Source organism: Bradyrhizobium sp. LTSP857, assembly GCF_000938285.1.
Lineage (GTDB): Bacteria > Pseudomonadota > Alphaproteobacteria > Rhizobiales > Xanthobacteraceae > Bradyrhizobium.
Genome location: NZ_JYMS01000049.1, coordinates 218,887 through 272,027 on the forward strand (window position 1 = coordinate 218,887; position 53,141 = coordinate 272,027).

The 53,141-nt window shown below is 63.9% G+C and carries 61 protein-coding genes, 1 tRNA gene and 2 pseudogenes (2 of these 64 only partly in view); 28 read left to right on the top strand and 36 right to left on the bottom strand.

Annotated elements, in window-relative coordinates; translation table 11 throughout:
* Positions 1-572, bottom strand: the 5' portion of a protein-coding gene (locus UP06_RS34365) for an SDR family oxidoreductase (protein WP_045008129.1). Its footprint begins 133 nt before the window's first position; the window shows 572 of its 705 coding nt (coding positions 1-572); the start codon lies at positions 570-572; its stop codon lies off the left edge, out of view.
* A 123-nt stretch (positions 573-695) separates the two neighbouring features.
* Between UP06_RS34365 and UP06_RS34370 the strand changes: the two genes are divergently transcribed.
* Both UP06_RS34370 and UP06_RS34375 read left to right on the top strand, forming a co-directional pair.
* Entirely contained in the window at positions 696-1,538 is an 843-nt protein-coding gene (locus tag UP06_RS34370; RefSeq protein WP_045008130.1) for a GNAT family N-acetyltransferase, read from the top strand.
* A 153-nt stretch (positions 1,539-1,691) separates the two neighbouring features.
* Entirely contained in the window at positions 1,692-2,009 is a 318-nt protein-coding gene (locus tag UP06_RS34375; RefSeq protein WP_045008131.1) for a hypothetical protein, read from the top strand.
* Between the two features lie 16 nt (positions 2,010-2,025).
* Here UP06_RS34375 and UP06_RS34380 read toward each other — a convergent pair whose 3' ends face one another.
* Complete coding sequence (locus UP06_RS34380; protein WP_045008132.1) at positions 2,026-2,481, bottom strand: hypothetical protein; 456 nt, start codon at positions 2,479-2,481, stop codon at positions 2,026-2,028.
* A gap of 191 nt (positions 2,482-2,672) precedes the next feature.
* Positions 2,673-2,762: pseudogene (locus UP06_RS40410) on the bottom strand ((R)-mandelonitrile lyase); the annotation flags it as partial.
* 193 nt (positions 2,763-2,955) lie between these two features.
* Here UP06_RS40410 and UP06_RS34385 point away from each other — a divergent pair.
* Complete coding sequence (locus UP06_RS34385; protein WP_045008133.1) at positions 2,956-3,243, top strand: hypothetical protein; 288 nt, start codon at positions 2,956-2,958, stop codon at positions 3,241-3,243.
* 52 nt (positions 3,244-3,295) lie between these two features.
* Here UP06_RS34385 and UP06_RS34390 read toward each other — a convergent pair whose 3' ends face one another.
* From UP06_RS34390 to UP06_RS34415, 6 genes are all read right to left on the bottom strand, one after another.
* Entirely contained in the window at positions 3,296-3,586 is a 291-nt protein-coding gene (locus UP06_RS34390; RefSeq protein WP_045008134.1) for a hypothetical protein, read from the bottom strand.
* A gap of 20 nt (positions 3,587-3,606) precedes the next feature.
* Positions 3,607-4,053, bottom strand: coding sequence for a curlin repeat-containing protein (locus UP06_RS34395; protein WP_283806049.1), 447 nt, complete (start codon positions 4,051-4,053; stop codon positions 3,607-3,609).
* Between the two features lie 80 nt (positions 4,054-4,133).
* Positions 4,134-4,541 (bottom strand): curlin, encoded by a 408-nt coding sequence (locus UP06_RS34400; RefSeq protein ID WP_045008135.1) that lies wholly within the window; start codon positions 4,539-4,541, stop codon positions 4,134-4,136.
* A gap of 17 nt (positions 4,542-4,558) precedes the next feature.
* Positions 4,559-4,951, bottom strand: a complete 393-nt coding sequence (locus UP06_RS34405) for a curlin (protein ID WP_045008136.1) — start codon at positions 4,949-4,951, stop codon at positions 4,559-4,561.
* 122 nt (positions 4,952-5,073) lie between these two features.
* A complete protein-coding gene (locus UP06_RS34410) occupies positions 5,074-5,475 on the bottom strand; it encodes a hypothetical protein (protein ID WP_045008137.1) in 402 nt (133 codons plus the stop codon).
* Between the two features lie 165 nt (positions 5,476-5,640).
* A complete protein-coding gene (locus UP06_RS34415; RefSeq protein WP_045008775.1) occupies positions 5,641-6,294 on the bottom strand; it encodes a response regulator transcription factor in 654 nt (217 codons plus the stop codon).
* A gap of 591 nt (positions 6,295-6,885) precedes the next feature.
* On the opposite strand from UP06_RS34415, the gene UP06_RS34420 reads away from it, so the two are divergent.
* The 5 genes from UP06_RS34420 to UP06_RS34440 all read left to right on the top strand — a co-directional run bounded on the left by UP06_RS34420 (position 6,886) and on the right by UP06_RS34440 (position 12,802).
* Positions 6,886-8,316 carry an efflux RND transporter periplasmic adaptor subunit gene (locus tag UP06_RS34420; protein WP_045008138.1) on the top strand — a complete coding sequence of 477 codons (1,431 nt, stop codon included), beginning with the start codon at positions 6,886-6,888 and terminating at the stop codon, positions 8,314-8,316.
* Entirely contained in the window at positions 8,313-9,038 is a 726-nt protein-coding gene (locus UP06_RS34425; RefSeq protein ID WP_045008139.1) for an ABC transporter ATP-binding protein, read from the top strand. The genes UP06_RS34420 and UP06_RS34425 overlap by 4 nt, the downstream gene beginning before the upstream one ends.
* Complete coding sequence (locus UP06_RS34430; protein WP_045008140.1) at positions 9,035-10,258, top strand: ABC transporter permease; 1,224 nt, start codon at positions 9,035-9,037, stop codon at positions 10,256-10,258. Before UP06_RS34425 ends, UP06_RS34430 begins: the two co-directional genes overlap by 4 nt.
* 53 nt (positions 10,259-10,311) lie before the next feature.
* Positions 10,312-10,629: a response regulator transcription factor gene (locus tag UP06_RS34435; RefSeq protein WP_045008141.1), complete on the top strand. Its 318-nt coding sequence runs from the start codon at positions 10,312-10,314 to the stop codon at positions 10,627-10,629.
* Positions 10,630-10,936: 307 nt separating this feature from the next.
* Positions 10,937-12,802 carry an alkaline phosphatase family protein gene (locus tag UP06_RS34440; protein ID WP_045008142.1) on the top strand — a complete coding sequence of 622 codons (1,866 nt, stop codon included), beginning with the start codon at positions 10,937-10,939 and terminating at the stop codon, positions 12,800-12,802.
* A 66-nt stretch (positions 12,803-12,868) separates the two neighbouring features.
* Here UP06_RS34440 and UP06_RS34445 read toward each other — a convergent pair whose 3' ends face one another.
* Entirely contained in the window at positions 12,869-13,441 is a 573-nt protein-coding gene (locus UP06_RS34445; protein ID WP_045008143.1) for a hypothetical protein, read from the bottom strand.
* 392 nt (positions 13,442-13,833) lie between these two features.
* Between UP06_RS34445 and UP06_RS34450 the strand changes: the two genes are divergently transcribed.
* Positions 13,834-14,493, top strand: a complete 660-nt coding sequence (locus UP06_RS34450; RefSeq protein WP_045008144.1) for a peroxiredoxin — start codon at positions 13,834-13,836, stop codon at positions 14,491-14,493.
* A gap of 17 nt (positions 14,494-14,510) precedes the next feature.
* Here UP06_RS34450 and UP06_RS34455 read toward each other — a convergent pair whose 3' ends face one another.
* The gene (locus UP06_RS34455) at positions 14,511-14,906 is read right to left on the bottom strand and encodes a DUF2177 family protein (protein ID WP_045008145.1); all 396 of its coding nucleotides are present in this window, start codon (positions 14,904-14,906) and stop codon (positions 14,511-14,513) included.
* A gap of 171 nt (positions 14,907-15,077) precedes the next feature.
* Here UP06_RS34455 and UP06_RS34460 point away from each other — a divergent pair, with 171 nt between their 5' ends.
* Together UP06_RS34460 and UP06_RS34465 are read left to right on the top strand one after the other, a co-directional pair.
* Complete coding sequence (locus UP06_RS34460) at positions 15,078-16,517, top strand: cryptochrome/photolyase family protein (protein ID WP_082081824.1); 1,440 nt, start codon at positions 15,078-15,080, stop codon at positions 16,515-16,517.
* A 66-nt stretch (positions 16,518-16,583) separates the two neighbouring features.
* Entirely contained in the window at positions 16,584-16,883 is a 300-nt protein-coding gene (locus tag UP06_RS34465; RefSeq protein ID WP_045008146.1) for a hypothetical protein, read from the top strand.
* Positions 16,884-16,944: 61 nt separating this feature from the next.
* On the opposite strand, the gene UP06_RS34470 is transcribed toward UP06_RS34465, so the two are convergent.
* The 3 genes from UP06_RS34470 to UP06_RS34480 all read right to left on the bottom strand — a co-directional run bounded on the left by UP06_RS34470 (position 16,945) and on the right by UP06_RS34480 (position 19,216).
* Positions 16,945-17,700, bottom strand: a complete 756-nt coding sequence (locus tag UP06_RS34470; protein WP_045008777.1) for a hypothetical protein — start codon at positions 17,698-17,700, stop codon at positions 16,945-16,947.
* 98 nt (positions 17,701-17,798) lie between these two features.
* On the bottom strand, positions 17,799-18,671 hold the full coding sequence (locus UP06_RS34475) for a DMT family transporter (protein WP_045008147.1): 873 nt from the start codon (positions 18,669-18,671) through the stop codon (positions 17,799-17,801).
* Between the two features lie 98 nt (positions 18,672-18,769).
* Complete coding sequence (locus tag UP06_RS34480) at positions 18,770-19,216, bottom strand: hypothetical protein (protein WP_045008148.1); 447 nt, start codon at positions 19,214-19,216, stop codon at positions 18,770-18,772.
* Between the two features lie 291 nt (positions 19,217-19,507).
* Between UP06_RS34480 and UP06_RS34485 the strand changes: the two genes are divergently transcribed.
* A complete protein-coding gene (locus tag UP06_RS34485) occupies positions 19,508-19,771 on the top strand; it encodes a hypothetical protein (RefSeq protein WP_045008149.1) in 264 nt (87 codons plus the stop codon).
* A gap of 45 nt (positions 19,772-19,816) precedes the next feature.
* On the opposite strand, the pseudogene UP06_RS42325 reads toward UP06_RS34485, so the two are convergent.
* Positions 19,817-19,900: pseudogene (locus tag UP06_RS42325) on the bottom strand (host attachment protein); the annotation flags it as partial.
* 289 nt (positions 19,901-20,189) lie between these two features.
* Here UP06_RS42325 and UP06_RS34495 point away from each other — a divergent pair.
* The 3 genes from UP06_RS34495 (at position 20,190) to UP06_RS41765 (ending at position 22,177) form a co-directional block, all read left to right on the top strand.
* Complete coding sequence (locus UP06_RS34495; RefSeq protein WP_045008151.1) at positions 20,190-20,453, top strand: hypothetical protein; 264 nt, start codon at positions 20,190-20,192, stop codon at positions 20,451-20,453.
* 454 nt (positions 20,454-20,907) lie between these two features.
* Positions 20,908-21,870: an AraC family transcriptional regulator gene (locus UP06_RS34500; RefSeq protein ID WP_045008152.1), complete on the top strand. Its 963-nt coding sequence runs from the start codon at positions 20,908-20,910 to the stop codon at positions 21,868-21,870.
* 154 nt (positions 21,871-22,024) lie between these two features.
* Complete coding sequence (locus UP06_RS41765; protein WP_197087452.1) at positions 22,025-22,177, top strand: hypothetical protein; 153 nt, start codon at positions 22,025-22,027, stop codon at positions 22,175-22,177.
* Positions 22,178-22,239: 62 nt separating this feature from the next.
* Here UP06_RS41765 and UP06_RS34505 read toward each other — a convergent pair.
* From UP06_RS34505 to UP06_RS34515, 3 genes are all read right to left on the bottom strand, one after another.
* Positions 22,240-22,316: transfer RNA gene (locus UP06_RS34505), tRNA-Arg, on the bottom strand.
* 156 nt (positions 22,317-22,472) lie between these two features.
* Positions 22,473-23,003, bottom strand: a complete 531-nt coding sequence (locus UP06_RS34510) for a hypothetical protein (RefSeq protein WP_045008153.1) — start codon at positions 23,001-23,003, stop codon at positions 22,473-22,475.
* 160 nt (positions 23,004-23,163) lie between these two features.
* Positions 23,164-23,709, bottom strand: a complete 546-nt coding sequence (locus tag UP06_RS34515) for a hypothetical protein (RefSeq protein ID WP_045008154.1) — start codon at positions 23,707-23,709, stop codon at positions 23,164-23,166.
* A 219-nt stretch (positions 23,710-23,928) separates the two neighbouring features.
* Here UP06_RS34515 and UP06_RS34520 point away from each other — a divergent pair, with 219 nt between their 5' ends.
* Positions 23,929-24,315, top strand: a complete 387-nt coding sequence (locus tag UP06_RS34520; RefSeq protein WP_045008155.1) for a VOC family protein — start codon at positions 23,929-23,931, stop codon at positions 24,313-24,315.
* Between the two features lie 51 nt (positions 24,316-24,366).
* On the opposite strand, the gene UP06_RS34525 is transcribed toward UP06_RS34520, so the two are convergent.
* Positions 24,367-24,864, bottom strand: a complete 498-nt coding sequence (locus UP06_RS34525) for a hypothetical protein (RefSeq protein WP_045008156.1) — start codon at positions 24,862-24,864, stop codon at positions 24,367-24,369.
* Positions 24,865-25,124: 260 nt separating this feature from the next.
* Between UP06_RS34525 and UP06_RS34530 the strand changes: the two genes are divergently transcribed.
* Entirely contained in the window at positions 25,125-25,475 is a 351-nt protein-coding gene (locus UP06_RS34530; RefSeq protein ID WP_045008157.1) for a GrlR family regulatory protein, read from the top strand.
* 9 nt (positions 25,476-25,484) lie between these two features.
* Here UP06_RS34530 and UP06_RS34535 read toward each other — a convergent pair whose 3' ends face one another.
* The 9 genes from UP06_RS34535 to UP06_RS34575 form a co-directional block, all read right to left on the bottom strand.
* Positions 25,485-28,172, bottom strand: coding sequence for a PAS domain S-box protein (locus tag UP06_RS34535; protein WP_045008158.1), 2,688 nt, complete (start codon positions 28,170-28,172; stop codon positions 25,485-25,487).
* Positions 28,173-28,296: 124 nt separating this feature from the next.
* Entirely contained in the window at positions 28,297-29,211 is a 915-nt protein-coding gene (locus UP06_RS34540; RefSeq protein ID WP_045008159.1) for a DMT family transporter, read from the bottom strand.
* Between the two features lie 78 nt (positions 29,212-29,289).
* On the bottom strand, positions 29,290-30,090 hold the full coding sequence (locus UP06_RS34545; protein WP_045008160.1) for an NUDIX hydrolase: 801 nt from the start codon (positions 30,088-30,090) through the stop codon (positions 29,290-29,292).
* 4 nt (positions 30,091-30,094) lie between these two features.
* On the bottom strand, positions 30,095-31,048 hold the full coding sequence (locus UP06_RS34550; RefSeq protein ID WP_045008161.1) for a dihydrodipicolinate synthase family protein: 954 nt from the start codon (positions 31,046-31,048) through the stop codon (positions 30,095-30,097).
* 31 nt (positions 31,049-31,079) lie between these two features.
* A complete protein-coding gene (locus tag UP06_RS34555; protein WP_045008162.1) occupies positions 31,080-31,958 on the bottom strand; it encodes an SDR family oxidoreductase in 879 nt (292 codons plus the stop codon).
* 79 nt (positions 31,959-32,037) lie between these two features.
* Positions 32,038-32,898 (bottom strand): MaoC family dehydratase, encoded by an 861-nt coding sequence (locus tag UP06_RS34560; protein ID WP_045008163.1) that lies wholly within the window; start codon positions 32,896-32,898, stop codon positions 32,038-32,040.
* A 205-nt stretch (positions 32,899-33,103) separates the two neighbouring features.
* Complete coding sequence (locus UP06_RS34565) at positions 33,104-33,493, bottom strand: Zn-ribbon domain-containing OB-fold protein (RefSeq protein ID WP_045008164.1); 390 nt, start codon at positions 33,491-33,493, stop codon at positions 33,104-33,106.
* Entirely contained in the window at positions 33,493-34,650 is a 1,158-nt protein-coding gene (locus UP06_RS34570; RefSeq protein WP_045008165.1) for a thiolase family protein, read from the bottom strand. The genes UP06_RS34565 and UP06_RS34570 overlap by 1 nt, the downstream gene beginning before the upstream one ends.
* 471 nt (positions 34,651-35,121) lie before the next feature.
* A complete protein-coding gene (locus tag UP06_RS34575) occupies positions 35,122-38,613 on the bottom strand; it encodes an indolepyruvate ferredoxin oxidoreductase family protein (RefSeq protein ID WP_045008166.1) in 3,492 nt (1,163 codons plus the stop codon).
* A gap of 281 nt (positions 38,614-38,894) precedes the next feature.
* On the opposite strand from UP06_RS34575, the gene UP06_RS34580 reads away from it, so the two are divergent.
* Positions 38,895-40,106, top strand: a complete 1,212-nt coding sequence (locus tag UP06_RS34580; protein ID WP_045008167.1) for a cytochrome c — start codon at positions 38,895-38,897, stop codon at positions 40,104-40,106.
* Here UP06_RS34580 and UP06_RS34585 read toward each other — a convergent pair whose 3' ends face one another.
* Complete coding sequence (locus tag UP06_RS34585) at positions 40,107-40,757, bottom strand: trimeric intracellular cation channel family protein (RefSeq protein WP_045008168.1); 651 nt, start codon at positions 40,755-40,757, stop codon at positions 40,107-40,109.
* A gap of 163 nt (positions 40,758-40,920) precedes the next feature.
* Between UP06_RS34585 and UP06_RS34590 the strand changes: the two genes are divergently transcribed.
* The gene (locus UP06_RS34590; RefSeq protein WP_045008778.1) at positions 40,921-41,316 is read left to right on the top strand and encodes a hypothetical protein; all 396 of its coding nucleotides are present in this window, start codon (positions 40,921-40,923) and stop codon (positions 41,314-41,316) included.
* A gap of 61 nt (positions 41,317-41,377) precedes the next feature.
* Here UP06_RS34590 and UP06_RS34595 read toward each other — a convergent pair whose 3' ends face one another.
* From UP06_RS34595 to UP06_RS34605, 3 genes are read right to left on the bottom strand one after another with little or no spacing between them, the layout of a single operon-like run.
* A complete protein-coding gene (locus UP06_RS34595) occupies positions 41,378-42,187 on the bottom strand; it encodes an isocitrate lyase/PEP mutase family protein (RefSeq protein WP_045008169.1) in 810 nt (269 codons plus the stop codon).
* Between the two features lie 51 nt (positions 42,188-42,238).
* Positions 42,239-42,589 carry an antibiotic biosynthesis monooxygenase family protein gene (locus UP06_RS34600; protein ID WP_045008170.1) on the bottom strand — a complete coding sequence of 117 codons (351 nt, stop codon included), beginning with the start codon at positions 42,587-42,589 and terminating at the stop codon, positions 42,239-42,241.
* Between the two features lie 22 nt (positions 42,590-42,611).
* The gene (locus tag UP06_RS34605) at positions 42,612-42,920 is read right to left on the bottom strand and encodes an NIPSNAP family protein (RefSeq protein ID WP_045008171.1); all 309 of its coding nucleotides are present in this window, start codon (positions 42,918-42,920) and stop codon (positions 42,612-42,614) included.
* 149 nt (positions 42,921-43,069) lie between these two features.
* Between UP06_RS34605 and UP06_RS34610 the strand changes: the two genes are divergently transcribed.
* The 3 genes from UP06_RS34610 (at position 43,070) to UP06_RS34620 (ending at position 45,317) form a co-directional block, all read left to right on the top strand.
* Positions 43,070-43,768 (top strand): ArsR family transcriptional regulator, encoded by a 699-nt coding sequence (locus tag UP06_RS34610; protein WP_045008779.1) that lies wholly within the window; start codon positions 43,070-43,072, stop codon positions 43,766-43,768.
* A gap of 108 nt (positions 43,769-43,876) precedes the next feature.
* Positions 43,877-44,884: an alpha/beta fold hydrolase gene (locus UP06_RS34615; protein WP_045008172.1), complete on the top strand. Its 1,008-nt coding sequence runs from the start codon at positions 43,877-43,879 to the stop codon at positions 44,882-44,884.
* 193 nt (positions 44,885-45,077) lie between these two features.
* Positions 45,078-45,317 carry a GCG_CRPN prefix-to-repeats domain-containing protein gene (locus UP06_RS34620; protein WP_045008173.1) on the top strand — a complete coding sequence of 80 codons (240 nt, stop codon included), beginning with the start codon at positions 45,078-45,080 and terminating at the stop codon, positions 45,315-45,317.
* 154 nt (positions 45,318-45,471) lie between these two features.
* On the opposite strand, the gene UP06_RS34625 is transcribed toward UP06_RS34620, so the two are convergent.
* Positions 45,472-45,738, bottom strand: a complete 267-nt coding sequence (locus tag UP06_RS34625) for a twin-arginine translocation signal domain-containing protein (RefSeq protein ID WP_045008174.1) — start codon at positions 45,736-45,738, stop codon at positions 45,472-45,474.
* A gap of 210 nt (positions 45,739-45,948) precedes the next feature.
* Complete coding sequence (locus UP06_RS34630; protein ID WP_045008175.1) at positions 45,949-46,263, bottom strand: DUF4286 family protein; 315 nt, start codon at positions 46,261-46,263, stop codon at positions 45,949-45,951.
* A 107-nt stretch (positions 46,264-46,370) separates the two neighbouring features.
* Here UP06_RS34630 and UP06_RS34635 point away from each other — a divergent pair, with 107 nt between their 5' ends.
* From UP06_RS34635 to UP06_RS41770, 3 genes are all read left to right on the top strand, one after another.
* The gene (locus UP06_RS34635) at positions 46,371-48,329 is read left to right on the top strand and encodes an alpha/beta hydrolase domain-containing protein (protein ID WP_045008176.1); all 1,959 of its coding nucleotides are present in this window, start codon (positions 46,371-46,373) and stop codon (positions 48,327-48,329) included.
* Between the two features lie 198 nt (positions 48,330-48,527).
* A complete protein-coding gene (locus UP06_RS34640; protein WP_045008177.1) occupies positions 48,528-49,172 on the top strand; it encodes a glutathione S-transferase family protein in 645 nt (214 codons plus the stop codon).
* A 93-nt stretch (positions 49,173-49,265) separates the two neighbouring features.
* Positions 49,266-49,418, top strand: a complete 153-nt coding sequence (locus UP06_RS41770; RefSeq protein WP_197087453.1) for a hypothetical protein — start codon at positions 49,266-49,268, stop codon at positions 49,416-49,418.
* A 28-nt stretch (positions 49,419-49,446) separates the two neighbouring features.
* Here UP06_RS41770 and UP06_RS34645 read toward each other — a convergent pair whose 3' ends face one another.
* A complete protein-coding gene (locus UP06_RS34645; RefSeq protein ID WP_045008178.1) occupies positions 49,447-49,794 on the bottom strand; it encodes a hypothetical protein in 348 nt (115 codons plus the stop codon).
* Between the two features lie 116 nt (positions 49,795-49,910).
* A complete protein-coding gene (locus UP06_RS34650; protein ID WP_045008179.1) occupies positions 49,911-51,443 on the bottom strand; it encodes an acyl-CoA carboxylase subunit beta in 1,533 nt (510 codons plus the stop codon).
* A gap of 146 nt (positions 51,444-51,589) precedes the next feature.
* Between UP06_RS34650 and UP06_RS34655 the strand changes: the two genes are divergently transcribed.
* From UP06_RS34655 to UP06_RS34665, 3 genes are all read left to right on the top strand, one after another.
* Positions 51,590-52,006: a DUF4260 domain-containing protein gene (locus UP06_RS34655; RefSeq protein ID WP_045008180.1), complete on the top strand. Its 417-nt coding sequence runs from the start codon at positions 51,590-51,592 to the stop codon at positions 52,004-52,006.
* Between the two features lie 163 nt (positions 52,007-52,169).
* On the top strand, positions 52,170-52,766 hold the full coding sequence (locus UP06_RS34660) for a hypothetical protein (protein WP_045008181.1): 597 nt from the start codon (positions 52,170-52,172) through the stop codon (positions 52,764-52,766).
* Positions 52,767-52,838: 72 nt separating this feature from the next.
* A protein-coding gene (locus tag UP06_RS34665) for a dienelactone hydrolase family protein (protein WP_045008182.1) crosses the window boundary here: on the top strand, positions 52,839-53,141 show its start. Its footprint extends 690 nt past the window's final position; 303 of the gene's 993 nt are visible here — the first part of the coding sequence; its start codon is at positions 52,839-52,841; its stop codon lies beyond the right edge, outside the window.

The window sequence follows — 53,141 nt, forward strand, 5'->3', positions numbered from 1 at the left end:
TCGCGACGCGCGTCCGTCTGCGGCAGGCTGTCGATCCAGCCCGGCAGCACATTGTTCATGCGGACGTTGTCCGCGGCATAGGTGTCGGTGAATATCTTCGTAAACGCCGCCAGGCCTGCGCGGAACACCGCCGAGGTCGGAAACATCGCGCTCGGCTCGAACGCCCAGGCGGTCGAGATGTTGATGATGGCACCGTATCTCTGCGCCTGCATCACCGGCGTCACCAGCCGGGTCGGACGGATCACGTTGAGCAGATATGTATCGAGGCCGGTGTGCCATTGCTCGTCGGTGATCTCCGTGATTCCCGCGCGGGGCCCGTGGCCGGCGCTGTTGACGAGCACGTCGATGCGCCCCCATTTGGCCATCGCACCATCGACGAGGCGCTTCAGATCGTCGTTCGACTTGTTCGAGCCGGTGATGCCGAGCCCACCGAGCTCGGCCGCCAGCGCTTCACCCTTGCCGGAGGACGACAGGATCGCCACGCGAAAGCCATCGGCCGCGAGCCGCCGCGCGGCCCCTGCCCCCATGCCACTGCCGCCTGCGGTGACGAGTGCGACCTTCTCTGCTGCCATGACCGATCATCCCTTGTGATACCGTTGAGGCGAGCCGGCGGCCCGACCTATCATCAGGGCTTTCTACAGCCAGACTTGCCGGCAGGTCCACCGTCGAGGGCATCCATCATGGCGACTTCTGAGATGAGCGATTTGCATATTCGCAACCTGCGCCCCGAGGAAATTTCCCTCGCCCTCGACTGGGCCGCGGCCGAGGGCTGGAATCCCGGCCTTGCAGACGGCGCCTGCTTCGCGATCCCGGACGCACAGGGCTTTTTCGTTGGCGAGATCGACGGCGAGCCGGTCGCGACGGTGTCCTGCATCAATTACGATGAGCGCTTCGCCTTCCTCGGCTTCTACATCGTACGCGCAGGCTTTCGCGGCGCCGGCCATGGCCTGCGCATCTGGAACGCGGCGATCGCGCATGCCGGTTCCCGCGTGATCGGGCTCGACGGCGTCGTGGCGCAGCAGGACAATTACAAAAAATCCGGCTTCCAGCTTGCTTACGCCAATATCCGCTATGGTGGCGTCGTCGTCGCGCCGCCTCGGCCGCCAGCCGATATCGTCGCGCTCGACAAGATTCCATTCACGGTGGTGGAAGCCGACGACGCCACCGTTTTCCCGGCGGCACGCAGCGCCTTCCTGCGGGCCTGGATCAACACGCCCGGCCATCTTGGCCGCGCGCTGCTGCGCGATGGCAAGCTCGCCGCATGGGGCGTGATCCGGCCGTGCCGAACGGGACACAAGATCGGGCCACTGGTCGCCGACGACCGCGCTGCGGCGGAGGCGATCGTGCAGGCCTTGCTGGCCAGCGCCAGCTGTTGCGAGATTATCCTCGACATCCCCGCGGTGAACCGCGAAGGTATCGCGCTTGCGGAATTCTTGGGCCTGAAGCCGACATTCGAAACGGCGCGGATGTATACTGGACCGATCCCGTCACTGCGGCTCGACCGCGTCTTCGGCGTGACCAGTTTTGAGCTGGGCTAGCGCCGCCTTGGATCATAGTAATCTGTTTCACACCACCGCTGCTGCGCAGCGTGTACTGGTGTTGGATCCGCTGATTTTTCAAAGCGGTCCGAACACCGTTTTCTCGACCATCATTTTTTCGGCAGTCGATATTTTCATTCACGAGAGGATTTCATGACCGAAGCCAGAAGCAACGCCCGCCCTCCTTCGCCCACGGCCAGCGACCTGCCACGCCCTGCACTCGCAGCTGCGCTGGTCCTTGCCGTAGTCGCGGCCCTTGGACTGCACACGCTGTTCGTCTCGGGTCCCGCGATGCGCGAGGCCGCCGGGGCAGAGTTGGTGCGCCTTATTGCGGATGAGGATCGGGATGTCTGCGGACAGTTCGGGATGCGACCGGGCACGGCCCAGTTCACGGCCTGTAGCGGCGAGCTCGCGATCGTCAGGCAGAAGCAGTCCGACCGCGATCACGCGGCCGCGGCAGGTATTCTGTAAACGAAGCGCGCGTCGCTCAGTAGCAGCGCATGATGTTGACGGTGTGCTCGCCGCCGCCGCGGCCGGGCACCGTCACGGACTCCGTCGGACAGCTCGGCACATAGGGCCGGTCGGACGGCACGACGTTCGGCGGGAAGCGATGCGCCCAGTCCCAGGGAACGTCATAGGTGTAGGTGTAGGTGTAGCGCACGTCGTTGGAGATCGGCTGCCCGGCATCGGCGAAAGGTTCGCTGTACGTCGCGCCATCGTTATAGAACCCGCCACCACCCGGCCAGTAGACCCAGGGATTGTTCCGGCCGCGGAACCGCGCGCCAGGCGCGATCGACGGACGTGCTGCGGCCGGCGGCGCGGCAGCGGCCACCACGCCATGCGGCGCGGCACCGCCCGGTCGTGCAAAACTGTCGCTGGAAGCAAGGAGCAGCGCGGCTGCGCTGAGCGAGGCGAGCAACGCCCCATAGGATCTGGACATCATGATACGCACCAACTCGTTTGGCTTCGCGATACTGCTCCCCACTGCACGCTAGGCCGGCCCGTCGCCCACCCGCAAACGTATAATTAATTGTTGGTTAAGGCACGGGATTAACAGGGGCAGCGACGCCTTCCCTGCCCCAAAATCGGTCAGCGCGGCAAATATCCTGACGGTGACGTCATGCGTGCCTCCTCTTACGCCCGGTACTGATCGTCGGTCACATGCTCGAGCCAATCAACCGCCTTGCCGTCGAGCGCCTCCTGCACGGCGATGTGCCGTGGGCCGAAGCTAGGCCTCTCTCGGCCCAGAGATTAGATGCGAAAACCTGAATAGATTTATCGTGCACGCTAATGAATGGGCCGATTTGCAGTCGCCTCGCGAAGAGCTGATCGCAAGTTGATCGCGAGTTGATCGTGCAATGGGGAACGTCGCCACATTGCGGTCGTTGGCTCCGACAACAAGAAAAGGAGCATCTCGATGCAACGTCAAATGAAACTCTCGTTCCTGATCGCCGCAACGCTCGTCGCGGGTACGGCCGCCGCATCGGCGCAAACCTACGATCGGTTCGGCAATCCTGTCGGGTGGCAACGGACCGCGCCGGCATATCAACCGGTTCAGCCCCGGGCGATGTACTATCCCGGCACGGCGGGACCGTATGGCGCGCTCAACGGCACCAATCATCCGACGCCGAGCTCGACGCAGGGTGACGTCGGCCCTGACGGCAACAACAACGGCACACTAACCGGCAGCTACCGGAACTGGTAAGCCCGGCTCGATCGGAGGTCCATCGTCCTCGCGGACGGTGGGCCTTCGCGCGTCAGCGACCCTGCTGCTTGCGCAGCCAATCCAGCATGTCCTGAGCGTTTCCCGTGCCCTGCGACACGATCGCGGTGTTTCCGCCACTGCGGCGATAGACCGTGGTGCGGCCCGGCTCCTTGTCGACCTTAACCTCGGCCTGCGCCGGATCGCCGCTCTGCTTGATGATTGCTGTTCCGTTTTCGTCCTGGATCACGGTGGTATGGCCGTCGCCGGTCTCGCCGGCCCCGGCCGGTGCCACCGCAATTGCGGTCATGAGGCTCATTCCGGAAGCGAGCAGGAGGAATTTCATGTCATACCTCTTCGTCTCGATCAGCGTGCGAACTGGAATATGGCCAGCCAGTTGAAACGTCCAAACTGCCTGACGGACCCCGTATTCATGTCACCGACCTGGAGCAGTAACGCATTGGTCGAGTTGCCGACCTGGGTGATATCGGCGATGTTGCTCACGCCCGACTGGCCAATCAGCGCATTGGTGGTGTTGCCGACCTGGATGATGTCGACATAGTTACGTGTCCCGTTCTGGACAATCGTCGCATCCACGGTGCCAGTTCCGATCTCGATCACCCGGGCGATATTGATACGACTGTTCTCCACGATCGTGACCGGCTGCGGGTTATTACCGAACTCCACGACCGTTTCGATGCTCACGTTCCTGTTGGTCCCGAAAGGCTGCGCGAACCCGCCCATGGATGGCGATGGCCTGGATCCTGCCGATGCCTCGGACGCAACGCTGATCGCTGCGGACAGCGCCGCCAATGCCAAGAGCTCTCTACCGTATCTCATGGCCTCCCCCATCAACACTTCACATTTCCGACGACGGCCTGGCCGCGCGCGTCTTACGGACTGGTCTGGATCACCGTCGATGAGTTGACCGCGCCGAATTGCGCGATCGCCCCCGTATTCATGGTGCCGAGCTGAGACACCATGCTCGTCGCCGACTGGCCAGTTTGGCCGACGAAGGCAAAATTGTTCACACCGACCTGCCCGACCGACGCCGAATTCGTTCCGCCGAATTGCAGGATGCCGGTGGCGTTGTTGGTGCCGTTCTGGACGACGGTCGCACTGGTGCTGCCGCCGATCATGAACACGCCTGCCGCGTTGAGCTGGCTGTTCTGGTTCAGCACGACGGGCGGCCCGCCGATGGACACGATGGTCTTCATGTCCATGCCCTGCGCGCCGGCCGGTCCGGCAGCGCAAACGAGCGCGAGAAGCGCGACACAAGCGACGCCTGGAATACATTTCATGACATGCCTCACCGCGATTACGGAGCTTGCTGGAGAATCGTCGAGCCGTTCAGGATTCCGAGCTGGGCTACGCCGGCCGCGTTGTTCGCGCCGATCTGTCCGATCAGGCTCGAATTCGAGCCGCCGGCCTGCCCCGCCAGCGCCGTGTTAGTCGCGGTCGCGGTGGTGCCGCCCTGCCCGATCACCGAGGTGTTGACGGTGATGAGCGAGCCCATCTGGAGCGTCGTCGCGGTGTTGGTTGCACCGAACTGCATGGTCGTGGCGCTGTTGCTGGTGCCGCCGCTCTGGGAGATGAAGGAGTTGTTGGTTACGCCGAATTGCAACACGCTGGCCGAGTTGCCGGCCTGGGCATCGAGAGCGGTCAGCAGGCTGAATGCGACGGTTGTCGCGACGAGAAATTTGGTTCGCATGTCATTTCCTCCGCGGAAGCCGGCGAACGACCCCTCATTTGGTCGACGGGCCCCGATTGCGGTTCTTTCGAGAATGGCCCGGACGCGCCGAGTCGTGACGCGTCCGGCCACACGGGGCTGGTTCAGTGCGCCGTCTGCGAGACGCCGCTGGTGTTGACGCCGAACACGCTGATCTGAGCGATGCCGGCGGCGTTGTTCTGGAGCGCCGGCGGCCCGAACGAATTCTGGGTGACGGAGCTGCCGTTGTTGCCGAAGGCCACCTGGCCGGTGCTGGACGAGTTCTGGATGCCGGCCTGGTTCACGGTGCTGGCGTTGTTGAGCGAGGCCGAGCTTACGCCTTGCAGAGTGGTCTGACCGTTCAGGAGGCCGACCTGCGTGGTCGACGAGCTGTCATTGGTGAGCCCGTTCTGCGTGGTGCTCGAGGAGTTGATGACGCCGAGCTGCACCGTGGTCGAGGTGTTGGCGGCCTGCGCCGCGGAAGACAGAGCGAGCACGGCAACGGAAGCAAAAAACAATTTGCGCATGGAGTATCCCTTTCTGGCCTAGTTGTCTGGCTGGTTTCAGATGCCGGTCTTGGAGGAGGTCGACATCGTGGGATCACTCTGAACCGATCGTTCTCCGTGCGACAGACTGCAGTTCATGCTAATCGGTACGGACTAGACGTTGTGCGGCATCTCGCCGCTCGCAGCCTAGGCTTGCGACTGTCCCGCAGCACTCCGCGCCGTCTCCTGCGCCATACTGTCGATCAATCTCGCCACTTCGATCGGCGAGCGTAGCTCGAGCTTTCGCATCATCCTGGCGCGATGCACCTTGACCGTCACTTCGCTGAGCTGGAGCTTTGCTGCGATCTGCTTGGCGACCAGCCCTTCGGCCATCAGCAGCATGATCTCTCGCTCCCGTACCGTCAGCGTCTCGACGCGCTGACGTGCCCCGCGCACTGTGTCCTCGCGCTCCATCCGCCTGCGATCGCGGTCGATGCCGTGTCTGATCGCATCGAGTATCTCCTGTTCGCGGAAAGGCTTTGGCAGAAACTCGACCGCGCCGCGCTTCATGGCTTCGACGGAGACACGGACGTCTGAATGACCGCTGATGAAAACGATCGGTATGGGTACGCCCGATTCAGCGAGCCTGCGTTGAAGCTCCAGCCCGGTCGGCGACGTGCCGGGAAAGCGGACGTCGAGCACGAGGCATGACGGCCCATCGGAAAGACTCTCGGTAAGGAACTCGTCCGTCGAGGCAAACAACCTCACCTGATGCCCAGTCTCCTCGCAGAGGCTGCCAATCGCATTTCGTATCTGCACTTCGTCATCAACAACATAAACTGTGGCTTGATTTGAACTCATTGCAATACGCTCCCGGACTTGGCGCTCGATGATCCAGCAACGAGCCATCCATTGTTCTTGCAAGCGATAACAAGGTGCTTGAATGCATCGGCGAGAAGCGGATGAGTCGCGTCGGTCGACCGATGCGTGGTCTTACGGCCTCCGCGCGCTGAAGACGAGTGAAGGCGTTCACATATCGGACTTCGTGATCTCGGGGAGTTGACGTCGCCATCTGCGGCGTCACGGCGAAGCGCCGTGTCGGGAATGCGGCAATCAGGCGTCGCGGCCGAGATATCGCCAGCTGCGTCATGGCGTCGCTACTCATGTGCCGACTTGAACGCCGGTCGGGCAAAACCAGACTGGACGTTCAGCCAGCTTGTCGAGTTCGATACCGCGCGCATCTTTTCGATACGCCCCGTATGCGTTCCGCGCAAATCACGAAAAGTCGCACCCCACAGACCTTACTTCTGGATCATGGAGCGCACCCGTCCGTCGCCCTATCAACGGCGACATATCGTCGAGATAGCAGGCATTACCCTGGACGAAATACAACCATAGCGCGTTATTCGGCATTTCCGCCAACATAGTCATTTCAAGAAGGCGGCTTTTGATATGCGATTTGTGCCAGTCATTGTGCTGTTTGGAACTGCATGCGGCCTCGCCACAGTCTACGGCGCGGCACCGGACGTCATCGCGGGAGCAGCCGGGAGCGCCGCAGACGGCGCGAGCCGTGCCTATGAGTCGACGAGGCAGTTCCTCAAGCCCGCCGGCGGCGAAACCCCGACCTTCGGGTCGGATGCGCCATTGTTCCGCTACGCTGCAATTCAGCGCGGCAGCATCGAGCAGACTGTCACCGTCACGGGCGCCCTGCAACCCGTCAAGACGATCGAGGTCGGCTCGCAACTGTCCGGGCAGCTCGCCCGCGTCTATGTCGACTTCAACGACACCGTCAGCAAGGACCAGCCGCTTGCCTTGATCGATCCCCGCAGCTTCGCCGCCAAGGTCGACGAAGCCAAGGCGGCGCTGGCGGTCGCCGACTCCTTCGTGGACATCGAGCGAGCCAAGCTCGATCGCGCCAGGATCGATCTGCAAAACGCCAAGGGCAGTAGGGACGTGCTCGCCGCCAAGCTCGACAGCGCCCAGGCGGTCAAGGCCTCGGCGCAGAAGACCTTGCAACGCAAGCTGGCGCTCCAGTCGCAAAATGTCGTGGCAACCTCAACGGTCGACGACGCGCAGATGGAGTTCACCGCACGCGTGGCCCAGGAGCGCGAGGCCGAGGTCCTCATGTCTCTGAATATCTACGCCGTCGACGGCGCGCAGGCCGACGTCCGCCGGATCGAGGCCGAGCTGGACCAGGCCCGAATGGCGGTGCCGGAGAAGGCCGCCGTCCTTGCGGCGGCCCAGGCCGATCTCGACCGCACGGTGATCCGCTCGCCGATCGACGGCGTCGTGGTCGGCAGGTTCGTCAATGAAGGCCAGACGCTGGCGGTTGGCCTGGAGTCGCGCACCACCTTCGTGGTCGCCCACCGCCTGGAGGACATGGAAATCCACGCACAGGTCGACGAAGCGGATATCGGGCGCATCGCTGCCGGCCAGCGGGCTCACTTTACGGTGGATGCCTATCCTGACCGCCGCTTCGAGGCGGCGGTGCGGCAGGTGCGCAAGGCGCCGCAGAACCAGCAGCACGTAGTCACCTACACCGTCGTGCTGTCGACCACCAACCTCGACGGCGCGCTGCTCCCCGGAATGACCGCGCTCGTGAAGATCGTGATCGAGCAGCAGGACAACGTGCTGAAAGTGCCGCTGGCCGCCCTGCGCTTCCAGCCCTCGGGCGCGCGGGCAGACACGGCCCCCGGTCGCAGCGGCGTCTGGGTACGTACCGTCAGTGGCGCGCTCCAGCGTATCGCCGTGACCGTCGGCGCGGCGGGCACCGAACAGGTCGCGCTCAAGAGCGGAGAGCTCGTCGAAGGCAGCCAGGTCGCCGTCGGACAGGCGATCCGGCCGGCCGGCATGGAATTTCTCGGCATCAGGTTCGGATCATGACAGCCACCCTGCCCCTCATCAGCCTCCGATCGGTCGGCAGGACCTACCGCACGGACGGGATCGCGGTCACGGCGGTGCGCAATGTCAGCTTCGACATCGATCAGGGCGAGATCCTGGCCGTCATGGGACCGTCCGGTTCCGGCAAGTCCACGCTGATGAACATGATCGGGTTGCTCGACCTCCCGAGCGAGGGCGCGATCTATCTCGAGGGCGCCAATGTCGCCGACCTCTCCGAAGACCGCAGGTCGACCTTGCGCGCCCGCAGCATCGGTTTCGTGTTCCAATCCTACAATCTGCTCGCGCGCCACAATGCGATCGAGAACGTTGCCCTGCCGCTGGTCTATGGCGGCGTCGGCCACAAGGAGCGCCTCGCGCGCGCCGAGCGGAGCCTGGAAGCCGTCGGCATGCTGCACCGGGCACATCACTTTCCGCGACAGCTGTCGGGCGGCGAGCAGCAGCGCGTCGCGATCGCGCGCGCGCTGATCGCCTCCCCGCTGATCGTGCTCGCGGACGAGCCGACCGGCGCACTCGACAGCCGCACCGGCGCCGAGATCCTGGCGCTGTTCGCGGCACTCAACCAGACCGGCCAGACCATCGTGATGATCACGCACGATCCCGGCATCGCGACCCAGTGCCGGCGCACCATCCGCCTGCATGACGGCGAGCTCGTCGGCGACGAAACGCAGATCCCGTTGCTGCCGAAACGGAGCGTTGCGTCATGACGATGCTCCAGGGCTTTCAGATCGCTCTACACGCCTTGCGCCTCAACCCGCTGCGCAGCTTCCTCACCATGCTCGGCATCGTGATCGGCGTTGCATCGATCGTGACGGTTTTCGCGATCGGCGCCGGCGCGCAGTTGCGGCTCCAGGAGCAGATCCGCTCGATCGGCGCCAATGTGCTGATGATCACGCCGGGCGCAGTCTACCAGGGCGGCGTACGCCTCAAGGACGGCAGCAAGCTGACGATGACCGAAAGCGACGTCCAGGCCATCCTCGAGCAGATTCCGGAAATCCAGGCCGCGGCCGGCTCCATCGCCGGAACGGCGCAGGTGATCCATGAGAGCAAGAACTGGAACACGACGATCAATGGCACCACGACCGGGCATTTCATGGTGCGCGACTGGCAGCTCGCGTCGGGACGCTACTTTTCCAGCGCCGAAGAAGCCGCCGCCGGAAAAGTCGTGATCCTCGGAAGCACGGTCGCCAGCGAACTGTTCGCGCCAGGCGATGATCCCATTGGCGCGCAGATCAGGATCATGAAGGTCCCGCTCGAAGTGGTCGGCGTGCTCGATCGCAAGGGTCCCGCACAGGATGATGTCGCCTTTGTCCCCCTCACCACGGCCAAGCTCCGCTTCCTCGGCAGTGCCAGCAACATCAACCGTGACTCAGTCGCCTATATCATCGCCAAGGTGGCCGCCGACGGTAAGATGGCGGGCGCGCGATCGGAAATCGAAAGCCTGCTGCGGCAGCGCCACCGGGTCCTTGCCGGCCAGGAAGACGACTTCAAGGTCCAGGATCCGGCCGCCGCCATGGAGGCGCAGCAGGGTGCGATCCGCACCGTGGCGCTTCTGCTCGTCGCCATCGCCTCGGTCTCGCTGCTCGTCGGCGGCATCAGCATCATGAACGTCATGATGGTGTCGGTGACCGAGCGTACCCGGGAAATCGGCATCCGCCGGGCGCTCGGCGGACGGATGCGGGACATTCGTCTCCAGTTTCTCTGCGAAGCGCTCGTGCTCTGCCTGCTCGGCGGCGCCATCGGCGTCCTCGGCGGCGTCACGCTGTCGATGACGGTCGCGCGCATGGCCGGGTGGATCACGTCGATCGATGGCGAAGCAATTGCACTGGCCCTCGCCTTTTCAATCGCGACCGGCCTCATCTTTGGTTTTTATCCTGCACACAAGGCGTCCAAGCTCAGTCCAATCGAGGCGCTCAAGACGGAGTGAGAACATGCTGGGGTGGCCACAACATCAAACCAAAGGCCAGGGAGGAACAAGTCATGAGCCCGGATCCGAAAGATTTGATCACACCGACGCCGCGTGAGCGCGAGCTGATGATGCTCATCGCGCGCGGATTGCAGAACAAGAACATCGCCTTCGAGCTCAAGATCTCGGAGAACACGGTGCGGGCGCATATCGGCAACATCATGCGCAAATACCGTCTCCATAACCGAACCCAGATCGCGATCATCTTCGCGCTCCAGGCTGCGCCGCCATCGCTACGCCGCGACCTTGCCAATGCCAAAAGCTATCCCGCGACGGCGAAGCCCGCTCAGGCGCTTGCACAAAATCCACGGGTGCAGACCGCGCCCGAATGACGGCCAACCCGCCGCCTTGCACCCGGGGGCGAAGGCCCGACTGCCGAATAGTTTTTGACAATTAGAATTCAAAAATTTTGTTTCGACGACTCACTTCAACCAAGAAGCCGCGCGGACCGCCTCTGCGGATGGGATCTGGATCGTTTCGCCGCCGGCGCAAGGAAAACCGTGGCAACAAGGTCACCCTCACTGCGCCTCTTGCATAGCCGGCCGCTCTTGTAACAAAACTTTCATGCAGCAAAACTAAACGAAGGCGGCGGCCGCGGTCGGCCGCCAAGCCGCCTCATCGCAGGCAGGGAGAGATTTGATGCGCCGCTCACTGGTGTTGCTGTCCGCAGGACTGACGGTCTTGTCCACTGGACTTTGCAACGGACTTGCCTCCGCCCAGAACAACACCCCCCGCAACCTGATCCTGTTCATCCCGGACGGGCTGCGCGCGCTGAAGGTCACGCCCGAAACGGCGCCGGCAATGGCCGAGGTCCGCGACAAGGGCGTCAACTTCAAGAACTCGCACTCGCTGTTTCCGACCTTCACCATGGCCAATGGCTCGGCGATGTCGACCGGCCATTATCTCGGCGACACCGGCGTGTTCTCCAACACGATCTGGACCAACTACACCTCCGGCCCCGCCGGCGACACCGTGGTCCCCTTCATCGAGAACGACGCCGTGCTCGGTGACATCGACGAGCATTTCAAGGGCGACTACCTCAACGAGGAGACCGTCCTGAAGCTGGCCCGCGACAAGGGCCTGAGCACGGCCGCGATCGGCAAGGTCGGCCCCACCTACCAGTGGGACCACACCGATCATCCGGAGAAGCCGGGCCAGCACTCGATCGTGATCGACGACTCGACCGGCGGCAAAGCTGGCGTCGCGCTGTCTGACGAAATGAAGGACGCGCTGACCAAGGCGGGCCTGGCGCTGGCCACCCCCAGCCGTGGCGACAACGGCAAGGCGGGCGATGCCAAGACGCCCGGCACCACCACGGCCAACATTGTGCAGCAGGCCTACTTCGCCGATGTCGCCACCAAGGTGGTGCTGCCGATGTTCAAGGCGCGCAACAAGCCGTTCGTGCTGGTGTTCTGGTCGCGCGACCCGGACGGCACCCAGCATAACCAGGGCGACAGCCTTAACCAGATTATGCCGGGCATCAACGGTCCGAGCACGATGGCGAGCATCAAGAATGTCGACAACAACCTCGCCCAGATCCGCAAGGCGCTGGACGAGCTGGGGCTTGCCGCCAACACCAACATCATGATCCAGGCCGACCACGGCTTCTCGACCATCTCCAAGGAGAGCAAGACCAGCCCCTCGGCCAAGGTCAGCTATGACGACACGCCGAAGGACTTTTTGCCGATGGGCTTCCTCGCCCTCGATCTGGCCAAGGCGCTCGACCTGCCGCTGTTCGACCCCAACGACAAGAACGCCGCCGTCACCGGCAACGCCCATCCCAAGGCGGGCAACGGCGTGCTCGGCAAGGATCCGACCAAGCCTGACCTCGTCATCGCCACCAATGGCGGCTCGGACCTGATCTATCTCCCGAACAGGGACAAGAAGCTGGCGGCGAAAACCGTCAAGGCGCTGCTCGAGCAGGACTACGTCTCCGGCATGTTCGTCGACGACTCGCTCGGCCGTTTCCCCGGCACCCTGCCGCTGTCGAGCATCAATCTGCGCGGCAAGGCGGCGACGCCGACACCGGCAATCGTCGTCAACTTCCGCTCCTATGCCAGCGAATGCGGCGAGGCGCCGACCAACTGCTCGGTGCAGGTCGCCGACACCGTGCTGCGCCAGGGCCAGGGCATGCATGGCAGCTTCAGCCGCGGCGACACTTTCAACTTCATGGCTGCGATCGGGCCGGACTTCAAAGCCGGCTTCGTCAACGAGCTGCCGGTCAGCAATGCCGACGTCGGCATGACCGCGGCCCAGCTGCTCGGCCTGCGCGGCTCGCAGAACGGCGGCCTGGTCGGCCGGGTGATGTCCGAGGCGCTGCCCAACGGAACCGTACCGAAGGCTTACAAGGCCGTCGAGAAGTCGAAGATGTCCGAGAACGGCCTTCAGACCGTGCTCAACGTCCAGCGCGTCGGCAGCCAGCGCTATTTCGATACCGCTGGCTTCCCCGGCCGCACGCTTGGCCTGGAGCCGGACGCCGGCAAACAAAAAACGGCGGGGAAATAGCCCCGCCGCTTCCTCTCGCGCCTCGCAAGGGGCGCGGGAATTCTAAACCTTACATTCCCAGATCTTTTACATTCCAATGTCGAACACGTTCGGCAATTGGCCCGCCAGAGGCAGCGCGGTGGCGCCCAGGAAGGTCGCCACCATCGCCATCAGGCGGCGGTTGTTCTGGCGCTTGCCGCGCATCTGACCGGCAATCCACTCCAGCATCTCGCTGTTGACCTTCGAGGCATAGGACGGCGCCCAGCTCTCGATGTCGGTGTCCTGCGCCAGCGCGACGCTGCGCGGCGGCACCTTCAGGCCGGAGGCGCTCGCGGCGTAGTGAGCCACGGCCTTGGCCAGGAGGTCGTCGAACCGGCCACCATCGGTGCGCTCGGTTGCGGCTTCGTTGATCTCGAACAGCGCTTCGGCCTCGCCGCGGCTGATCGGCTGGTCGTTGACGGCTGTGGCTGTCAGGATGCGGGCGCACCAGGCGGTGTCATCGGCATCGATGGAGCGGGAAAAGTGCACCCGGCCCTTGGTGGTCGGGCCTTCGCCCGTGATCACGCCGTCGCGCACGATGGAGAGTGCATGCGCCGCGGTATCGCAGCAGGACGGTTCGAGGGACGGCGACTCAACTGACTTCGGCAGTGCGGCAGACATAGTTCACTTCCAGATTTCTTCTGATCGACCAGCATTTTCATGCGGGCGTAAAGGGGTAGTTAATGATTCGATATGGGGATCGCGACTTTTCTTGATGGTTGCCAATTGGTCGCTATCAGGACCATTTTGGTTCCATCAAACGTCGGGCGAGCGTGATGCGGGTCATAAACGGCTTTATCGGGGCAATCGAGACCGTGTGGCCCCGGTGGAGATGTTTCGCCGCAGGCGCCGCTGTAACAGAAAGGTGCTAGAAAATCGGCCCTTCAAGGAAGGAATTCACATTTTACTTGAAGCGGTTCACTTGACGTTCACTTGGGGTCGCCGAGCCCCTATAATGGCTGCGACGGCCAAAAACGAATTCCCAAGCAAATTCAATGCGATGAGGTAGAACCATGACACTTCCGATCGGCACCACCGCCCCCGACTTCGAAGCCGAGACCACTGAAGGGAGGATCAAGTTCCACGACTGGATCGGCAACAGCTGGGCGCTGCTGTTCTCGCACCCGAAGGACTTCACGCCGGTTTGTACGACCGAGCTCGGCGCGCTGGCCCGGCTGAAGCCGGAATTCGACAAGCGCGGCGTCAAGCTGATCGGCCTGTCGGTTGATCCGATCGACCGCCACGCCAAGTGGGCCGAGGACATCAAGGAGACGCAAGGCGTGGCCCCCAACTATCCGTTGATCGGCGACACCGATTTCAACGTCTCGAAGCTCTACGAGATGCTGCCGGCCTCGACCTCGGGCGATCCCCTCACCCGGACGCCTGCCGACAACCAGACCGTCCGCAACGTCTTCATCATCGGGCCGGACAAGAAGATCAAGCTGGTGCTGGTCTATCCGATGACTACCGGCCGCAACTTCCAGGAAATCCTGCGCGTGATCGACTCGCTTCAGCTCACCGCCAAGCATCGCGTCGCAACGCCGGCCGACTGGACCCAGGGCGAGGACGTCATCATCGCGGGCTCGGTCTCCAACGACGAGGCCAAGACGATCTACCCGCAGGGCTGGAAGGAACCGAAGCCCTACATCCGGATCGTGCCGCAGCCGAAATAACGGCCCAAAGTGACGACTCACGCCGTCAACCGGTCCGCCACCAACAGACCCGCGGTCGATGAGACCGCGGTCACCACCGCGCCCCAGCCGACGTCGACGAACGCGACCGGCCAGCTCCAGTGCTTGAGCAGCGCCAGCGCGGTGAGATCGAACGTCGCATAGCAGAACAGCCCGAACAGCGCGCCGTAAGCCAGCGTCGACTGCCATGTCGCGCCGGGCGCGCCGCTGACGAAGATCAGCACGCCTACGACATAGAGCAGGTAGAACAGCGCGGCTGGCACCGGTTTGAGCTCGCCCAGCATGTCGCCGACCTCAGCGGTGAAAAAGCCCTTGGCGACCAGGCCGAGGAACAGGAAATCCAGTCCCACCAGCACGATCAGGGTTGCGACATACAGGACGACGATGCGGTTCACTGGCGGCCTCCCTGCCCGCAGCTCATGCGGACAGTCGTAAGGATCCCATCAAATACGGCGTCACGGGTGGGCGGTTTCAGCCGGCAGCAGAGCCTCGATCGCGGCACGCATGAAACTCTTCCCGCGAGTCCCGTATATCAATAACCCGCTCAATCAGGCTCATCCGAAAACATGCCAAGCCCGCAGCCGATCATCGTCTGGTTCCGCGATGACCTCCGCCTGTCCGACCACCCCGCCCTCCACGCTGCCGCGAAGTCCGGCGCGCCGATGATCTGCCTCTATGTGCTGGATGACGCGGCCGGGCGTGCGCCGGGCGGTGCGGCGCGCTGGTGGCTGGCACAGTCGCTGCGGGCGCTTGGCGCCGACCTCGTAACGCGTGGCGGATCGCTGATCCTGCGCAAGGGACCGGCGGCCAAGGTGATACCGAGCGTGGCGGGTGAAAGCGGCGCCGGCGCCGTCTATTGGAATACGGTCGCTCAGGTCCCGCATCAGGCCGTCGAGAAACAGCTCGAAGCAGCACTCGCAAAGCTCGGCGTGGACTCGCAAACCTTCCCCGGCGACCTCCTCGCCCCGCCCTCCGCGATCCGCAACAAGGAAGGCCGCGGCTTGCGCGTCTTCACGCCGTTCTGGCGCCGCATTCTGGCGCTCGGCGACCCGCCAAAACCCCTGCCCGCTCCGAAGGAGCTGCGCCGCGGACCGAAGGTCGCCAGTGATTCGCTTGAGGCATGGAAGCTCGAGCCGACCAAGCCCGATTGGGCCGGCGGCCTGCGCGAGAGCTGGACCCCGGGTGAAGCCGCCGCCCGCGCGCACCTGCGCGACTTCCTCAAGCACACTGCGCGCGGCTATGTCGGCGACCGCGACCGCCCGGACCGGGAGGGCACCTCTCACCTGTCGCCGCATCTGCGGTTCGGCGAGCTCAGCCCGCGCCAGGTCTGGTACGCTGCGCGCTTCGCTGCGGCCGAGGATCCGGCACTCGGCCCCGGCATTGAAAAATTCCTGAGCGAGCTCGGCTGGCGGGAATTCTGCCGCCATCTCCTCCACGACCACCCGAACCTTGCCACCGAAAACCTGCAAGCCAGCTTCGATGACTTCCCCTGGAGGCCTGACAAGACGGCGCTCACCGCCTGGCAGCGCGGTCACACCGGTTACCCGATCGTCGATGCCGGCCTGCGCGAGCTGTGGCACACCGGCGTGATGCACAACCGGGTCCGGATGGTCGTCGCCTCCTTCCTGGTCAAGCATCTCCTGATCGACTGGCGCGACGGCGAAGCCTGGTTCTGGGACACGCTGGTCGATGCGGATGCCGGCAGCAATCCCGCCAACTGGCAATGGGTCGCCGGCTGCGGTGCCGACGCAGCGCCCTACTTCCGCGTGTTCAATCCGCTGCTCCAGGGCGAGAAATTCGACCCCGACGGATCCTATGTCCGGCGTTGGGTGCCGGAGCTGAAAGACCTGCCGGCGAAGCTCATTCACCAGCCTTGGCAGGCGACGCCGATCGAGCTGGCGAGTGCCGGAATCACCCTCGGCAAGACCTATCCGCAGCCGATCGTCGATCATGCCAAAGGGCGCGAGCGCGCGTTAGCCGCCTACGCAAAGATCCGCAAAGGTTGAGCACTGCTTTGACACAAATTCGAAACCCGCTATCGTCATCGCTCTATTCAAACATTGGGGGACGATATGGACGACGACAAGCCGATCACCGAACAGGTGATGGAGACGATGACCACCGCCGTGGAAGCGACCAAGGAAGCCGCAGTCACCGCCGTGAAGAAGGTGAAGAAAGCCGCCAAGAAGGTCGCGAAGAAAGTAGCGCCGAAGAAGGCAAAGAAGGCTTCCAAGAAGAAGGCCGCAAAGAAGTCGGCGACGAAGGCAGCCAAGAAGAGCGTGAAAAAGGCAGCCAAGAAGACTTCAAAGAAAACTGCAAAGAAAGCTGCGAAGAAGACCACCAAGAAGAAGGCCAAAAAGGCCAAGCGCTGATCGCAGCTTGAGAGCAAGTCTCCGGGTGCGGGCGCGCCCGGAGATGTCTCCCCAACATACCCTACCCTCGCCGTTTGGATGCACGCCGACCAGGATGATGGACCCCTTGCGGATCGCGAAATTCGCTGCGATGGCCGCGCCGATCCTCCTTGGAGAAGCGCCGCCGCTTCTCGGGTGACCCAAACGCCCTGATCAATTTCCGGCCGTTGACCTTCTTGATGACGTAGCCGCCCTCGGTCATCGAGAACGGTGCCTTCAGCGTTCCCTTGTGGTCGAATTTGGTGCCGCGGGGATGCTTGAACGGCTCGAACCAGGACGGATAGACGAAGTTCGACATCTCGAAGCCGCCGACGTGAAAGGAGTCCTCCTCCACGGCGTCGCAGACCTCATAGGCATATTGCGTATTCGGGTTCTTGTCGGCCCAGAGATTGGCCATGGGGTCGAGCACCATCTCGAACAGCTCGTGCGAGGCCGCCAAGCTGACGGGCTCGCCACCCAGCGCCTTGACGAAGATCTTCGAGATCGGCTGGCCGCGATGCGTCAGCTCGTGGCGTCCGAGCATGTTCTTGTGGGAGGCTTCGTCGAAATAGACGAGCTGCCAGTCGGTGGGCTTCGGCTTGCGGGTGACGTAGAGATCGACCGGATAGCCCCACACCGGCAGGAAGTGCTCATCGTAGCATTTCTGGAGCGCCGCGGTAAGCTGGCCCATCGTCCGGTCGTCGATCTCCTCCCCGGCGTAGTTGACGCAGGCAATCCGGACCGGCTTCATGGACCTGCCGAGCAATGCCCGCCTGGCTCTCTTCTTGGCCTTCTTCATGGAAATCACCGTGCCGAAAGGGAAACTGAAATGCGGCGAGCCTAGCACGAACGCGCCACGCACGTCAGGGATGTATTCCGCTGGTTCGGCCTATCGATCTAGACGCGCCGGTTGACCACGAACACCGCGGCAGCGCACATCGCCATGCCGGCGATCGCCAGCGCATCGAGCTTCTCTCCGAACAGCAGGTAGGCCATGAGCGCCGTGACCGCGGGCACCAGATAGAACAGGCTCGCGACCGACGTCGCCGCGGCATGGCGGATCAGCCAGTACAGCAGCCCGATCGATCCGATCGAGAGCGCCACAGCGAGCCAGGCCAGCCCCAGCACGAACTCCCGCGTCCAGTGCACCACACGGTCTTCGAACAGGAAGGCGCCGGCCGCGAAGAAGATCGTGACGGCGACATATTGCACGAGATTGCCGGCGCGCCAGTCGATGTGGTTGCAGTAGCGCCGTTGATAGAGCGTGCCGAGCGTAATGCTGATCAGCGAGACCACCGAGGCGAGCCAGCCAATCCCGGCCTCGCCGGTCATCGGGCGGTTGTGCAGGATCATCACCACGCCGCCGAGGCCGAGCAGCAGGCCGGCCCATTGCACCGGCGTCACCTTCTCGCCGAGCCAGCGATTGGCGATGGTCGAGGTCAGGATGGGCTGAAGGCCCGGAATCAGCGCGGAGAGCCCGGCCGGAATCGAGTGCGCGATCGCAATCGCGGTGCCGCCGAGATAGAAGCCGTGGACGAGAATGCCCGCGACAGCGCTGTGCGCGATGCCGATGCGATCTGGCCATTTCGGCCGTGCAATTGCCGCGATGATCGCCATCAGGCCGACCACGATCGCCATGCGGATGGCGAGATAGGTCAAGGGATCGGCGTTGCTGATGACGTATTTGGTGCCGATGAATCCGGTGCTCCAGAGCACCACGAACAGGATTGGCGCGGCACGCGCGGTCAGGGCTTCTTGATTATGGTTCATTGCCGCTCTCATTGCCCCACCGGGGCCTATGCGGCAATGCGAATTTCCACCAGCGCAATGCTGCGCTGCGACGGTCAGCGGCGGTTCAGCTCAACCGCTCACCACTCTTCCGGACAGGGATCGATGATCTTCCAGAGCTCGACACCGTTCTTGATCTTCTTCATGTCGGTGGTGAGCCCGCCATTGCGGCGAATCCAGTCCTTCACCGTATCGGGATAATAGGACATCAGATCGGACGTCCCTTCCGCACTGGTGATCTTCATGCCGAAGGTGAAGGCCTTGTCGTAATAGGCCTGGTGAAAGCCGAGGCTCGCACGCGGCGTCACGCAGATCTTGTTCATCGGTACGATGCCCAGCACCAGGGTGCAGGCGGAGTTGCAGATGCCGTCGATGATGACGCGCTCGCCTTTTTCCCGGACGCGCTTGTACTTCGTCTTGTACTCCTCGACATAGCCGCCGTGGTCGCGGGTGATGTGCAGCTCCGCTCGCGCTGGCGTGGCGGCCGCGACGAAGAACAACAGCAGGCTGAGGAGCGTGATGCGCATGGCGGCGTGTGGCGAAAACCTTTGCAAGGAACGAACCGGCCTCGAAGAGCACCCCAGGGGCCGGCAGGAGGAATCTTGACGAATTCTCTTTGGCCATACTTGTGTGGGGAATTCGTTAAGCATCCCGAAAAGGCCAAAAATGGGCAAGTCGCGCCGGTGCCTCGGCATTTCGGTCACACCCGCCCGGGAATCTGCGGGATTGCCCCCGATTTCGGGCCGCTGGATGGGTGCCCACCCCGACCAAAATGGCTATAAGGAACTGACCTCAAGTGCGGGTTCCGGAGAATCGAGATGAGCAAGTTGAAGCTTGTTGCCGCGGTTGCTGCCCTGTCGGCTGCAATCCTCGCCCCCAGCCTCGCGGAGGCACGGGTGCATCACCGGTACCACCGCTACTACGCCAATCCGCTGCCCTACCCGATCAGCTATCTGCACAATTACGGCCCCGGGATCACCGCCGGCACCTTCGCCTATTATGACGGCCCGTCGACCAACCACTGCTACCGGAGCGCAGCCGCCTATGTCGGCCAGGACGGTCGCCGGCACCCCTGCTACTGAGCGGCGCCGACGCATCCTCTGTCGATGGGCCGCCCGAGCCGGCGGCCCCGACAGCAGCAACTGCTTCTCGATCTCGTAGACCGTCAGCTTGACGAGGTCTTTGCCGATCTCGCCTCGGAGCGCGTCGCGTCCGTCGCACGTGACGCGCCAGTCGCTTTTGTCGATTCTCATCTCGTCCATTGCACAGCTTTGATTTGTGCTCTTCGAATTATGCGAAGGGCCTTCCGCAACGACAGGACCAGGGACGAAGCCGCGCGCACGGCATTGGGCGCTCAAACCCCGGGTAGCTTCGCGGCGCTGGATCAAGGGCTGCGGCGGACTGGCTGAAGATTTATTCATCGGCATTACATTTCGGTTCTGCCACAATTTGATCAGAACACCTTCGCTATTCAGTATCGCGTAAGCAGAGGAAGACATCATGAAGTTGAAGATTGGCCTCGTCGCCGCGTCCCTGTTCGGTGCCCTCGCGGCGCCGGCGGCGTCCGCCATGCCTATTGCGCCTGCACCTGCGACACCGCAGGTCTCCGACGTCGAGCAGGTCCGCATGGTCTGCAATCAGTGGGGGCGCTGCTGGTGGCAGCCGAACTACGCCTATGGTTATGGTCCGGGATACTATGCGCCGCCGCGCTATTATGCCCCGCGTCCGCGCTACTATGGCTATTACGGCTATCGCCGCTGGTGATATCTGAAGGGGCCCTCGGGGCCCCTTCGCTTTTGCGGAATCGCGAATTGCCGCGTATCCGCGGTTGGCCCGGAGCGCTTCCAAAACTGATCTAGATCAAAGATGAAATTCGTCGTGCCGTCATGCTGCACCGATAGCCGATTTGATTGTTTTCCGATGCCCCCAAGACGGGCATGAATGTGCAAACGCATCTTGAGGAAGCAGCAGAGACAAGAGGGACGAAGCTTTGAGTCCTTTGCCTTCCCGCCTGCACGCGACTCCATTTCATCGACCTCGCCTCCGGCCAAACGATGAACCGAGAACGTTGACGGTGACATCGATCTGACGGACCTCGTGGCATGATGTCCGCAATACTACGGCCCGGAATCCGATTTACTGAATCGCTATGTTTCGTCATTGATGGCGATGTACCGACGTTCATTTCATTGTCACATTTCAATTTCCGGCAAGACGCATGTTTGATTCTCTTGCGCCGTCCTCCGCTCTCCAACTGATCCGATTTGCCGATGTCGACGCGTTTCGGCCGGCCGAGTCGCTGGAAGATGCCCGGAGCATTCCGCTCGACGTCACCAATTTCGCAGCGGCGCGCGCGGTCGTGAACCTGCCGGCATGCCGCATCATCGTGGCGAGGTCGTTTGCGCGCATCCTTGATACCGCCTATCGCGTGCCGGGCGGCATGGTGATCCTGCCGATGACCGACGATCTGCGGGCCAGCTCGAGCGGCATGTTTCTCGACTCGCGCTTTTTCGCGGCCTTGCGCGGCAATCATGATTGCCATTTCGTCGAGCCCCAGACCAATCATCACGCCTTGATCATCTTCTCCCCTGCCCTCAGGGATCGCGGCTGGTTCGATCGCGCCGACGCATTGTGGGCTCGCGTCGCGGACCGCGCCGCTCATCTCCACGCCCGACAGCTCGTGCTCGATATCCTGAGGACCGCGTCCGTAAACCCGCATATGTTTGAAACGAGAGAGGTCGCCGCACATCTCCAGGAGGGCCTACTGCTCGCCTTCGATGATCTGTTTCATAACGACCCGTTGCTGGATCACGGCGCCCCGCTCGCAGGCGCGCGATCTGCAAGGCTCGTGCAACAGATCGACGATTACATCGCAGCCTATCCGACCGCACCGATCTATACGGCCAATCTCGCCGACGAATGCGGCGTCTCGATCCGGACGCTCAGCAGCGCGGTGACCAAGGTGCGCGGCATGAGCCTGCATCAATACATCCGCCTGAAGCGGCTGTGGGCGACTCGCTCGCAGCTTCTCAGAAGCGGTGGTGCATCGGTCGCCACGTGCGCACGCGCCCAGGGCTTTCATCATTTGGGCGAGTTTGCCGCGGCCTACCGCACGACCTTCCACGAGGCCCCCTCCGACACACTGGCACGAGGCCGGCAGACCATCCTTCGGGCAGGCTGACATCACAAGCCACGGCGCCGGTTGCCGGCCTTGGGCGTGAGCGTCAAGCAGCCTTGGAACAAGTTCCCTCGAGCCGCGTTGCCGTTCTGAAGCACCCCGCACATCCGACGCGCGGGGTTTTTCTCGCCGTCACGAACCTGGTTTAAGGAAGAGAATGACCATCAGCCGCAATCTACTGTTTCTGATTATCGGTGCTCTGGTCATCACGGCAGGCGTGCTTGGCTACAATCTCTACCAGGCGAAAAAGCAGCCCGACGGCCTCCAGATCAACGTCGGTCCCAACGGGCTAAAGATCCAGGGCAAGTAGATGGAACCGCCGGGTTCCGGTCGGCCAAGCCCCATGGTGGCACTGATCCCATGCCTGGCAAATGGCGCGCTCGGAAGGATTCGAACCTCCGACCCTCGGAATCGAAATCCGATGCTCTATCCAGCTGAGCTACGAGCGCCCTGACCCGGGTATTGGGTCACTCCCAAGACGCACCGGATTGTTGCTGGCAAGACCAGAGCACCGGCGACGTTAGGATGGGCTCGAATTAGCAGAGAGGTGGGACAATAAAAAGCCCCACCCACCCCTATTGGGGCGGGTCAGAGCCGTTCTTACCTTACCAGGTCGTGTTGAACAGACCGAAATGCGGCTGCTGGGCCACCAGCATCATCGGCTGGCCGCGCTGCTGCGCCGGATGGGTCCTGGCGACCTTGCGCTTGGGCTGAGCCGGAGCGCGGACTTGTGGCACCTGGGCTTCTTGCACCTGCGATACCTGGGCCTGAGATTCCGGCTTGGCGTCGGCCTTCTTGGCCGCATCGGCCTTCGGCCCGGCCGGCGTGAACTGGGCGAAGGTCTCGCGCACCCGTGCCTTCGCCGACATCTCGGCCAGCGCGTCCGCCTGCACCGACGGCTGGGGCACCGCAACGGCAGCCGTCTTCACCACGGGCGCGGCAATCGTCGGCTGGCTGGTGTCAAGCACGACGCGATCAGGCAGATGGCGGTCGGACCGGATCCGGATCAGCGGCTGGTCATAGCCCGCGGTAGCGACCGCCTGCGCAACCGGCGAAGCCAGCCAAACGAAATTGGCGGCGAACAACAGTGCGAGCAGCGCTCCACCGACGAACGTGAAATAGCGAAAGATGGGCATTGGCATGCTCCGCCCCCCGCATCCCCGCGTGGGCTCTTCGCCTTAACAGGCGATACTTTGATTGGTTCCTGCGCCCTGCCCATTGGTTCAAATGGCAACGCCAAGTTTTTTGGCCAAGGGGCAACGACGGTAACTTTTCCGCTAGCGGAATGCCCGACCCTTACACGCGCCGCGCAGTCACCAGCGAGCACTTTGCCTGATCAGCGTTCACGTTGACGAAGCCGACCGGAACGCGCGCAAAGGTCTTGCGGCTCTTCATGCTCACAATGTCGGCCAGCACGCGGCTGCGGTCGGTCAGATGGCTGCCGTCACGCCGCGCAAAGGCGCAGGCGATCTCGACATCTTTTACGGCATAGTCATTGTCATTTCGCACGGTGAAGGTCACCAGCGCTTTCGAACCGAGCCCGCCGCGACGCCAGGTCTGCGACGATATTTTTAGCCGGTCGAGCCCCGCGGCCTCCGCTGCGGCCGTTGCCGAGGGAGCCGGATCAACGGTTGCGAGCCCCAGTTTCACCGGTTCGGTTTGCGCGACATTGCCTTCGGAAGGCGGCATCAGCATCCAGACGGCGAAGCCGATGATGATCACGGCCAGCAGCCACAGCAGGCCTCGTTTGAACCAGACACCTGTCCCAGAATCGGACCGCGGCAGGTTCTCGCCGTTCCTGACGAAGCTTCCCATTCCGTTCCGGTCCAACCCTGCGTTCATGGGTGCGTCACCGAATGCCCTTCCGCAAGCTACCTCATCATAGCGAGCCCGATGCGGCCATTTTCCGACCGGTCTCTCGCTCACCCACTTTCTCAATCCGTAAGACGAACTATGGTTCCCGCTAGCGCGCGAATCGCGGGTCAGCCACGGTGGCGATCATCGGCAGGGATCGCTAACATGCGCTGCAACATCGCGAAGACCCCGTCGGGAGGAATTGAAATGCCAGTCGCCGTCACCTGGGATCACGTCCATCTGCGCAGCCCCGATCCGGAAGCCACGGCGGCCTGGCTGCAAGATATCCTCGGCGGCGAGATCGTGCGCGCACCGGGGCGGATCGACGTGAACCTCGGCGGCGCCAAGATCTTCATCGCGTCGCTGGAGGGCGACAACGCCGTCAACCCGCCGCCGCCGCACCCGCATCAGGGCCTCGACCATTTCGGACTCACGGTGAAGGACATCGACGCCGTCGCGGCCGAGATCAAGGCCAAGGGCGTGACGTTCACGCGCGAGCCGACCACGCTCCGGCCGGGCGTTCGCATCTGCTTCATCCGCGGTCCCGAAGGCATTTCCATCGAGCTGCTCGAGCGCGACAAGAAATACACCTGACGCGGCACGGCCGCATCAAGCGCCAGCGAGACCGGGCGAGCTATTGCCCGGTCAGGTCATGCTGCCGGGCATAAAGCAGCGGATGGCGACGCCCATGTAGCCATAGATCGGCCACACCATGGTCCGTCCGACCCGGTTCGGCTCCGAGATCACGGCCTCCTCGGGCACGTCGACCCAGACGAGCTCCTGCTGCTGGCCCTCGATCACATAGCCAAGGCGCGGGACGCGGACGCGATAGTGCCCGTCCTTGCTCTCCCAATCGGAGTCCGAGATCGCCGAGCCGTCGGCATCGGAGCAGCATGGCCCCTTGCCGCTGCGCAAGCCGTCGAACCAGGCCTTCATTTCGGCACTGGTGTTGACGAACTGGCCGCGATCACGTGCGTGCCCGAAGGGGGCAGCAAGCGCGATCAGGAGCAAGGCACAACCGAGCCTCGCCATGCTTCGCCTGCGTGTCGCGCGGCCAATTCGTCGTTGTTGTCTTTCGCAATTCGTGGGACGCGCACTGTACAGACGCGGCTCATGGCCGCCGGAATCGATCCAGTTGGTCACGTTTGTCCTGCTCCAGCACCCCGCGGCCAGTGCAACAATGGTTATGCATTTCGCGGGCCAACTCTGATTCGCTACGACTGGCCTCGCCCCATAATGAAACCGTCATAACCGCGTCACAGGCAAGCTGGGAAAATTACGGTTCGCAGCATCGGGCAGGCTTGCCGGCCGGCAAACTGCCGCGTTGCGCGATGGATTGCGCTTTGGCATAAAAGCTTCACCGGTTACGCCGTTGGGCGACGGCGGCCGGCCCGTGGGACGTTATGAAGAACGGCCTCTATTCGATTCATGTGACCCTGCTCGATGGTCGAGTCGGCAAGGGCAGCGGCGTGATTCTTTTCCGCGACGGCAAGATTCTTGGCGGCGACGCCTATCTCTATTACACGGGCAGCTACACGGTGAAGGACAACACCTTCAAGGGCGAGGTGCTGGTGCAGCGGCACACCTCCCCGCGCGGCGACGACAACCCCCTGTTCGGTGGCCCCGCGGCGGTCGGCATCGGCGTGAGCGGCACCTTCACCGATACGCGCGCGGACATGACGGGCACCGCCCTCGTCGGCAAGGCCAGCCAGATCTTTGGCGCCACCCTGCACAAGCTCGTAGAGGCCGATTAGGCGCTCTAGCTATTCCGCCGCCTGTTCCAGCGGCGCCGTGCGCGGCAGTATCATTTGGATACGCGTGCCGCCGCCCGGCTCGGAGTCGAGATCGAGCCGGCCGCCGAGCCGGTTGGTGACGATGCTGTAGACGATGTGCAGCCCCAGACCAGTGCCGCCCTGGTCGCGCCGCGTCGTGAAGAACGGATCGAAGGCACGACGGCGCACGTCGAGGCTCATGCCGCAGCCATTGTCGGCGACGATGATCTCGACATTGTCCTTGCCGGACTCGCGTACCTGGATGTCGATGATGCCGGGCCGTCCGTCCGGGAAGGCGTGCGCCACTGCGTTGAGGAATAAATTGGTCAGCACCTGGCCATACGGACCGGGATAGCTGTTCATGGTCAGGTTGGGCTGGCACTCGACATTAAGCGTCAGGTTCTGCTTGCGCAGGCCCGGCCGCAGGCTCATCACCACCTGCTCGGTGAGGTCCGCGAGATCGAAGCTGCGCTGATCCGAATAGTTGCGGTCGGCCGCGACCTGCTTGAACGACTGGATCAGCTCGGCCGCGCGGTTGAGATTCGAGACAAGTTGCGAGGACGCGTCGCGGCTGGTGCTGAGGTAGTCGTTGAGCGTCGAGCGGCGAAGCTCGCCGCGCTCGACCTCGGCGCTGAACAGCGCGGTCTTACGTTCCAGCGCAGAGGCAACCGTGAGGCTGATGCCGACGGGATTGTTGACCTCGTGTGCAACGCCGGCGACCAACCGCCCGAGTGCCGCGAGCTTCTCCGCCTCGATCAGCGAGGCCTGGGTCTCGCGCAGATTGCGCAACGCGGTCTCGGCGGCGTCCTTCGCCTTCCGCATCTCCTGCTCACCGCGCTTGCGCTCGCCGATGTCGAGCGCCACGGTGACAATCCGCTCGATCTCGCCCTCGGCATCGAGCAGCGGCAGCTTGTTGACGAGCCATTGCCGCATGTTGCCGGAGGAATCCTTGTACTCTTCCTCGTAGAAGCCGAGACCCTTTCGCAAATTGATCACGCGCTTGTCGTTCTCATCGGTCTTGGCCGCGCCGTAGCGCGACATCAGGTCGGCGGTGGTGCGGCCGAGCGCGTCGCCGGGCTCGATGCCGAAGATGCCGGCCATGTAGCGGTTCATCAGCACATAGCGCAGGTCGCGGTTCTTGACGTTGATGACGGCCGGCACGGTGTCGATGACCTGCTGGAGCAGGCGCCGGCCTTCGGCGATGGCGTCTTCCGCCCGCTTCTGGTCGGTGATGTCACGCAGTGTGCCCTCGTAGCGGACGATCTTGCCCTGCTCATCCCGGACGCCGGTCGCGCTGTCGGAGAGCCAAAGGACGTTGCCGCTGCGCTGGCGCACCTGATATTCGAACTCGCGCACCATGCCGTCGCGGTGCATCAGCCGCTGGTATTCCTCGCGCGCCTCGGGATGAACGTAGATGGTGTGGGCGATGTCGTTGATGCTGTCGATCAAATGCTGCGGGCTGTCATAGCCCATCATCCGCGCCAGCGCCGGATTGGCGTTGAGGAGATCGCCGGACGGCGTCGTGACGTAGATGCCGTCGACCGAACCCTCGAACAGCTTGCGATAGCTTTCTTCGGCCAGCCGCTGCTCGGTGAGCGCGCGCACCGCCGCCTCGCGCGCCGTGTCGGCCTCTTCCAGCGCGCGGCGGAACACTTCGGCGGCACGTGCGATATCGCCGATCTCGTTGTCGAGGTCGGCCGACGGGATCGAGGTATCCTTCTCGCCAGCTGCAAGCGCACGGATCGACCTTGCGATCTTTGCCAGCGGCCGGACCGTCCGCCGCACCACGAAGGCAGCCGCGACCATGCCGATCAGCACGCCGATGGTGCCGAATACGATGCTCTGCCATCGCGCCTCCGTCAGCGTGCGGGCGAAATCGCGCGACAGCACGTGGCCGCGCCGTGCGCTGACCTCGCGCAGCAATTCGGTGACACGCCCGATCAGACGGCCCTCGGTTCCCAGCACTTCGCGGTCAATATCGGCGATCTGCCGTTCGCGAACGGCGACCGCGATGATGGCATCGGCGTAATTGTTCACCGCCGTCTTCAGCGCGGTATCGGCGATATCCATTGTCCGCATGTTCTGCGCGGCCTGTTCGGCGGCGGACGGATTGCGCGCGAGCAGCCCGAGCGCGATCCGGCTCTGCGCTTCCGACAGGCGGGCGGCGAGCTCGCGGTCCGCAGCACCAGCAACCGTCGCGTCGAACTGGTCGCGCAGCGGCGGCAGGCCGGCGAGCAATTGCGCGCGGCGGTCAATCAGGGTCGAGATCCGCTCCAGGCCGCTGCGATAGGTCGCAAGCCGCTCGCTGACCCCGTCGATCATGTCCTGCTGCTCGGGCGCGAGCTCGATGCGGGTCTTCTTCAGGATGTCGCTGAGCGTCGAGGCCGCCTCGCCGACCTGCTTGAACTGGATGCCCGCGCCGGGATCGGTGACGAAGTCGCGCGCGGCAAGGCGCAGTTCGTTCATGCGGCGGTCGATGTCCTCGGCGAGGTCGCCAACGCTCTGGAGCCGCTGCAACTCGGCGAAGGTCGTATCGATATGCCGGATCGCGATCACGCTCGCGGTCGAGGTGACGATGATCACCGCCAGCACCAGAAGGAAGCTGCCGAACGTCAACTGGCCGATGGAGAGCGAAAAGGTTCGCTTTTTCTCAGGGGTCGGCGTCAATTCGGCGGACATTGGTGTGTTTTGGGGACCGGGCTATTGGGAGCCCAATATACGACGTATTGCGGTCCCGGGGGAACATGCCTCCGGCCGCCGAACATTCTTAATATTGCGGTTCTCGGACCGCTCTCTCCCGGATTTATGACGTTTTGACGCCCACCGGGCGCCGGGCCGGGATCGTCATGGCGGCAACGCCGATAACGACGCAGGCCAGGCCAATCCAGGCGGTCTGGCTCAGGCTCTCGCCGAGGAAGGCGACGCTGATGGCGATCCCGATCGGCACACGCAGATAGGCCTGCGCGGTGGTGCCGACCGAGCCGAGGGTCTGGATCAGGCGGAAATAGATCGCAAAGGCCGCCGCGGTGGAGAACACGGCGAGCGCGAGCAGCGCCAGCACGGAACTCAGCGAGGGCGAGAGCGTCCAGGGCTGCTCGAACACGAGCGAGGCCGGGATCAGGACCGCGGCGCCCGCCAGCAGCGAGCCGGCGGCCGGCGCCATCGGATCGAGGCCCTTGAAGCTCCGGCCAAAGATCGCCGCGCAGGCATAGCAGATGGTGGCCGCCACGATGGCGGCCTCCGCGACCAGGCCGCTGCCGATGTCATGGAAGGCATCGACGCCGACGATCAGCAGGATGCCGGCCATGCCGGCGATGACGCCAACCAGTTTTCGCGGGGTCGTCGCTTCGTGGCGGGTGACGACCGCCGTGAGCAGGAAGGTGAAGATCGGCCCGGCCGAATTGAGGATGGTGGCAAGCGCGGCATCGACATGGCGCTCGCCCCAGGCAATCAGCGTCCAGGGAATCACGCTGTTGAGCACGGCCTGGAACGCGAAGCGCTGCCAGGTCGCGGCATCCGTCGGCATCTTGACACCGCGCGCCCGCATCACCACGAGCAGCAGCAGGCCGGCAATGGTGGTGCGCGCCGCGATCAGTGTGATCGGCGGGATGGTGGCAACGCCGAGCTTGATGAAGGTGTAGGAGCCGCCCCACAGCGTCGCGAGCGCGACCAGCAGCGCCAGCTCGGCGGCGATGTTGGTGTCCTGCCGATTCTCCATGGCGCATTCCCGTCCCGTTTCAGAGGACGGAACATAGAGCGGCCACAGGCGCAATAGTTCGTCGCGCGTCGAAGTGTGCTAGCCGACCGCGCCGACCTCGAACACCTCGCCGTCATAGCCGGCCTCGCGGGGGATGCGGAGCTGGCGGCCGCTCTCGGTCTTGGTCATGACCGGCATCACGGTGACGATCGACATCCCGCTGGCATGATGGAGCGCGGCGCTTACGCTGCCCTGCTTCGCCAGCCGGATCAGATTGCGCGTGGTCGGGAACGGCAGCTTGAAGCGGCCGCTCTCCCCGCCATCCACTGCCTCACGCGGTGACACCCATATCGAATCCGTCGACTCCCGCCCATCATGGGCGCCGAGCTGGTCGGGAGGGGCTGCGGCAAGGAAGAACCAGGTGTCGAAGCGCTTCGGCATGCCCTCCGGCGTGATCCAGTGCGCATAGGGCACGAGCGTGTCGAGCGCGAGCTGGAGACCGTTGTCCGAGAGAATGCTGAGGAAGCTGATCTTGTGCTCGTTGAGCGCGACGCGATGCTTGTCCGCGATCTCGCCGGCACGTTTGGCATCGATCGGCGCGCTTGAGCCTTTCGGCCGCGCCAGCAGGATGCCGCTCTCCTCGAAGGTCTCGCGGATCGCGGCGATACGGAAGCCGCGATCGGATTCACTCAAGCCCTCGCCGCCCGAATAGAGATCTGAACGGGCGACAATCTCCTTGTCGCCCGCATCGACGCTGCCGCCCGGAAACACCAGCGCCCCCGAATTGAATTCGATCTGATGATGGCGAACCATCATGAAGACCTCGATCTCCTTTGCTGCTGCATTATCGCGCAGCAGCAGGATTGTGGAGGCGGGACGCGATGCGGCGGCTTCTGCCATGCAACTAACCTGCGGCGCTGGATTGCGGCTGGAGGTTGGCGCGCTTGTCGACCTTCGCCACGCGCGACAGCAGATACTCGACCTCGGCTTTTGCTGCCGGGGTGATGGTCGCGCCCGGCTTGCGCTGCGCGCTGGAGGCGATGATGCCACGCTTCTGAAGCACGTATTTGCGCACGGCGAGGCCCGCGCCCGGCTGCTGCTCATAGCGCATCAGCGGCAGATGGGCATCGAACAGATCATGCGCGGCATCGCGCTTGCCGGCCTTCGAGAGGTTCACCACGTCGATCAGCAGTTCGGGGAAGGCATAGCCGGTCATGGCGCCATCGGCGCCGCGCTCCATCTCGAAGTCGAGGAACATGCCGCCATTGCCGCAGAGGATCGAGGTCGGCCGCAGCGAGCCATCCTTCTGGAAGCCGCGCAGCGTCGAGATCTTCTCGAGCCCCGGCCAATCCTCGTGCTTGAGCATCACGCAATTCGGATTGTCCATGATGATCTTGCGGATCACGGCGGGCGTGAACACCACCGAGAGCGTCAGCGGATAGTCCTGGAGCACCCAGGGCACGTCGGCGCCAATCGCCTCGGCCGCCTGCTTGAAATAGCCGACGATCTGGTCGTCGGTGCGCAAGGACGGCGGCGGCGCGATCATCACGCCGGCCGCGCCTGCATCCATCGAGGCCCGCGCCAGCGAACGCATGGTGGCAAAGCCCGGCGCGGAGACGCCGACGATCACCTGCATCTTCTTCGCGCGTTTGACGAAGCGCACCGCGACCTGCTCGGCCTCGGCAGCATCGAGCTTCGGCGCCTCGCCGAGGATGCCCAGCACCGTGACGCCGTCGCAGCCGACCTCCTCGTAGAAATCGGTCAGGCGGTCGATCGAGCGTTCGTCGATCCGGCCGTCATCGTGGAACGGCGTCGGCGCGATTGCGAAGGTGCCCTTGGCGTCGGCGGTGAGTTTCATCGGGTCTCTCTATCCTATCATCTGTCGTGGCCTAAAACCGCCGCGCACCCATCTTGATCTGCTCCTCGGAGAAGAAGATCTCCTTGGCATGATCAGCGATGTCCCGGGCATTCCAGCCCGTGTGCGGCGGTTTCCAGCCTTCCATTTCCATCATCCGCATTTCGCGCACGCCGCGGGGCCCGGACACGCCCAGCACCTTGCCGGTCTGATCGCCCGACAAGTCGCTGACCATGTATAGCACGGCCGGCGCGATGCCGTCCGGGCCCAGCGCCGCACCGGGGTTCTCCTTATAGCGGGGCAGGTCTGCGGTCATGCGGGTCAGCGCGCCCGGAGCCAGCGTCCAGATCCGGATGTTGTACTTCCGGCCCTCGATCGCCAGCACGTTGGACAAGCCCCAGATGCCGCCCTTGGCCGCGCCGTAATTGGTTTGGCCGAAATTGCCGATCAGGCCCGAGGTCGAGGAGGTATTGACGATGACACCGCCGCCATTTTCCCGCATCCAGCGAAACACCGGCATGGTGCAACAAAAGGTACCCTTCAGATGCACCTTGATGACCTTGTCCCAGTCGGATTCGGTGGCCTTGGCAAAGGTTTGGTCGCGCAGAATGCCGGCATTGTTGACGAGAATGTCGGCGCGGCCAAAATGCTTGATGGCGTCGTCGAACAGCGACTGGCCGCCCTCCATGCTGGAGATGTCGGCGCCGTTGGCGACCGCCTTGCCGCCCTCGGCCTTGATCGCGTCCACGACCTGCTGCGCCATCGATTTGTCGGCGCCGGAGCCGTCACGGGGCCCGCCGAGGTCGTTGACGACGACGGACGCCCCCTCCCGCGCGAACAGTTTTGCGTAGGCCTCACCGAGCCCCCCGCCCGCCCCGGTGATCAGCGCAACCTTGCCGTCGAGTAATCCCATGGTGGCTTCTCCCTGTTTTGTTTTTCGTGTCCCGGACGCGATGCAGCGTGAAACGCTGCGTCCGGGGCACGAGACTGAGCTAACCCAGCACCGTCCTGCCGCTCTTGATCACGGTCACCCCTCGCGACTTCACCTTGGCTTCGAACGAGATCGTGTTGCCATCCTTCCAGAGGTCCATGGTCACGGTCTCGCCGGGATAGACCGGCGAGGAGAACCGCGCGACGTGCTGGCGGAAGGCGGACGCATCATAATCGGCATAGGTCTGGAGCACACCGCGGCAGGTGATGCCGTAGGTGCACATGCCGTGCAGGATCGGTCGGGGAAAGCCGGCCTTCTTGGCGAACTCGGGATCGCTGTGCAGCGGGTTGCGGTCGCCGCAGAGGCGATAGACCAGTGCCTGGTCAGGGCGCGTGACGATATCGATCGTGCGATCGGGGCTGCGCGAGGGGATCTTGTGCGGATCGGGCTGGGTCAGGTTCGGACCGCCAAAGCCGCCGTCGCCGCGGGCGAAGCGCGAAGCGACCAGCGTTGCAAGCTTCTCGCCCTTCTCGTTCTTCAGCACGGTCTGGTGGCTGATCACCACGCCCTTGTCCTTGCCCTTGTCGTAGACCTCGACCACGGAGGAGTCCGCGGTGATGTGGGCAGACACCGGCAGAGGCTGATGGAAGGTGATGTCGCGCTCGCCGTCGACCACCATGACGCGATTGAGGTTCATCTCGCCCGGCCCTGCGCCCCATGCCGCAACGGAGGCAAACGTCGGCACCACCTTGAGCGGCCGCGGCGTCAACGTGCCCTCGTTCACGAAGGCGAGCTCCTTCTCGTCCATGGGATCGGCACCGAGGCCGATGCCGTAGGCGTAGAGCATCACTTCGCGATCGCTGTAGGCGTATTTCTGGCCGAGGTTCTTGAGGGTTTTGAGCTCTTCGTATCTGGCGGACATTTTTTGGTTTCCTCCCGACATTCTTCTCAACGAGCAGCGGCGCTCGTTAATGTTCCCTCTCCCCTTGTGGGAGAGGGCCACGAGAGCCGTCGGCAAACTCATTTGGGTGAGGGGTTGGGCTCCGCATTGAGAGTCTTCTTTGCGGAGCGATACCCCTCATCCGGCGCTTCGCGCCACCTTCTCCCGCAAGGGGAGAAGGAAGAAATCAGACCGGCGTGAAGAACGGCAAGGGCGCACCGTCGGTGGGCTTGAACACCACCTTCACCTTCTGGCCGATCTTCAGCTTTTCAAGATCGCAATCGACAAAGTTGGTCTGGAGCGAAGGCCCCTCCTTCAGCGTGACGTAGCCGATCGCGTAAGGGCCGGTCGGCGATTTCCGCATCAGGCTGTAAGTGTAGATCGTGGCCTCGCCCGAGCTCTCCTCCCACACCGTCTTGTCCGAATAGCAGAACGGGCAGATCGCACGCGGGAAGTAATGGGCTTCGCCGCAAGCGGTGCAGCGCTTGATCATGAACTTGCCCTGCTTCGCCGCGTCCCAGAACGCGGCTGTTTCGGGGTTGGTCACGGGAGCTGGATACTTCTTTGCTTCGCTCATCACACGCGCTCCAGAATGGCCGTCGAGGCGGCGTGGCGAACTCCCAAAAGGCCGCCGGTGCCGTGGGCGATCGCGAGATCGCAATTCTTGACCTGCACCTTCGGATGCGCCTCGCCGCGCAACTGCCTGACGGCCTCGAGAATCTTGGTCATGCCGCCGCGGTTGACGGGATGGTTGCTGCACAGGCCACCACCATCGGTGTTGAACGGCAGCTTGCCGACGCCCGAAATGAGATTGCCGTCGGCGACGAATTTTCCGCCCTCGCCCTTCTTGCAGAAGCCGAGGTCTTCGAGCTGCATCAGTACCGTGATGGTGAAGCTGTCATAGATCGAGGCGTACTTGATGTCCTTCGGCGTGATGCCGGCTTCCTCGAACGCGCGCGGGCCCGACCAGATGCCGGCGGAGTACGTGAGATCGAGATCCTTGCCGCCGCGCGGGCCCTTCATCGCCTCACCATGGCCGATCAGCTTGACCAAAGGCTTCTTCAGACTCTTGGCGATCTCGGGCGTGGTCACGATCAGCGCGCCGCCGCCGTCGGAGACGACGCAGCAATCCATGCGATGCAAGGGATCGGAGATCATCGGCGAGTTCAGGACGTCCTCGACGGTGACGACGTCCTTGAGCATCGCATGCGGATTGTATTGCGCGTGATGCGAAGCTGCGACCTTGATCCAGGCTAGCTGCTCTGAGGTGGTGCCATAGTCGTGCATGTGGCGCATGGCACACATGCCATAGGCATTGTGCGTGGTCGCGCCGTAAGCGGACTCGAAATCGGCCTCCGCGCCGGCGGCGCGCGGCGGCATCGCCCCGGTGCGTGGCTTGCCGGCGAGCGTGATCAGCGCGATCGAGCATTTGCCGGCGGCGATCGCCTCGGCGGCATGGCCGAGATGAATGATGTAGGAACAGCCACCGGTTTCAGTGGAATCGACGTGGCGGAGCTTTTTGGTGTTCAGCCCGAGATAATCGACCATCGGCCAGGCGCCGCCGGGCGCATCGCCCGCGCAGAAATAGCCGTCGACATCGTCCTTGCTGAGCCCGGCATCCTCGATCGCGCCTTTGGCGACCTCGGCGTGGAGCTGGGCTGTGGATTTGTCCGGCGCATGCCGGGTCGGGTGTTCAAAAATCCCGGCAATGTAGGCCTTGCCCTTGATGGTCAAAACAGAGGTCTCCGCTCGCGTTTCTTCTTGGCTCTTTTTTCTGAACCGCGGTGGCCTGCTTGGCAAGCTCGGAAATATTCCGTCGGGCGAGAGGGTAGCGGGTTGGCGCAAGTGGGCGTCGCCACGCCCTGGCGTCAGTACGAGCGTGGCGAAGCAATCCAGAATCTCTCCGCAGCGACAGTCGCAATGACGGAGTCCGAACGCTGACGCCGGTGGCCGCCACAGGCAGAGTCCTAAAGGTGTTTTGCCCGACGACACAAGCGATTTTCAATTTGGCGAAAACAACCCCATGCACAGTAGAACGGTGGTTGATTCTCCAACAGAAAATGTGGGCGGTCTTGTTGCCCCCGACGCAACGGATTGCAGACATCGTAGGGTGGGCAAAGCGAAGCGTGCCCACCTCCTCTCGCGCAATTTTGGTGAGATGGTGGGCACGGCGCTTTGCGCCTTTGTCCACCCTACGAAGCTTCCCTACTCCGCCGCGATCTGCCTTGGCGCCGGCGGCGGGCTCGCCAGATCGGCGGCGAGCTGGGCGTAGCGGACCTTGGCGTCTGCGACCGCCTTCTCCTTCACCGGGCCGTAACCGCGGATGCGGTCGGGCAGCGACAGCAGTTCGACTGCGGTGTCGATCGTGAGCGGCGACAGCAGGCCGAGCACGGTGGCGACGTCCTTCTCGTAGCCGACGATCAGGTCGCGCTCGAGCTTGCGGTCGGCGCTGCGACCGAAAATGTCGAGCGCCGTACCGCGCAGGAACTTGAATTTTGCAAGCACGCGGAAAGTCTTCAGCATCCACGGACCGAAGGCGCGCTTCTTCGGCCGGCCGAGTGTGTCGACACCACTGCTGAGGATCGGCGGCGCGAGATTGAAGCTGAACTTGAAGTCGCCCTCGAACTGATCGCGGAGCTGTTTTTCGAAGCCGCCGTTGGTGAAGAGGCGCGCGACCTCGTATTCGTCCTTGTAGGCGAGCAGCTTTGCGTAGTTGATCGCCACCGCACGCGGCAGCGCCTCATCATATCCGCCCTGCCTGGCGGCGTCGCTGACCTGATCGACCAGCTTGCGATAACGCTTGGCAAGGCGGCCGTTCTGATAGGCCGTGAGATGCGTGGCGCGATGCGCGATGACTTCATCGAGGGTCATGGCGTCCAGCGTCTTCGGCGCAACGACCTCGTCCGTGCCCTTCAGCATGTCGGCAAGGCGCGCAGGGTCCGCCACCGCGAGGCGGCCGAGGCGGAAGGCTTCCTTGTTCATCTTGATCGAGACGCCGTTGACCTCGATCGCCTGCTCGATCGCTTCCGCAGACAGCGGCAACAAACCCTTCTGATAGGCATAGCCCATCATCATCATGTTGGTGGCGATGCTGTCGCCGAGCAGCTGCTCGGCCGGCTTGGTGAAGTCGAAAAACACCGAGTCCTTGTGCAGCGCCGTCTCCAGCAAGCCGTTCAGCTTGCGGGTCTGGAAGTTGAAGTCGCGGTTGAGGATGAAGTCGGCGGTGGGAATGACGTGGCTGTTGATGATGCCGCGGGTACGGCTGGTGTCGCAAAGCGAGATGGTGTCCTTGGCGACCGCAACCACCTCATCGGCGGCGAGTACGACATCGGCCGTGCCGGTGACGATGCGCGAGCAGGTCACTTCGGCCGGATGATCCGACAGGCGGACGTGGCTGAGCACCGCGCCGCCCTTCTGCGCCAGGCCCGACATGTCGAGGATCATCGAGGCCTTGCCCTCGATATGCGCGGCCATGCCGAGCAGCGCGCCGATGGTGAGCACGCCGGTGCCGCCGACGCCGCCGACCGCGATATTGTAGGGCTTGTCGAGCGTCGGGCGCGAGGCCGGCTCCGGCAGCGCGCCGATGTCAGCCAGCTTCGCTGGCGCCCGCTGGCGCGGCTTGCCGCCGTCGATGGTGACGAAGGACGGGCAGAACCCCTTCAGGCACGAATAGTCCTTGTTGCAGGACGACTGGTTGATGGCGCGCTTGCGACCGAATTCAGTCTCCAGCGGCTCGACCGAGATGCAGTTCGACTGCACCGAGCAGTCGCCGCAGCCTTCGCAGACAGCCGGGTTGATCATGACGCGGCGCGCCGGATCCTCCATCGTACCGCGCTTGCGGCGGCGGCGCTTTTCGGCGGCGCAGGTCTGGACGAAGACGATCGCGGATGCGCCCTTCACCTTGCGCAGCGTTTTCTGAACCGTGTCGAGCTCGTCGCGATGCGCAGTCTTGACGCCGGGCGCGATCTCGCTCGCCGGATAGGCCTCGGGGTTTTCGGAGACCAGATAGATCTCGCGGATACCTTCCGAGTGGAGCTGGAAGGTGATCTGCTGTGGCGACAACTCGCCATCGACGTGCTGGCCGCCCGTCATCGCGGTCGCATCGTTATAGAGGATTTTGTAGGTGACGTTGGCGCCCGAGGCGATCGCCTGGCGGATCGCAAGGCTGCCGGAGTGGAAGTAGGTGCCATCGCCGAGATTGGCGAACACATGCTCTTCGTTGGTGAAGGGCGCAATGCCGACCCACGGTACGCCCTCACCGCCCATCTGGGTAAACGTCTCAGTCGAACGGTCCATCCAGAGCGCCATGAAGTGGCAGCCGATGCCGGCCATGGCGCGGCTGCCTTCGGGGACCTTGGTCGAGGTATTGTGGGGACAGCCGGAGCAGAAATACGGGGTGCGGGAGACAGGCGCGACCGCCTGCATCTGGGTCGCCTGGCGGCCGTTGAACCAGTCGGCCTTGACGCGGATCATCTCCGCAATCTCGGGATTGAGATCAAGTCGGAGTAGCCGCTCGGTCAGCGAGGTCGCGAGCGAGGCGACGCTGAGCTCGGCGGCAAAGGTCAGGAAGCGCTTGTCGTGCTCGTCCATCTTGCCGACGATGCGCGGACGGACGTCATCGCGCCAGTTGAACAGCTCCTGCTTGACCTGGTTCTCGACGATCTCGCGCCGTTCCTCGACGATGAATATCTCTTCGAGGCCAACCGCAAACTGCCGCACGCCTTCCGGTTCGAGCGGCCAGGGCATGCCGATCTTGTAGAGGCGAAGCCCAATCTTGGCGGCGACCTCTTCGGTGATGCCGAGCTCGCGCAGCGCCTGCCTCACGTCCTCATAGCTCTTGCCCGACGCCATGATGCCGAAGCGGGCGTTCGGCGAATCCATCGTGATGCGGTTGACCTTGTTGGCGCGCGCAAAGGCAATCGCGGCAAAGCCCTTGTAGTCCTGGAGGCGGCGGTCCTGCTCGAAACGGTCGTCGGGCCAGCGCAGATTGAGGCCGCCTTGCGGCATCTCGAAATCGGCCGGGATGATGAAAGGCTTCATCTCGTCGGTGAGGTCGATCTCGGCGGTGGTCTCCACCGTCTCCGTGATCACCTTCATGCCGACCCAACAGCCCGAATAGCGCGACATCGCGATTCCGAGCAGGCCCATCTCGATCATCTCGTGGATGCTCGAGGGGTAAAGATAAGGCATCAGCGCCGAGATGAAGGCGTGGTCGGACTGATGCGGGACGGTGGATGATTTGGCGCCGTGGTCGTCGCCGGCCAGAACCAGCACGCCGCCGTTCTTGGCCGAGCCTGCCGCGTTGCCGTGGCGGAAGACGTCGCCGCAGCGGTCGACGCCGGGGCCCTTGCCGTACCAGATGCCGACCACGCCATCATATTTGGCGCCGGGCGAGAGGTTGAGCTGCTGCGAGCCCCACACCGCGGTGGCGGCAAGGTCCTCGTTTACGCCGGGCTGGAACTTGATGTTGTACTGCTCGAGGTGCTTTCGCGCGGCGAAGAGCTGCTGGTCGTAGCCACCGAGGGGCGAGCCGCGATAGCCGGAGATGAAGCCCGCGGTGTTCAGCCCATTGGCACGGTCGCGCCGGATCTGGGCCATGGGCAGGCGGACCAGCGCCTGGATGCCCGTGGTGAAGACGTGTCCGGTGTCCTGGGTGTATTTCTGATCGAGACTGATCGGACCCTGGTTGATACCCATTGTTGTCCTCTTCCGCCCTTTTGAGCGCCTGGCTGCTTAAGCCGTTGCCTGCCCGTTGTTTTTAGCTAGGGCGCGCCGACCAACCCTGCCACTCTATGTCGGATATTTAACGCTCCGCATCACAAATCTGGGCGTGACGCGGCGACGGGAAAAAAACGCAATTTCGTGGCGGGAAAGGCATCGCGCATTTTCAGTTTGTGTCACCTTACCCCGCTGTCGCGCAACGACGTGACGCCGCTATAATCCGGCACTCGATGATTGGTCGCAGGAGAAGGCTTTCGATGCGGACGATTCTGGCTGTTGCGCTCTTGTGCAGTGCGGTTGCGCGTGCCGCCATGGCCGCTGAGCCGTCGCCGGAGCTGATCGCCTATGGCAAGACGCTGGTCGAGGCCGGCGATTGCGCGGGCTGCCACACCGCCGATCCCGCAAAACCCTTCGCCGGCGGAAAGCGCATCGACACGCCCTTTGGCGCGATCTATGCGCCGAACCTGACGCCCGACCGCGACACCGGGATCGGCGCCTGGACTGATGCCGATTTCACCCGCGCCGTGCGCTATGGCACCGCGCCGGACGGCTCGCTGTATTATCCGGCCTTCCCCTACCCTTATTTCACCCGGATGACGAAGGACGACACGCTGGCGATCAGGGCCTATCTCGGCACGCTCGCGCCTGTCGCCAGCCGCAACAAGCCGCCGGAGCTGCGCTGGCCGCTCAATTATCGCGGCCTGATGCGGGCCTGGAACTATCTGTTCTTCAAGCCCGGCCTGTTCGAGCCGGACCAGGGCAAGAGCGCGGCGTGGAATCGCGGCGGCTATCTCGTCACCGGGCTCGGCCATTGCGGCGCCTGCCACACGCCGAAGAACTATTTTGGCGCGGACAAGACTGCGCAAGCGTTGGCCGGCAGCGAGATCGGCGGCTGGTTTGCACCGCGACTCGATGGCGCCACACGGAGCGGGTTGCAGTCGTGGAGTGCGCAGGACGTTGCCGAGTATCTGCAAAGCGGCCGCAACGCCAGGAGCCATGCCGGCGGACCGATGGCGGAGGTGATCGTCAATTCGACGTCGAAGATGGGCGATGCCGACGTCCGTGCCATGGCGGTGTATCTGAAGGACCTGCCGCCGGTGCGGCGCGAGCCGAAGGTGACGCCGCCCGACGATGCCGAGATGGGTGCCGGCCAGGCCGTCTACGCAAAGCTCTGCATTGCCTGCCATGAGGCCGATGGCTCCGGCGCGCCGCGCATCTACCCACCGTTGCCGGGGAATGCGCTGCTGCAATCGATCAATCCGTCCTCCACCTTACGCGTCATCCTCGACGGTGCGCACACCGTGACGACGCCGCGCGCGCCCAACACCGGCGAGATGCCGGCCTATGCCAAGCAATTGTCCGACGAGCAGGTCGCGGCGGTGACGAACTACATCCGCAATTCCTGGGGCAATGCCGCGCCGCTCGTGACGCCGGCGCAGGTGGCGAAGGCGCGCAAGGAAGAACCCTAACTAGGGCCCCCGCTCCTCATCTCCGGTGAACACGAATTTCGGCATCTCCCATTTGTAGCGCACCGCCAGCAGGCGGAAGCTGATGCCGAGGATGAAGGTCAAAATCGTCCAGAGCTCGGCGTTGAGATTGAGGCCGAAGGCGGTGGCGTAGAACAGGCCGGTGACCACCGAGACGCTGGCATAGAGCTCGGAGCGGAACAGCAGCGGCACGTCGTTGCAGAGCACGTCGCGCAACACGCCGCCGGCGCAGCCCGTCACCATGCCGGAGACGATCACGATCGGCAGCGTGGCATCCATCTGCCAGGCGACATCGCAGCCGGTCATGGTGAAGACGACGAGGCCGATGGCATCGAGCACGATAAAGGCTAGTCGAAGCCGGTGCACGAGGCGTGCGAACAGGATCGTCAGCAGCGCCGCTGCGCCCGGCAGGACGAGATAGATCGGGTTCGCGACCCAGGCCAGCGGATAGTGACCGAGGAACAGGTCGCGCAGCGTGCCACCACCGAGCGCGGTGATGCTGCCGAGCAGACAGACGCCGACATAGTCCATGCTGCGCCGGCCGGCAGCCAGCGCCGCCGTCATGCCCTGCGCCGTCAAGGCGACCAGCGCCAGAAGATGCAGCACGCTATCGCTGGGCGGCAGGCTCCACATCGCTTTGTTCCCTCATTCCCCATGGAACTTACGTCCGCGGTTCCCCTCTGAACAGGTTCCCGATTCCCGACGCGGGGGCAACATGCGACGAAAGCATGAGATGCGCGGAACAGAATCTCGCGTCTGTGGGTTGTCAGGCCGCAATAAACGAGGAGACCTCATGATGGCTGACGACCGTTTTCCCAACGATCCGTATCGCCCCAACCTCGCCGACGATGAGTACCTTCGCGCGGCACGCCGGGACGGCGACTTTGTGGCTGATCCCGAGCTGGGTGAAGGCCCCGCCTCCAGCGGCAAGGTTGCCCTGTTTGCCGTGGCCGTCGCCCTGGTGCTGGGCGCCGTGTTCTATGGCTTGAACAATTCAAGTACCAGTAACCAGGCGAGTAACGCCCCGGCGACGCAGACCGCTCAGCAGACCGCGCCGGCCAATCCGGCCGCGCCTCCCGGCATGCGTGACGTGACGCCGCGCAATAACACCGGGCCGGGTGTGACTACGGGTGCGGCGCCGAGCAAGCCCGCGGCGCCTGATCCGGCTGCGCCGTCTGACGGCGCGAAGTAACAGTTCGCAATAACGCGAGAGAGCGGCGGGATCGAAAGGTCCCGCCGCTTTTCGTTTGGCGCTAGCTGAACATCTTGTTGATCTCGCCGCCGGGATAGCCGCTGCCAAGCTCCGTGAACGTCCCCTTCTCCGCCATCTCCTTTGCGGCGCGCATGAAGCCGCCCCAGGCCGCGCGGGCGAGCGAGCCGCCGACGCTGATCCGGCGCACGCCGAGATCGGCGGCTTCCTGCAACGACAGGCCGGGCGCACCGATCAGCAGGTTGAACGGCTTTGGTGCGACAGCCTTCACCACCGCCGCGATGTCCTCACGCGTTTTCAGGCCCGGCGCATAAAGACAGTCGGCGCCGGCGTCAGCATAAGCTGTAAGCCGGTCGATGACGAGCTTGAGGTCGGTCACGCCCCACAGATACGCCTCGCAGCGGCCGACCAGCATCGTATTGCTGTCGCCGATCGCCTTGCGCGACGCCTTGATGCGCTCGACCGCAAGCGTGCGATCGTAGATCGGCTTGTCCTTGTCGCCGGTGGAATCCTCGATCGACAGACCGGCGACGCCGGTGCGCACACAGCGCTCGACATTTTCCGCGACCTTATCCGGCTCGACGGCGAAGCCGCCCTCGAAATCCGCGTTCACGGGGATGTCGACCGCCGAGCACAATGCTGCCAGATGCTGACAGACATCTTCGACGGTGACACGGTTGTCGGCCTTGCCGATGGTCCAGGCAAAGCCGGCACTCGATGACGCAAGCGCCTTGAAGCCGAGATGCTGCAATGCCTTGGCACCGCCGACATCGACCGGATTGGGCAGGATGAAGCAGCCGCTGTCGTGCATTTTTTTGAATGTTGCGCGCTTGTCAGCAGTCGTCACATGCATGTTTCTCTCCCTTGTTAGCTGCGCGAACATAGGCACGCGTTGTCAAACACGCTAGTGCGCGTCGTGCACGGCGCGGCTGTCCTTCGGCGCCTGTTCGCGATCATTCATGCCGTAGTCGCGGATGACGCTGGCGATGCGCAGATGGTAGTCGGCAAAGATGTTGGCGCGGCCCTTGGCCTGGGTGCGCCGGTGCTCCATCGTGTTGCGCCAGGCTGCAACCGCCGCCTCGTCGCGCCAGAACGACAACGACAAAACCTTGCCCTTCTCGGTCAGGCTTTCAAAACGCTCGACCGAGATGAAGCCGTCGATGGTTTGCAGGATCGGCTTCAGATCGGCCGCGAGGTCGAAGTAGTCCTGGCGGTGTTCCGGCTTGGGCCAGACCTCGAAGATCACGGCGATCATGCGCGTCTCCTGTCGTTGATGGCTACAATACCACCTTGCGCAGGAACGTGCGCTCTTCGGCGAGGATGAATTTGTTCTCCTCGGCGAAATGGAAGTTGGCCATGCCATCGGAATCCTGCCGCAACCGCGCGCGATAGGCCTCGTAGGCGGCGAGGCTCTCGAAGGTGATCAGCGCGAACGCGATGTTGTTGGTGCCCTCATGCGGCATGAAATAGCCGATCAGGTCGCCACCGCATTTCGGGATGATGCTGAGCCAGCGTTTTGAGTACTCCTCGAACTGCGCGCGCTTGAAGGGATCGAGCTGGTAGCGGATGAAGACGGTGACGGACATGGCGGGCTCCTGATTTTTTCATTGCGACGCGCAAAGCCGCACCGTCGCCGCAGAAGCAGTCTGGATTGCTTCGCTGCGCTCGCAATGACGTGTCTATGGCCGCACGCTACCCGCTTGCCCGACCGCAATGCTTCGGCTACCATCGAAGCATGAAATCAGGACCCGACATCGCCATGATCGCCGCACTGGTCGGCGATCCCGCCCGCGCCAACATGCTCACGGCGCTGATGAACGGCCGCGCGCTGACCGCGAGCGAGCTGGCGCAGCAGGCCGGCATCACCCCGCAGACGGCGAGCTCGCATCTCTCCAAGCTCGAGGCCGGCGGGCTGGTCGAGCCCGAGAAGCAGGGCCGCCATCGCTACTACCGCCTCACCGACGATGACGTTGCCGGCGTGCTCGAAGGTCTCGCAGGCCTTGCCGCGCGCACCGGCCACATGCGCGTGCGCACCGGGCCGAAGGATCCGGAACTGCGGCGCGCGCGGATTTGCTACGACCACCTCGCCGGCGATCTCGGCGTGCAGATGCTCGATAGCTTGCGCGAGCGGCGCCTGGTCAAGCAGAAGAAGCAGGAGATCGAGCTGACGCCGGAGGGCGAGCGTTTTCTCGCCAAGCATTTGCAGATCTCGCCCGAGATGCTCACCCATCCGCGCCGCCCGGTCTGCAAGGCGTGCCTGGACTGGAGCGAGCGGCGCCATCATCTCGCCGGCACGCTGGGCGCTGCCATGATGCAGCGTTTTGCCGAGCTGAAATGGGCTGCGCGCGATGCCACCCCCGGCAGCCGCGTGGTGAACTTTACCCGCACCGGAGAGAAGCAGTTTGCCGCGCTGTTCGGCAACGGGCAGGACTGAACACACAATCGCGTGTGAACGATGACGCTTGTCATGGCCGGGCTTGACCCGGCCATCCACGTCTTTAATGCGGCTCGCAGCGACAGTTCTCATCAGAGCCTCTTCCTTATGAACCGCTTCCTCCCAGCCGCACTCGCCGCCGCCCTCCTCGCCTCCCCGCTCGCATCCCACGCCGCCGACGCACCCCAACGCGAGCCCTACGGCATCGCGCTCGAAGGCTTTGCCTATCCCTACCCTGTGCAGCTGCTGCCGGTCGTCGATGACGGCGAGCAGCTCAGCATGGCCTATATGGACGTGGCGCCAGCGCAGCCGAACGGCCGCACCGTGGTGCTGCTGCATGGGCGCAATTTTCCGTCGAGCTATTGGGCGCCTGTCATCAAGATGCTGAGCGAGGCCGGTTTCCGCGTTGTGGTGCCGGACCAGATCGGCTTCGGCAAATCCTCCAAGCCGCAGGGCGAATTGCACTTCGACACGCTGGCGCGCAACACCATCGCGCTGCTCGATCACTTAGGGATCGCCAAAGCCGAGATCGTCGCGCATTCGCTCGGCGGCATGCTCGGGGTGCGCATTGCCCGCGCCTATCCGGATCGCGTCGCGCATCTGGTGTTGACCGCACCCATTGGGCTCGAGGACTACCGCCTCTACGTGCCGCCGACGCCCACCGAAAAAATCATCGAGGCCGAGGACAAGCTCACCGCCGACGGCTACCGCAAACAACTCCAGACCAACTACGCGATCAAGCTGCCACCCGATCAGATCACGCCGTTCATCGACGCCCGCTTCAACATCAAGGGCAGCCCGGACTATGCGCGCTGGCTGCGCGCCTTCGTCAGCTCGGGCCAGATGATCTATCGCGAGCCGGTGGCGCACGAGGTTGCGCTGATCACGGAGCCGACGCTGTTCATCATGGGCGCCGACGACCACAACGCGCCGGGCCGACCGAATGCGCCGGAGGCACTGCGCGCAAAAATGGGGCAGAACGCCGAGCTCGCGAAGGCGCTGGCTGTGAAGATGCCGGATGCGCGGGCGGAGGTGATCCCCGACACCGGCCACCTCGTCTTCCTGGAGGCGCCGGAGAAGTACAAGGAGCTGGTGCTGGGCTTTCTCGGCCGCTAGCGCCATCGCTGTCGCCTGAAGCAGGATGCCCGCAGCGTTCATGCCGCATTCAGGTCATGATTGGCAGGTTTGGATCGCACCGTGTCGACACGCCCCACTAAATTTAATGTGTCGAATCGTGTCTTTTGATTCATTGTGCGCCGCAAGCGCCGAGCCCTTAAAATCTGCCCCAAGGACGAGAAGGAAGACCATAATGAAATATCTGTTCGCCGCCGTGATGCTCGCCAGCGCGGTCGTTGGCTTCAGCGAAGCCGCCAGCGCCGCCGGTGGTTGCGGCCCGGGCTGGTACCGTGGCCCCTATGGCGGCTGCCGCCCGATGGGTGGACGTGGTCCGGTCGTCGTCGTCGAGCCCGCCGCACCGGTCGTGGTGGTGCGTCCGCGCGTGTGCCCCTATGGCTTCCGCTGGTACGCCGGCCGCTGCCGTCCGTTCTAATATTTTGCACTTGCGAAGTGGCCGTGCGGCGTTGGCCTGCGCGGCCATTTTCTTTGAGCCCCTCCGACGTTCGTTCGCATATTCCTGCGGCGGCTCCGAATCGAAACGGGGACCGCAAGCTGCGATCCCCGTCCAGGCCTCGACTGGCGAGAGCTTACCAGTGACGGCGATGCCAGCGCCGGCGACGCCAGCCCCAATGACGATGATGCCAGTGGCCGTGCCAGCGCACCTGCTCCGGCTTCATCTGGGCGGCTTCGGCGCTGCTGGTGACTGCGGGATGCACATCGGCATCCGGCTTCGGCATCGCGGATGGACCGCCGACCGGTTGCGGTGACAGCGGCGCGGCCTGCGCGGCGGCCGTGAGTGCAGCGGCGCCAGCCGCGGCACCGATGGCGAGTTTGAGAAAATTGCGGCGTTCCATGACATCTTCCTCTCGAGCGAACGTTGCATGATGCGGAGCGGAGTGTCGTCGGCGCGACATGAACTGCGGCTGAATCGCGCGTTCAGGTTCATTGCAAAGGTGTTAGTGTTGACCGAGTAGCCCGGATGGAGCGAAGCGCAATCCGGGACCGGCGACGCGTCACGCAAGAATCCCGGATTACGCTGCGCTCCATCCGGGCTACGTTCGTAGTTACTTGGCGAATTCCTGCGCCAGCACCAGCGTCTCGCGCGTGCGCGTCACCTCGGGCCAGTCGCGGTTGAAATCGGCGACCAGTTGCTTCAGCGCGTCACCCCTCAGCATCGCCGCGAGCTTGGCCTCGTCATCAAACTGATACATCGCCTGATGCAGCGAGGGATCATCAAGGCTCCAGAACCGCCACGCTTTGCTCACGCCGAACGTTTTCACCGCGTCGGGGACGTGTTCGCTCTCGTACCATTTATCGAAGGCGGCGCGCTTGGTGGGATCTGCCACGATGGCGCGGACGACGAAGTAGGCGGCGGGCATTGGATTTCCTCCTGTTGTTTGGCGCCAGGATAGCCGGTTATAGTGGCGGCAACAAAAAGCCCGCGCGACGGAACTAGCAGCCGCGCTAATCAAGGGAAGGAACGGCCATGCGCAGGATCATCACGGGCCTCGTTGCGATCGCCTCGCTGTGGCCCCTCGCCTTGCGCGCCGAAATCGTCCGCTTCGACATCCTGGAACGCGTGCCCGCATTCGCCGGACGCAGCTTTGGCAATGTCGGCACCTATGAGCGCATCACCGCGCGCGCCACCTTCGCGCTCAACCCGTCGGACGACCGCAACGCCGTCATCACCGATCTCGCGCTCGCCCCGCGCAACGCCGACGGCAAGGTCGAAGCCACCGCCGACGTCGTGATCCTGCGGCCGACCGATCCCACGCACGGCAACGGCACGCTGCTGCTGGAGGTGCCCAACCGCGGCCGCAAGCTCGCGCCGCAACTGTTCGACGATTCCGCCCAGCCGGGCGCCAACAACGCGGACACGGCCGAGGATGCCGGCATCGGCTTCCTGCACCGCCAAGGCTACACGATGGTTTGGGTCGGCTGGCAGGGCGAGATTCCCTCCAAGCCCGGCCAGCTTGCGATGGCCGCACCGGTGCTCAAGGGCGTCACCGGCCCCGCGCGCGAAGAATTCGTGTTCGACAACACCACGAGCCCGGCGCGCGCGACGCTGACCTGGCCGGCGGCGGATGCTTCCAATCTCAACGTCACCGTGCGCGCCGCCTGGGCCGATCGGCGACAGACGCCGTCCGGCCTCGCGGCAAAACTCGTCGATCCCGTGACGGTGGAGATCACCCGGCCCGACGGCTTTGATGCCGGCGCGCTCTACGAGATTACCTACACTGCGCGCGATCCGGTACCGCTCGGCATGGGCTACGCCGCCGTGCGCGACGTCGTCAGCTTCCTCCGCCACGACGAGACACAGGCCAACCCGCTGCTGAACGGCCTGCATCCGTCGGTCAGTCGCGCCATCGGTTTCGGCGTCTCGCAATCCGGCCGCTTCCTGCGCGACTACCTCTATCTCGGCTTCAACGAGGACCTCTCAGGCCGCATGGTGTTCGACGGCCTGATGCCGCATGTCGCCGGCACGCGGCGCATGGCGACCAATGTCCGCTTCGGCCAGCCCGGCCGCAACCCGCGCCATCCGCAGGACTCGGCGTGGCAGGCCGATCTCTTCCCCTTCACCTATGCGACGCTGAGCGATCCCTATTCCGGCAAGACCGACGGCGTGCTGCGGCGCTGCGCGCTCTCGGTCACCTGCCCCAAGGTGATGCAGACCGACAGCGAGCACGAATGGTGGGCCTCGCACGCTTCGCTCTTGGTGACTGATCTTGCCGGCAACCACCTCGACCTCCCCGACAACGTCCGTGCCTACATGATCGCTGGCACGCCGCATTTCGCGGAAGCCGCCGACGTGATGAAGAAGGGCCTGCCGGCAATGGCGCTGCCGCAAAACCCGATGCATGCGGGCATGCCGATGCGCGCGCTGCTCACCGACCTCAACGCCTGGATCAGCGATGGCACCAAGCCGCCCGCAAGCCGCGTCCCCATGCGCGCCCACGGCACGCTGGTCGCAGCCCAAGGCGCCGTGCCGGCGGATATCCCCGGCCTGCCCTATGCCGGCATCCACACGCTCGCCGCCTTCTCCGACCAGAGCGTGCTGCCGCCCAAGGAGATCGGCCGCTATCCCGTGTTCGTGCCGAAGGCGGACGATGACGGCATGGCCATCGCCGGCATTCGTCAGCTCGCATTGGCGGTGCCACGTGCGACCTACACTGCGTGGAATCCGCGCGCGATAGGATTTGGACCGACGGCGCTCTACCCGCTGCAGGGCGCCGTCGTGCCGTTCGCACCGACCGAGGCTGCGAGGAAGGAAGTGCACGATCCCAGGCTGTCGATTGCCGAGCGATATGCGGATGATGGGGCATATGTGGCGGCGGTAAAGCGTGAGGCCGCACGGCAGGTGGCGGAACGGATACTGCTGCCGGAGGATGCGGAGCGCGCGGTCGAGGCGGCAAAGCAAGGCAAGCTTGCGAAGCTGGGGCAGTAAGCAAAACCCAGCGGCCTTGTAGGGTGGGCAGAGCGGAGCGTGCCCACCAATTCTGTCGCCAGCCAAGAGATGGTGGGCACGGCGCAAGTGCGCCTTTGCCCACCCTACGGTCTCCGCCTTCGGAGAAAAAACGTCGTCCCCATGTCGGAACGCGGCGCCTCCGTCCGTCCTATGCTTGAGACAGCACGGAGACACCGCATGGCCGACCTCACCTTGATCACCTACGATTGGGTTCCCCGGCCGCCGCGCGGCTATGTACGCGACCTTCGTGTGCGCTGGGCGCTCGAAGAGGCTGCCTTGCCCTATCGCGTCGCCAGCACGCCCTTCGACGACCGCGGGCCTGCGCATCTGGCGCACCAGCCGTTCGGCCAGGCGCCGTGGCTGACCGATGGCGATCTCTCGATCTTCGAGACTGGCGCAATCCTGCTGCATCTCGGCGGGCTCAGCGACGCGCTGCTGCCGGCCGATCCGCGCGGCCGCAGCGAAGCGACGGAATGGGTGTTCGCCGCGCTCAATTCGGTGGAGATGGCGAGCCTGCCGTGGACGATGCTGAAGTTCATGGCCGAGCCGGGATCGAAATTCTTCGACGACTTTCTCAAGCTCCGCCTCAAGCGCATGGAGATGGTGCTGGCCGACCGCGAATGGCTGGCGGGCTCGTTCTCCGTCGCCGATATCCTGATGGCAGACGTGCTGCGCGTCGTCGATCGCTTCGACGGGCTGACGGACAGTCCTGCCTGCCGCGACTACGTGGCGCGCGCCACGACCCGCCCGGCCTTCGCCAAAGCCCACGCTGACCAAATGGCGCATTTCGCTGCGGCGGACGCGGGGCGCAACGGGGCGTGATGAGCCGCACATAATTAACCCGGCTGTCGCCATAGGGTCACCGCCGTAGGAACAAAGCAATTTGCTTCGAATCATCCCGGCGGAAGGTGAGACATGGCCCGCATCGCGTATCTTAGAGAGAAAATCGCTCGCACCGAGCGGCTGGCGAAGGCGATCCTCGACCAGCAAATCGCGCAACGACTTCAAGCGTTCGCAGCCGAATGCGGCGCGGAGTTGCAGGTCCTGACGCACAAGGCTGCGGCGTGACGTGTGTGAGCGCCCGCCAAGCGGCGCGTCAGACCAGCTTCATCGGCGCATCCGCGACCACGCGAAGGTCGATCCTACTGATTAGCTGAGCCCGATGCGCCTCCGCAGCGCCGATGGCGCTTTCGGTTTGCCGCAACGTGCTGACATTCGAACCGAGCGAGACGATTCCACCCAGCACCAGGGCGATCGAGCCGAGCGCCGCAGTCTGACCGGATCCCAGCAGACCGAGGATCGTGATCAGCAGCAACGCTGCACCGCCGCCGATGGCAAGCTTGGATGCCAGAATGTACTTCCGGCATCGCTCGGCGATCTCGGCCAGCGCCTCAATTCGCGCTTCGATGTCTGAGATTTCGTCGGTCGGATCGTCTTCAGTCATGGCCTTGAGATCGAACCCGTAGGGTGGGTTAGCGTAGCGTAACCCACCGAGGTCTTGACGCGCCGTCGGTGCAGCCGGTGGGTTACGGCTTCGCCTAACCCACCCTACGCATCTCGCTACAACGGCAAATTGTCGTGCTTTTTCGCCGGCGTTTCCACTTTCTTGTCCTTCAGCATCGACAGCGCCCGCGCGATCCGCTTGCGGGTCGAGTGCGGCATGATGACGTCGTCGATGTAACCGCGCTCAGCGGCGATGAAAGGCGACAGGAAGCGGTCTTCGTATTCCTTGGTGCGGGCGGCGATCTTGTCGGGGTCGCCGATGTCACTGCGGAAGATGATCTCGACCGCGCCCTTGGCGCCCATCACGGCGATCTGGGCGGTCGGCCAGGCGTAGTTCATGTCGGCGCCGATCTCCTTGGAGGCCATGACGTCGAAGGCGCCGCCATAGGCCTTGCGGGTGATGATGGTCACCAGCGGCACGGTGCATTGCGAATAGGCGAACAGGAGTTTCGCGCCGTGCTTGATCAGGCCGCCATATTCCTGCGCGGTGCCGGGCAGGAAACCGGGCACGTCGACGAAGGTGACGATCGGGATATCGAAGGCATCGCAGAAACGCACGAAGCGCGCGGCTTTCCGTGACGCATCGCTGTCGAGCACGCCGGCCAGCACCATCGGCTGGTTGGCGACGAAGCCGACGGTGCGGCCGGCGATGCGGCCGAAGCCGGTGACGATGTTCTTGGCAAAGGAATCCGCGATCTCGAAGAAGTCACCCTCGTCCACGACCTTCAGGATCAATTCCTTCATGTCGTAGGGCTTGTTCGGATTGTCAGGGATCAGTGTGTCGAGCGACATGTCGACGCGGCCGATGTCGTCGAAGCTCGGCCACTCCGGCACGCCGTCGGTGTTGTTGGACGGCAGGAAGTCGATCAGGCGCCGCATCTGCAAGAGCGTCTCGACGTCGTTCTCGAAGGCGCCGTCGGCGATCGAGGAGCGCGTGGCGTGCACCGAGGCGCCGCCGAGCTCTTCCGCGGTGACGACCTCGTTGGTCACGGTCTTCACCACGTCGGGGCCGGTGACGAACATGTAGCTGGTGTTCTTCACCATGAAGATGAAGTCGGTCATGGCCGGCGAATAGACGTCGCCGCCGGCGCAGGGGCCCATGATGACGGAGATCTGCGGGATCACGCCCGAGGCGAGCACGTTGCGGCGGAACACGTAGGAGTAGCCGGCAAGCGCGGCGACGCCTTCCTGGATGCGCGCGCCGCCCGCGTCATAGAGGCCGATGATGGGCGCCCTCGCCTTCATCGCCATGTCCTGGAGTTTTGTGATCTTCAGCGCGTGGGTCTCGGACAGCGATCCGCCGAACACCGTGAAGTCCTTGGCGAAGACAAACGTCTTGCGGCCGTTGACGGTGCCCCAGCCGGTGACGACGCCATCGCCGGGAATCTTGTTCTTCTCCATGCCGAACTCGGTGGAGCGGTGCTCGACGAACATGTCGAACTCCTCGAACGATCCCTTGTCGAGCAGAAGCTCGATACGCTCGCGCGCGGTCAGCTTGCCGCGGGCGTGCTGCGCCTCGATGCGCTTCTCGCCGCCACCGAGCTTTGCGCCGGCACGACGGTCTTCAAGGGCGTCCAGAATATTCTTCATTTGCTCCCGCCAGGTCTTAAGCCTTAAGTGATGGGCGTTCTAACACGGCATTTTGCGGGCCGGGAAGCGCCTTTCGGCCTCGCAGGCCTGCCTTGCCCCTGCGAAAAACCGTCAGCGATTACAAAGTATTGCCTGGGGAGGCGACCATGGATGAGGCCACGGGTGAGCCCAAGCACGAGACCGGCGCGGCGACCGGTGGCGTCAGGCTCCTGCTGCGGCTGGAGGGGCTGACCCTGTTCCTCGGCATGACGGCGCTGTATGCGGCCTGGGGCGGCTCCTGGCTGATTTACGTCCTGCTCTTCTTCGTCCCCGATCTGAGCTTCCTGGCCTATCTGTCGGATGCGCGATTTGGGGCCATCGTCTACAACGCCGCCCACAGCTACATGGCGCCGATGACACTGATGACGCTGGGCTTCGGCTTTGCCTCGCCCCTGACCCTGTCCATCGCCTTGATCTGGCTTGCCCATATCGGCATCGACCGGGCGCTCGGCTATGGCCTGAAATACTCCGCAGGCTTCGGCTTCACCCATATGGGTCGGATCGGGCGGCAGAAAGGCGCTTGAGGCCTGCGCGCTTTGGCGGCGGGATTGCCGCCATTTTGTCGGCCCTCGCCGGTTGACCGAGGCAGCCGATTCAGGCTTGCTCCTCTTTCGATCAGGCGCCGAATGTTGCGTGAGCTCAGTCGGTACGGCGGCGGTCATCACGTCTGGCTGCAAGCATCACCTCATGTCCGCCAAGGTCGTCCCCCTGCCGCCGAACTCATCGTCCGAAACCACCGACTTCCTGCGGCGGATGGCCAGCATGGTGTCGGGGCGGAACGGCGAGATGCTGCTGCGTGCCGCAAGCCTGATCGAGTCGCTGACGCAGCGGGCGATGACGGCCGAGCGGCTCTATCACCAGGCGCAGGAAGAGAGCACACGTAACGCCGAGCGGCACGAAGCCGCTGAGCTTGCCTCTGATGCCATGGTCGGCCAGATCGCCGCGCTGCGGACGCAGCTCGCGGAAGTGACTGCGGCTGCGGCCGCCGAGCGTGCCGCGTTCGACGCCGAGCGCGGCAAGCTGCTCGGCCTGATGCAGGATGCGGAAAGCCATATCGGCAAGCTCACCACCGAGCTCAAGACACTGCGCGCCTCCGTCGACAGCTTTAACGAGACCGTGGTCTCCGTGCCGATCGAGGTGCTGCGGCTGGCGCGGACGCAGTTCGATTATCTCTCGGGCGGCTTTGCGAAAAAAGGCGACGTGATCTCGCAGGCGATGAGCGAGATCGGCGGCTTTGCCATCGACCAGGCGCTGGCGGTGAAAAAGCAGCCCGGTCCCGCCTGAGGCGGATGCGCGTCAAATTGACAGCGCGCGGATCCGTTGTTCTACTCAGAAAAAATCACAAGGGAGGATCCGATGCCAACGGCATTCCGCGTCATGGCGCTTTGCATCTCCATGCTGTTCGCCGGCATTGGCGCCAATGCGCAATCCCTTCCCAAGGAAGCCGCTGTCCGGACCGAGATCTTCCCGATCCCCTCGCTCACCCTTTCCGACCAGCAATTCCTCAGCGGCGACGCGGCCGCCGGCAAGCCGGTGACGGTTGCGGGCGAATTCCGCGTCGCACAAGGCACTGGAAAACTCCCCGTCGTGGTGCTGATGCACGGCTCGAGCGGCGTCGGCGCCACCACTGAGGCCTGGGTGCACGAATTCAACGCCATG

What these genes read in the sequence shown, in the direction of transcription:
- UP06_RS34445 (WP_045008143.1), bottom strand. Translation starts at nt 13,441, where the DNA reads ATGTCTGCCGCACTGCCGAAGTCAGTTGAGTCGCCGTCCCTCGAACCG.
- UP06_RS41770 (WP_197087453.1), top strand. Translation starts at nt 49,266, where the DNA reads ATGGCCCGCATCGCGTATCTTAGAGAGAAAATCGCTCGCACCGAGCGG.
- UP06_RS34510 (WP_045008153.1), bottom strand. Translation starts at nt 23,003, where the DNA reads ATGCCCATCTTTCGCTATTTCACGTTCGTCGGTGGAGCGCTGCTCGCA.
- UP06_RS34495 (WP_045008151.1), top strand. Translation starts at nt 20,190, where the DNA reads ATGAAGTTGAAGATTGGCCTCGTCGCCGCGTCCCTGTTCGGTGCCCTC.
- UP06_RS34425 (WP_045008139.1), top strand. Translation starts at nt 8,313, where the DNA reads ATGACAGCCACCCTGCCCCTCATCAGCCTCCGATCGGTCGGCAGGACC.
- UP06_RS34555 (WP_045008162.1), bottom strand. Translation starts at nt 31,958, where the DNA reads ATGGGATTACTCGACGGCAAGGTTGCGCTGATCACCGGGGCGGGCGGG.
- UP06_RS34380 (WP_045008132.1), bottom strand. Translation starts at nt 2,481, where the DNA reads ATGATGTCCAGATCCTATGGGGCGTTGCTCGCCTCGCTCAGCGCAGCC.
- UP06_RS34410 (WP_045008137.1), bottom strand. Translation starts at nt 5,475, where the DNA reads ATGCGCAAATTGTTTTTTGCTTCCGTTGCCGTGCTCGCTCTGTCTTCC.
- UP06_RS34530 (WP_045008157.1), top strand. Translation starts at nt 25,125, where the DNA reads ATGAAGAACGGCCTCTATTCGATTCATGTGACCCTGCTCGATGGTCGA.
- UP06_RS34660 (WP_045008181.1), top strand. Translation starts at nt 52,170, where the DNA reads ATGTCCGCCAAGGTCGTCCCCCTGCCGCCGAACTCATCGTCCGAAACC.
- UP06_RS34590 (WP_045008778.1), top strand. Translation starts at nt 40,921, where the DNA reads ATGGCTGACGACCGTTTTCCCAACGATCCGTATCGCCCCAACCTCGCC.
- UP06_RS34545 (WP_045008160.1), bottom strand. Translation starts at nt 30,090, where the DNA reads ATGGCAGAAGCCGCCGCATCGCGTCCCGCCTCCACAATCCTGCTGCTG.
- UP06_RS34535 (WP_045008158.1), bottom strand. Translation starts at nt 28,172, where the DNA reads ATGTCCGCCGAATTGACGCCGACCCCTGAGAAAAAGCGAACCTTTTCG.
- UP06_RS34520 (WP_045008155.1), top strand. Translation starts at nt 23,929, where the DNA reads ATGCCAGTCGCCGTCACCTGGGATCACGTCCATCTGCGCAGCCCCGAT.
- UP06_RS34390 (WP_045008134.1), bottom strand. Translation starts at nt 3,586, where the DNA reads ATGAAATTCCTCCTGCTCGCTTCCGGAATGAGCCTCATGACCGCAATT.
- UP06_RS34385 (WP_045008133.1), top strand. Translation starts at nt 2,956, where the DNA reads ATGCAACGTCAAATGAAACTCTCGTTCCTGATCGCCGCAACGCTCGTC.
- UP06_RS34645 (WP_045008178.1), bottom strand. Translation starts at nt 49,794, where the DNA reads ATGACTGAAGACGATCCGACCGACGAAATCTCAGACATCGAAGCGCGA.
- UP06_RS34475 (WP_045008147.1), bottom strand. Translation starts at nt 18,671, where the DNA reads ATGAACCATAATCAAGAAGCCCTGACCGCGCGTGCCGCGCCAATCCTG.
- UP06_RS34430 (WP_045008140.1), top strand. Translation starts at nt 9,035, where the DNA reads ATGACGATGCTCCAGGGCTTTCAGATCGCTCTACACGCCTTGCGCCTC.
- UP06_RS34605 (WP_045008171.1), bottom strand. Translation starts at nt 42,920, where the DNA reads ATGTCCGTCACCGTCTTCATCCGCTACCAGCTCGATCCCTTCAAGCGC.
- UP06_RS34640 (WP_045008177.1), top strand. Translation starts at nt 48,528, where the DNA reads ATGGCCGACCTCACCTTGATCACCTACGATTGGGTTCCCCGGCCGCCG.
- UP06_RS34415 (WP_045008775.1), bottom strand. Translation starts at nt 6,294, where the DNA reads ATGAGTTCAAATCAAGCCACAGTTTATGTTGTTGATGACGAAGTGCAG.
- UP06_RS34575 (WP_045008166.1), bottom strand. Translation starts at nt 38,613, where the DNA reads ATGGGTATCAACCAGGGTCCGATCAGTCTCGATCAGAAATACACCCAG.
- UP06_RS41765 (WP_197087452.1), top strand. Translation starts at nt 22,025, where the DNA reads ATGACCATCAGCCGCAATCTACTGTTTCTGATTATCGGTGCTCTGGTC.
- UP06_RS34420 (WP_045008138.1), top strand. Translation starts at nt 6,886, where the DNA reads ATGCGATTTGTGCCAGTCATTGTGCTGTTTGGAACTGCATGCGGCCTC.
- UP06_RS34540 (WP_045008159.1), bottom strand. Translation starts at nt 29,211, where the DNA reads ATGGAGAATCGGCAGGACACCAACATCGCCGCCGAGCTGGCGCTGCTG.
- UP06_RS34585 (WP_045008168.1), bottom strand. Translation starts at nt 40,757, where the DNA reads ATGTGGAGCCTGCCGCCCAGCGATAGCGTGCTGCATCTTCTGGCGCTG.
- UP06_RS34625 (WP_045008174.1), bottom strand. Translation starts at nt 45,738, where the DNA reads ATGGAACGCCGCAATTTTCTCAAACTCGCCATCGGTGCCGCGGCTGGC.
- UP06_RS34580 (WP_045008167.1), top strand. Translation starts at nt 38,895, where the DNA reads ATGCGGACGATTCTGGCTGTTGCGCTCTTGTGCAGTGCGGTTGCGCGT.
- UP06_RS34435 (WP_045008141.1), top strand. Translation starts at nt 10,312, where the DNA reads ATGAGCCCGGATCCGAAAGATTTGATCACACCGACGCCGCGTGAGCGC.
- UP06_RS34460 (WP_082081824.1), top strand. Translation starts at nt 15,078, where the DNA reads ATGCCAAGCCCGCAGCCGATCATCGTCTGGTTCCGCGATGACCTCCGC.
- UP06_RS34630 (WP_045008175.1), bottom strand. Translation starts at nt 46,263, where the DNA reads ATGCCCGCCGCCTACTTCGTCGTCCGCGCCATCGTGGCAGATCCCACC.
- UP06_RS34480 (WP_045008148.1), bottom strand. Translation starts at nt 19,216, where the DNA reads ATGCGCATCACGCTCCTCAGCCTGCTGTTGTTCTTCGTCGCGGCCGCC.
- UP06_RS34620 (WP_045008173.1), top strand. Translation starts at nt 45,078, where the DNA reads ATGAAATATCTGTTCGCCGCCGTGATGCTCGCCAGCGCGGTCGTTGGC.
- UP06_RS34470 (WP_045008777.1), bottom strand. Translation starts at nt 17,700, where the DNA reads ATGAAGAAGGCCAAGAAGAGAGCCAGGCGGGCATTGCTCGGCAGGTCC.
- UP06_RS34615 (WP_045008172.1), top strand. Translation starts at nt 43,877, where the DNA reads ATGAACCGCTTCCTCCCAGCCGCACTCGCCGCCGCCCTCCTCGCCTCC.
- UP06_RS34440 (WP_045008142.1), top strand. Translation starts at nt 10,937, where the DNA reads ATGCGCCGCTCACTGGTGTTGCTGTCCGCAGGACTGACGGTCTTGTCC.
- UP06_RS34565 (WP_045008164.1), bottom strand. Translation starts at nt 33,493, where the DNA reads ATGAGCGAAGCAAAGAAGTATCCAGCTCCCGTGACCAACCCCGAAACA.
- UP06_RS34600 (WP_045008170.1), bottom strand. Translation starts at nt 42,589, where the DNA reads ATGATCGCCGTGATCTTCGAGGTCTGGCCCAAGCCGGAACACCGCCAG.
- UP06_RS34375 (WP_045008131.1), top strand. Translation starts at nt 1,692, where the DNA reads ATGACCGAAGCCAGAAGCAACGCCCGCCCTCCTTCGCCCACGGCCAGC.
- UP06_RS34650 (WP_045008179.1), bottom strand. Translation starts at nt 51,443, where the DNA reads ATGAAGAATATTCTGGACGCCCTTGAAGACCGTCGTGCCGGCGCAAAG.
- UP06_RS34400 (WP_045008135.1), bottom strand. Translation starts at nt 4,541, where the DNA reads ATGAAATGTATTCCAGGCGTCGCTTGTGTCGCGCTTCTCGCGCTCGTT.
- UP06_RS34635 (WP_045008176.1), top strand. Translation starts at nt 46,371, where the DNA reads ATGCGCAGGATCATCACGGGCCTCGTTGCGATCGCCTCGCTGTGGCCC.
- UP06_RS34500 (WP_045008152.1), top strand. Translation starts at nt 20,908, where the DNA reads ATGTTTGATTCTCTTGCGCCGTCCTCCGCTCTCCAACTGATCCGATTT.
- UP06_RS34405 (WP_045008136.1), bottom strand. Translation starts at nt 4,951, where the DNA reads ATGCGAACCAAATTTCTCGTCGCGACAACCGTCGCATTCAGCCTGCTG.
- UP06_RS34370 (WP_045008130.1), top strand. Translation starts at nt 696, where the DNA reads ATGAGCGATTTGCATATTCGCAACCTGCGCCCCGAGGAAATTTCCCTC.
- UP06_RS34595 (WP_045008169.1), bottom strand. Translation starts at nt 42,187, where the DNA reads ATGCATGTGACGACTGCTGACAAGCGCGCAACATTCAAAAAAATGCAC.
- UP06_RS34560 (WP_045008163.1), bottom strand. Translation starts at nt 32,898, where the DNA reads ATGTCCGCCAGATACGAAGAGCTCAAAACCCTCAAGAACCTCGGCCAG.
- UP06_RS34450 (WP_045008144.1), top strand. Translation starts at nt 13,834, where the DNA reads ATGACACTTCCGATCGGCACCACCGCCCCCGACTTCGAAGCCGAGACC.
- UP06_RS34515 (WP_045008154.1), bottom strand. Translation starts at nt 23,709, where the DNA reads ATGAACGCAGGGTTGGACCGGAACGGAATGGGAAGCTTCGTCAGGAAC.
- UP06_RS34550 (WP_045008161.1), bottom strand. Translation starts at nt 31,048, where the DNA reads ATGAAACTCACCGCCGACGCCAAGGGCACCTTCGCAATCGCGCCGACG.
- UP06_RS34485 (WP_045008149.1), top strand. Translation starts at nt 19,508, where the DNA reads ATGAGCAAGTTGAAGCTTGTTGCCGCGGTTGCTGCCCTGTCGGCTGCA.
- UP06_RS34465 (WP_045008146.1), top strand. Translation starts at nt 16,584, where the DNA reads ATGGACGACGACAAGCCGATCACCGAACAGGTGATGGAGACGATGACC.
- UP06_RS34655 (WP_045008180.1), top strand. Translation starts at nt 51,590, where the DNA reads ATGGATGAGGCCACGGGTGAGCCCAAGCACGAGACCGGCGCGGCGACC.
- UP06_RS34610 (WP_045008779.1), top strand. Translation starts at nt 43,070, where the DNA reads ATGAAATCAGGACCCGACATCGCCATGATCGCCGCACTGGTCGGCGAT.